This window comes from Desulfogranum marinum, from assembly GCF_963675105.2.
GTDB classification, from domain to species: Bacteria; Desulfobacterota; Desulfobulbia; order Desulfobulbales; family Desulfobulbaceae; genus Desulfogranum; species Desulfogranum marinum.
The window spans coordinates 57,672-115,342 of the sequence record NZ_CAXXRO010000004.1; the positions used below are offsets into that span (position 1 = coordinate 57,672).

Here is a 57,671-nt window from a genome sequence, read left to right on the forward strand (position 1 = left end):
AAGCAATGACGACGAAGGAGGCAACCCTATAGTTGCGATTGTGATGATGATTGTTGCGCCTTTGGCTGCGTCGCTAATCCAAATGGCGATTTCCAGGAGTCGGGAATATATTGCAGATGCCACCGGTGCTGAGATTTGCGGTCATCCGCAATCACTTGCCAGCGCATTGAACAAATTATCAAGTGCCAACGAGCAGATCCCCATGGATGTTAATCCTGCTTCTGCGCAGATGTATATTGTAAATCCACTTAAAGGAGGGTCAATTGCCAACCTTTTTTCCACCCATCCGCCTATGGAGGAGAGGATAAGGCGGTTGATGGCTATGTAGTGGGCAAAAGTAAATCTGATTACGTGCAAAACTCAGCCAATTATCTACCAAAACAGACAGGGGACTGATTTTATTTCTCTTTAAACCCTGGGGACAGCTCGAAGTCTACGCTATCTAATTTTCATAAAAAGTATGTGTCCGTGCAACCTCATTTTTGCTGGATCTGCATATCAATCCGGGAGACAGATTTATTTTCATAAAAAGCCATGAAAAAAAGATCTGTCCCCTACCTCTCTACCTCTTTAGCGAGAAATTCAGGTAAGCGAAGACTCGAAGCCACTAACTCTCAAGTGACTTAATCAATTTCGCAAAATTTGAAGCGTCAAGGCAGCCTCTACCAAGCATGATGCCTTGTACCCCTGGTAGTTCGAGGATCTGGGCTCCATTGCTGTTGTTGACTCCACCTCCGTACAGGACCGGTTGGTGGCCGACCTTTTTTGAGATACTGGACACCGCAGTTTCAATGGATTGATTGCCATGGGCTCGTTCCAGCTGTTCGGCATCTTTTGGGGTGTACGCCCACCGTATTTTTAATAGATCCTCTGTATCAAAAATAGCCGTCTGTGCATTAATATTGTCCTGATCGACACAGACTATGGGCACCAATTCCTCAGCCAATGATTCATATACCTGTTTTGCCACATCCTGGGCAGTTTCATGAAAATAATCGCGCCGTTCACGGTGCCCGAGCAGCGCATACTTAGCAAGACCTCGGAGCCAGGCAGCAGGTGTCGAACCGGAATAGCTTCCTTGCGGATAGGGAGACACGGTTTGCGCTGCAAGCGAAACGCCTTCAAGCTCATTCAATCTACGGCCGACTTCCTGCATGCATAAAAATGGTACTGCAATGACCACTTCCATACCTGCAACAGGTTGATACGCGGCGCTAAACTCTTCACACCACTGTGCAGCTCGTGATGGTGAAAAATTAGCCTTCCAGTTTGCCAGGATAATTTTCTCTTCTTGTTGCTCGCTCATACATTGTCCTTAAGCTTCACTCCTTCCCCCACTAAACCTAGGGAGACAGATCGAAGTCTTCGCTATCTAATTTTCATAAAAAGTATGTGTCCGTGCAACCTCATTTTTGCTGGACCTGCATATCAATCCGGGAGACAGATCGAAGTCTCCGCTATCTAATTTTCATAAAAAACCATGAAAAAAAATCAGTCCCCTACCTCCTACCTACTCCCAACCTTTCCCGGAATAGAAATATTTAAAAAATGAGCTTCTAAATATCGAGGGCAGTTCGAAGTTGCTCTTCTTTAATGCCTGTTATCTTAATTACTTTGTTACGGTTTTGGTGGCCACTCTGTAAGGAGACAGAGGATTTTGAGACATGCAGCAGCTTAGCGAAAAAAGCAAGCAAGGCCTTGTTGGCCTTGCCGTCTACCGGTGGGGTGGTCAAACGAATTTTTATTGCGTCACCGTGTATCCCGGCGACCTCATTTTTACTGGCTCTGGGTTGGACATAGACCTTGACCGCTACCCCATCATGGCCATCTTGTATAATTACATTTTCGGTCAATATCTCGAAGTCTCCGCTTACCTCATTATACTCAAGAAGTTATATGATTACGAAAAATACTCAGCCAGTTATCCCAAACCCGGGAGACAGATCGAAGTCTACGCTATCTTATTTTCATAAAAAGCCATGAAAAAAAAATCAGTCCCCTACCTCCTATTTTTTCTGGCTCTGGCTGGACATATATGGTTAAGGCTGCACCTCAAACGAAACCTTACTGCAGTGCCATGGCTATCTGCTGCAGGGTCGGCACCAGAAAGCTCTGTAGAAAAATAACAGCAAGGATGAGGAGCATTGGACTTAAATCAAGCCCGCCCATGGGGGGCAGCACTCTGCGGATTTTAGAAAGTACCGGTTCTGTGATCTGGATGAGAAAACGGACGATTGGGTTATAAGGATCAGCATTGACCCATGAAATAACCGCACGGCCGATTATAACCCAGATATAGGCACTCAGCACAAAGTTTAATAATTTTGCTACAGCTAATAAGAAATTACTAAGCATAAACATAAGAAAATCCTCTGTATTGTATGATAAGCGTTCATCAGCACCCCATCTATGCACGATCAGGCTACCGTGCATAGGATCGACTATAGCCCGTTAGCCTACTTGCGCATATATGGAGCACTGCTAAACGCTTACAAATCGCGGATACGGATAAAGCGACTTTTTTTGACTCGGGAGACAGATTAAATTTCTCAGTACTGAGGTAGGGGACTGATTTTTTTTCATGGCTTTTTATGAAAATTAATCTGTCTCCCGGGTTTACAAGAGAAATAAAATCAGTCCCCTGTCTGCTTGATAAATGGCTCAGTTTTGTACGTAATCAGAATGTTTTTTGTTAAACGATGCCCCCTGGTGTTCGGTGACCGCCGTATCAGGCGACCCGACTTCCTGGAGCTATCGATTCCGCTACGGTAGACAGCACCAGCTTTTCGGTACCGTCTTCCAACTTCTCTTTTGCAGCCAACACCATGCCCTGGGATAAGACGCCCCGTAGTTTAGCAGGTTTCAGGTTGGCGACAATAATAACTTGTTTGCCGATCAGCTCTTCCGGGCTGTAATGCTCGGCAATACCAGCCACAATAGTACGTTCTTCAGGGGCCAGCACGGTGAGCTTCAACAATCGATCAGCCTTTGGAATTGTATCTGCTGCCGTTATTTCTGCAACTCGCAGCTCAAACTTACCAAACTGGTCAAAGGTGACCAAGCCGTCTTCAGTTATTTGCTGTTCCTTTTTCTTTTTCCCTTTTTTTGACTGCTCGGGCTGCGCTTGTTTTGGCTGTTCTTTTTTCTTTTCCATACGTGGAAACAACTGTTTCGGAGAAGAAATCGCAGTGCCGACTTCGCTCCCGCCCCATTTGCCGGCCTCGGGTAGAGTAGCTTTCTGCAAGGCTTCACCAAGACCAAGCGCTACAGCCATTTTCTCGGCAGCATCAGGCATAATGGGCCGCAATACTAAGGTAATTATTCGTAGGGCCTCGGCAAGGGAATAAAGTACATTGTTCAATCGCTTGGCTTGAGTCTCATCTTTGGCGAGCTCCCAAGGGGCATTGGTCACAATATAGCGGTTGAGCAACCCAATTACTTCCCATACTGCCTGTAAAGCCTTGTGGAAATTAAACTGCTGCATCTGCTGCTCATAGGTAACAAGCATTTTTTCCAGGGCAAGCATCAGCTCACGATCACTTTCGCTTACCTGGTCCTGATCCGGCGCAGGTACCTTGCCGTCAGCATACTTGACGATCATGGTCAGGGAACGCGAAAACAGGTTACCAAGATCATTGGCAAGATCTGAATTCTGCCTGGCAATGATGGCCTCGGTGGAAAACGATGAATCCAAGCCAAAACTCATTTCACGAAGCACAAAGTAGCGAACCGTGTCCACCCCGTATGCATCAATCAGGTCATGAGGTCGAATGACATTGCCAATGGATTTGGACATTTTGGTCTCGTCCACATTCCAGTATCCATGCACATGCAGCCTTTTGTAGGCAGGTAGCCCCATGGCCTTTATCATGGTTGGCCAGTAGATAGCATGGGGCTTGAGAATATCCTTGGCAATCACATGTTCTGCCGCTGCCCAATATTTTTCAAAATCAGGGCCATTCGGATAGCCAATCCCGGTGAGGTAATTGATTAAGGCATCAAACCAGACATAGGTGACGAATTTATCATCAAACGGCAGTGGAATCCCCCACGTCAGACGCGAGGTAGGCCGTGAAATACACAAATCCTCCAACGGTTCGCTCAAAAAAGAAAGCACCTCGTTTCGGTAACGCTCCGGGGTGATGTATTCTGGATTGGCTTTAATATGTTCCACCAGCCAGTCCTGATACTTGGACATCCTGAAGAAATAATTCTGCTCAGAAATCTGCTTCGGAGCAACCTGGTGGTCAGGACATTTGCCGTCAACCAGTTCCTTCTCGGTCAAAAACCGCTCGCAGCCCTGGCAATAGTGCCCGGAGTATTCACTAAAATAGATATCCCCGTTGTCATACACCTGCTGCAGGATATCCTGCACGGTCTTGACATGGTCTTTGTCCGTAGTCCGGATGGTATAATCCTGGGCTACGGAGAGTGTTGGCCAGGTAGCCTGGAACTGGGCGGAAATTTTATCCACGTATTCACGCGGAGAGATGCCGTCTTTTGCAGCTGCTTCTGCTATTTTTTCCCCATGCTCATCAGTACCGGTTTGAAAGCGGACATCATCACCACACAGCCGACGGAAACGACTGTATGTATCTGTAACAATGGTTGTATAGGCATGCCCAAGGTGAGGCATGGCATTCACGTAATAAATAGGTGTGGTAACGTAAGTACTCATGGCACGATATATTTATGGAATAAATTATTAAATTTCTGATGATCAATCTTTTCAATTTCTGATTACGTACAAAACTCAGCCATTTATCTATCGAAGCAGGCAGGGGACTGATTTTATTTCTCTTTTAACCCGGGAGACAGATCGAAGTCTACGCTATCTAATTTTCATAAAAAGCCATGAAAAAAAATCAGTCCCCTACCTCAGTACTGAGAAATTTAGGTAAGCGAAGACTCCGATCTGTCTCCCGAGTCCAAATAAATGGCTGAGTTTGATGGGTAATCAGATTTCAATTAGACAGAGCTGACTTCCCTATTCCTTTTTTTCTGTCTTCGTCGGCGTTCCCTTCTTTGCTTGGGTCTTCCGAGGCGAAGGCTTTTGAATCAATTCTGCCGCCCGCCATTCCTCTTCTTCAAAATGGCGTTCTTCGCCCCTGGAATTCAACGCAAGCAGTGATCCGGACAAAGGGATTTGCCGTATAATTTTATACACTTCTCCATCAAAACGAATAGATCTGCCTGCTCGAGGCATGCCTCGCTTCATGTTGCGGTAGTTATCGTATTCATAAGTGAGACAGCAGAGAAGTCGATTGCAGACGCCGGAAATCTTTGCCGGATTCAAGGGCAGGTCTTGGGTTTTCGCCATCTTTATCGATACAGATTCAAACTTCTTGAGAAAGCTTGAGCAGCACAGTTCACGACCGCACGATCCAAGCCCGCCGATCATCTGAGTCTCGTGGCGAACACCAATTTGGCGCATCTCGACCCTGGTTCGGTATTCCTGGACAAGCACCTTGACCAACTCTCTGAAATCCACCCGATTTTCGGCGGTAAAATAGAAGATAATCTTGGAACCATTAAAAAACCGCTCAACCCGCACTAATTGCATTGGCAGATCAAGGGCTGTTACCTGCTTTTGACAAAAAGCAAAAGCATCCTTTTCCAAATACGCCAGTTGCTCATATTCCTCTGCTTCTTCTGCAGATGCGTGACGAAAAATGCTGTACGTCACAGGACGCCCAAGAGCTTTATTGACCAGACCGGCAGCTTTTCCCACCACTATCGCCGGTTCGTTGCCATGCTCGGTCTTGACAATGACAATATGCCCATGCTCCAGGTCATGCAGCTCGGTATCTGCCGTGAATTCCTGCCCTTGCTGACGAAAACGAATCCGATAATAGGAAGGTTGATCTACGGGTGCGAGATCCTGTTCCGCTGATGGCGGGTCGTGCTGTTCTTGAAAATCAGCCATAATATGGAGTTAGAAACCGATAAAATTGATGGCACCGTATAAACTTCTGCCTACTGCTTAGTGACATTTTTGATGGCATTCGACATACCCGGTGTATGCCATCACACCATAAAAAATTCTGATTACCCATGAAACTCAGCCAATTATTTACCGAAACAGACAGGGGACTGATTTTATTCCTCTTTTAAACCCGGGAGACAGATTAATTTTCATAAAAAAACCATGAAAAAAAATCAGTCCCCTACCTAAGTACCGAGAAATTTAGCACGCTGCTAAACCTTTACGTTAACACCGATGGGCAGTTCAGATACTGAATATTTTCGTTAAACGATGGCCCCTAGTGAACGATTACCTAATATACCTACATTTTAACGTAGCCATTATTAGCAAATGATAAACTTTTCCAAACTCATCGAAATAGTATAAAAAACACTTACAACAAATCCAGCATCAAGACCTCGCACACCAGCCCCCGGTTACAGTTTCTGGTCAATGCTTTTTCCGCAAGGTCAACGGCGGTTATCTTAGCAGAAAGCTGATTCAAATTCCATAGTTCTCTTACCGCAGCCACCTCAGGTGAACAGCTCTGCTCATTTTTTCCTCCAGCCCTGACCATCATCACCTCTTTAAAAAAGAGACGAAACAATCGAAGCAGGACCGGCAAAGCCTCTTTCAAGACGCTAATTTTCCCGGCAAACGCAAGTGCATTTTCCACTCTCACCGCCTCATTAGGGTACGGTTGCCGTAGCCTGTCTACAAAGCGGGTGTATATTTCGAACAATCCTTCTGTTTCCAGACTCAGAGCCTGCCCGGGACAACCATCGGCAAGCGCGGCTAACATAAGCGCGTTCTCTGTTTCTAGTTCCGGACACTGGCTGGTGATAACCTTTGCCGCATCTGCAAGAGGCAAAGAAAAAAAGGGGACAACCTGGCATCGGGAGACAATGGTCGACAACAGTGCTTCCGCAGATGAACCAATCAAAATAAAAATATTATTCGGGGGCGGTTCTTCCAGCAGCTTGAGCAGGCTATTACCGGCCTCTCTGCGCATGGTATGCACATCTTCCAGGACAATAACCCGGTATCCATTCTCAAACGGGGAGAAAACCAACGCCTCTTTTAAGGCCCGAATCTGATCAATTTTAATCGCCGCACCCTGGGGCGTGATGCGAATATAATCAGGATGATTGCCGGAAAGCATTTTTGCACACCCCGGACAAACGCCGCAAGGCCGATCTCCCTGTTGAGACTCGCACAGGAGTATATCGGCCACAGCTGCAGCCATGGTCGCCTTTCCCACCCCGGTGGGACCGGAAAAAAGATACGCATGGCTAAGACGGCTGCCCGCCAAAGCTCTTCCTAACAGTCTTTTGGCTTTACTTTGCCCTCGGATTTGGTCAAATGCCATGATCAAATCACCGTAAGCCGGTTACAGCACCCCGCAGGGCCGCCTTAAAATAAAGACTGCTGCTTCTGCTTAGCTTGCCCATTACTCAGCCGTGTATATTTTCGAGGCGCTCCCTGTTTGCTCTGTCCGGATTGGGGTGCCATGGGCACATTTTGCTCTTCACCACGCCCCTGAAGATACAAAAATCTTTCCAATGGCCGCTGATAGGCAGTCCACTGCCAACCCGGCTCTTCCATCTTGTCACAGAGTTGCTCCATATAGTTCATCTTTGCATCCATATCATCAAGATGGTGGAGCAACATGGCTTCAGGAGTCATCGGCAATACAGGTGACCCGAATTCGAGTTGACCATGGTGACTAAGAATCAAATGGGTGACACGGTCAACCTTATCCCTGTCAAGGCCTTGGATATTTTCAGCAGCCCGCCTAACCATTTCCGCCCCCAATACCAAGTGACCAACCAATCGCCCCTGGTCTGTATAATCAAAAGGCACGGAGCCAAAATCAAACTCACTGATTTTGGCAATATCATGGAGCAGGGCACCGGCTACGAGCATATCACCATCAATCATGGGATAGTGCTCCGCCGTTTTGACAGCCATGCCGATTATGGAAAGGGTATGTTCCAGCAGACCGCCTATGTAGGCGTGGTGCATTTTTTTGGCAGCAGGCGCCCGTACAAACCGCTCAAGGGTCTCGCCTTGAAAAATTGCTTGCAACAGCTGCTGAAGCGGCGCATCTTGAACGCTGCCGATAACAGCTTGCAATTCAGCTTCCATTTCAGCCAAGGGTCGTTTGCTGGTGGGCATAAACTGTTCCAGCTGTACCTGCGCATCGTCAACATGCTGCAGAGAAGAGACTCCGAGCTGGAGCTGATCACGGTATGATTTGGCGGTAGCATTAACAAGGACAAAATCGCCTACATCAGCCTCTGCATCATAACGGACAGCATCATCCCACAACCTGGCCTCAATCTCCCCGGTCTTGTCCATCAAGGCCAGGGCAAGGTAAGGTTTTCCAGCCTTGGTTTCAGCAAGTGTTTTGCGGGAGAGAAGAAAAATATCACTCACCTGCTGTCCCTGCTGCAACTGAGCGATAAATATTTTTTTCAGTGAATTTTGACTCATTTTCTACGCAACCATCAGACATTAAAGAGGAAATGAACACAATCACCATCCTTAAAGACATATTCCTTGCCTTCAGAACGCATCACCCCTCTACTTCTGGCCTCTGCTTCAGTACGGCAAGCAACATAGTCGTCATAAGCGATGACCTCTGCTCGGATAAATCCTCGTTCAAAATCAGTATGGATTTTGCCTGCAGCCTGCGGCGCTTTGGTACCCTTGGTAATTGTCCACGCCCTTGTTTCCTTTTCGCCCACTGTAAAATAGGTGATCAGGTTTAACAAATCATAGCCGGCGTGAATCAATCGGTTCAGTCCAGGTTCTTCCAGGCCCAGATCACTCAAAAACTCCTGCTGCTCTTCCGGGTCCAGGAGACTCAGCTCCTGCTCAATTCCACCGGCAATCGTAACGATAGAGGCATTTTCTTCCTGGGCGGCTTTGGTTAATTCCTCTACATATTGATTGCCGCTGATCAAGTCATCCTCATTGACGTTTGCCACATAGAGAACGGGCTTGGTTGTCAGCAGACAAAGGTCGCGCAAGAGATTTTTCTCCACATCATTTTCCGGAGTAATAACTCTTGCAGGTTTGCCGTCATTGAACAGCCCTTGTAATTTTTCTAAAAATGCGACTTCAGCAATGGCCTGTTTGTCGCCTGACTTGGTCTGATTCCGTGCCTTGACCATGCGCTTTTCAACGGTTTCCATATCAGCCAGAATCAGCTCCATGGAAATGACCTCCATGTCACGCAAAGGATTTATATCGCCATCAACGTGCACAATATTGCCGTCTTCAAAGCAACGAACAACATGGAGGATGGCATCGACCTGACGAATATGCCCCAGGAACTGATTGCCCAGTCCTTCGCCTTGACTGGCCCCCTTCACCAAACCGGCGATGTCTACAAACTCCATCTGGGTCGGCACTTTACTTTTGGTTTTGGCCAGATCAGCCAAAATATCCAGGCGCTCATCAGGGACGGGGACAATCCCGACATTTGGTTCAATAGTACAAAAAGGATAGTTTTCCGCATCAATAGCTGCGGCTGTCAGCGCATTAAAAATAGTCGACTTACCAACATTCGGCAACCCGACAATACCACAACGAAACCCCATAAAACCCTCAATATATAGATAGAATAATGCTATAATTAACTCGACAACTTTTCCAGCACGCGGCATAAGGGATATCACCTTGCCACCTTGCGGTTAACTCGAGTATAGTCTTTTTAAAAACGTAACTACTCACAGGCACCTCATCTTCGGACGGTCACGATCTCCCGCATAGATAGGCTACCGGAGTCTTCGCTTACCTGCGAAATATCGTGCCTGTCCAAATATGAGGCACCTGTAAGCAGTTACAGATTTCAACTATGATAAATCAAAGAGTTATCAACTCCGTGAGTAGTTACATAAAAACAAATGAAAAATCTGCCACCTGTGATACACATCTCTTATGCGTTTTGCAAGCAGTTATGAGACAAAGCGCTACATATAATGAGTCTGTTGATTTACTAGAATTTTCGTTCAAGGTCGAGGCATGTTAAAAAAAATAACCACAGGCATATAATGGATATTCCGAGGATTATTTTTTTTAACATAACGAAGAGATTGGGCGAAAAGGCAGTAAATCAACGGCTCATATAATGCAGCATACGTTAGAGGCGCAGATAACAAAAAAATTACACCCAACGACCTTCTTTATGACCATTGATCTCCTTATTAAAAATTGTCACCTTGTCCCGGATCCGGCAAAAAACGAATCAATCCCCCATGGATTTATCGCCATTAAAGATGAGCGTATCGTGCAGACCGGTCCCATGGATCAATGCCCGGAACCAGACAAGGGGACAGTCATAGACGGACAAGGACATCTGGCCATGTCCGGGTTGGTCAATGGGCATTGTCACGCGCCGATGACGCTTTTTCGAGGCATGGCGGACGACCTCGTTCTTTCGTCCTGGCTTAATGAGCATATTTTCCCGGCCGAAGCCAAACACGTGAGCCCTGAAATGGCTTATTGGTGCAGCAAACTCGCAGCAGCTGAAATGCTTCTCAGCGGGACAACGACCGTGGCAGACGCCTACTTTTTTGAAGAGGAAGTCAGCCAGGCCTTTCTTGAAACAGGAATACGGGCTATGCCTGCCCAGGCTATCATTGATTTTCCAGCCCCTGGAGTACCTGATCCTGCAAAGGCATTGCACGTAGCCGAAGCCTTTATCGACAGCTGGACAGGAAAAACGCCACTGATAACCCCAGCACTTTTTGCCCACTCCCCCTATACATGCTGTACAGAAACCCTTGTCCACGCCAAAAAGCTGGCCCGACAAAAAAAGGTTCCTTTTTTTATGCATCTTGCGGAAACAGCCGACGAGATACAACACATTCATCAGGAGCAGGGCGCGACACCAGTCCAGCACCTTGAGGCCATCGGCGTCCTGGACACCCACACAGTCTGTGTCCACGCTGTATGGGTCAATGCAAAGGATATCGACATCCTGGACACACATGGATGCAGCGTGATCAGCTGTCCACAAAGCAACCTCAAGCTTGCCTCAGGAATTGCGCCTGTACCGCTGATGCTGAAAAAAGGCATGCGGGTAGGGCTTGGTACTGACGGATGCGCCTCCAACAACACCCTTGATATGTTTCGCGAAATGGACATCTGCGCCAAGATTCAAAAACTACCTGCACTTGATCCGGTCGGCACCCCTGCAGAAAACATTCTTCATGCAGCAACCATTGGCGGCGCTCAGGCCCTGGGCATGGCCGACGATATCGGCGCACTGATTCCCGGCAACATTGCTGATATCATCCTGCTCGACATCCAGAATCCCCAGCTTCAGCCATTCTACACCGCCAACACCCTTGTTTACAGTGGCAGTGCCTCCACTGTCCGTTCGGTTATTGTTCATGGACAGCTCGTTGTCCACAACAGGGAACTCCTAACCTTTGACCTCAATGAAACCAAAAAACATGTGCGAACGCTTGCCGAGCAAATTAAATAACCGCAGACGACACCATTTCCATCGCAACCCTACCAGGCGGTATTACCGGCAGAGAGGTTTGTTCAAAGGCATATGCCTCATCACGTTGACCCTCTTGCTGCATGTTTTTTATCCGGCACACGCATTAGCAGAACCCGACCTTAAGCCAACCATCGACATAACTATCCAACCTGCTGCCAAATCGGCACTTTTCCATAAAGTAGCCATTCTCCCTTTCACCGGCAGCTACCCGGCACGTCAAGAATTACGTTCTTTTTTCCATACCCGGCTTGACCAAACAAATAAATATCCACTCATGGCAACCAGCCAGACTGACTTCCTGCTCGACAAAGCAGGAGACAACACCACAAAGAAAAGCGTACAACTTTCTGTGGTCGAAACAGGGAAAAAGCTGCAAAGCAGAGGCATTATCACCGGCTCAATCAGCCCCCCCCGGTCATCTTCAGAAAATAAAGCTGCTGCTGACAACCACTATCGAATCCTCATTACCCTGTGGGACATCCAAACCGCAAAACCTGCGTGGAAGGTTACCATAAAAATCCCCTACACCGCAGATACGCCGCCACCGGATAACGCCGCTTTTACCGATGCGCTCGAACAAGCCACCGAGCTTTTATTGGATCGCCTTGTCCGCATGGGAGCGATCTACACACCCGGAATTCCTGCTCCCATAGTTGCCTCCAAACAAGGGGACATACGAAAAATACAAGTAGTTATCCAGCCGGCACCTCAATCCATCCACACTCGCTACCAGCTGCTTCGCGCAAAAGCTGCTACCGATATATTCTCCCCTGTAGGCCAACCAAGTCCCAATAATACCTCCCCGTTAATCCTGGAAGACGAAAACCTCGAGGATGCCTCCACCTACTGGTACACAGTTATCGGGTACAACAACGACGGGCTTGCAAGCATACCAGGCCAACCTTTTCCAATTACGACCAAAGGCAAGCCCCAGGCTGTTCCAGAGGTTAAGGCTACGGGAAACGGTCTGCGCCAGGTTCCCCTTTCGTGGGAGCGTGCACAGGATCTCGATGTCACTGGCTATGTCATCTATCGAAAGACCAAAGAGGCCGAGACCTTTACTAAAATCGCAGCAATTGATGATCGCGACCGACAAAGTTACCTGGACCGCGGCAGTGCTAACTCATATGAACGCTATGGAAAACTTGCTGACAACACCGAATATTTTTACATGATCCGCAGCAGGAACAAGGTCAAGGTCGAAAGTGAAGATTCCCCTGTTGTTTCAGCGGTAACCAAAGGTGCGCCCGCCCCACCCTCCCAACTGACAGCTATTGATAACCAGCCGCGCAGGGTTTCTCTATCATGGAAAGAGGACAGCGATCCACATACTCGAGGCTACGCTCTGTTCAGAGCCACTAACACAAACGGTCCTTTTTCCCAGATCGATTTTATAGATGGGCGGCAGAGCAAAGAAACAGTTGACCAGGGTTCTTTCGGCAGCCCGCTACAGGACAACACTCGCTATTACTACAAACTGCAGGCTGTTAATGTGGTGGATAACCACTCACAGGATTCAAAAATTGCTGCAGCCACAACCAAGCCCGTCCCCAAGGCCGTAAAAGCCTTGGCCCTCTCTCAAAATCTTGTCAAAAAAGCCGAAATCGGATGGCAGCCGAATCCAGAAAAAGACATTTACCAGTATGAAATTTTTCGTGGCAACCAGGCAGACAATATATCAAAAAAAGTAGCCACGATCCCTGCCGGTCGATACAAATTTACAGATACCGGGCTTGCCGACGGTCGCACCTACTGGTACGCAATCCGCGCCATTGACCGCGACAGTCTCAAAGGTACATTTTCCGCCCCTATTAAAAAGACGACCAAGCCACGACCAGCACCTCCTACCAGTCTCCAAGCCTCTGCCAATGGGCAAAGCATCCTGCTTACCTGGGACAAAAACAGCGAACCGGATATTGTGTACTACAAGGTAATGACTGTCGGATTTCTCGACAAAGAGATCGGACGCACCTTTACCAATCGGTTTCTTTTCAGGCAAGATATCCAGGCAGACAGGGAATACAGGTTTCAAATAGTGGCAGTAGACAAAGACGAGCTGGAGAGTGGGAATTCAACAATCGTCTCCATCCGCACCCCTCCCGTTGGCGGAGAAAAGTAACCAGACATAGGAGAGCTGTGCACTTCAACCGTTAGTTCAAATTCTCATTAACTTTTTGATTTCAAACTCAATGAAAAGTCTGTTTTTTTTCTTTAAATCAAAAAGTTCCCCCTTCGGGTTACTCATCGGCTGGCCTGCGTAATAAGTGAGCGCAGCAGCTGCAGGTTTTCCTTATCCTCTTTCAGGTCTTTGCCTTTGGGCGTTTCCAGAGTCATCGGCAGGTCCTTGAACCTGGCATCATTGACGAGCTGACGAAATCCCTCCAGTCCAATACACCCCTTGCCGATATGCTCATGGCGATCGACCCTGCTGCCGCATTCCTTTTTCGAATCATTGAGATGGAAAAAATAAACATGTTCCAGCCCCACGGCATCCTCCAGCGCTGCAAATGTTTGCTGGTAGCTCGCAGCATCACGCAAATCGTAACCAGCGGCAAAGATGTGGCAGGTATCAACACAAACCCCCAGGTGAGCCCCATACCGACTGCGTTGCAACAGCCAGCCCAGTTCCTCAAATCTGCTTCCCAGCCCTGTTCCCTGCCCTGCAGTGGTTTCAAGCAGCAACCTTGTTTTATGACCGGCAATGTCTGCCTCCACAAACGCAGCATCAAGATTCTTCGCCACATTTTCCAGGCCCTGCTCAACCCCGTCACCACCATGGCTGCCGGGATGAATAACAACATATTCTACGCCCAACTGCCGGCACCGGAGCAGTTCCGCAGCCAGCGCCTTGACCGCTCGTTCAGCTTTTGCAGCATCAGAGCTGGCAAGATTAATCAGATAAGAAGCGTGGGAAGCGACCGGCATCCAACCGGTTTTTTCCCAGGCGCTACGGAACAAGGCGATTTCCTCCTTTTGCATTGGCGGTGCCTGCCACTGCCTTTGATTGCGGGTAAAAATCTGCAACGCCTCCCCCCCGACTTCTACAATCCGGTCAAACGCCAGCTGAATCCCCCCAGCTACCGATTCATGGGCTCCCAATAACGGCATTCGCTCCTCTCCTACATTTTCCAACGTTGCTCAAGGTAATCCAGGCCGCTGTGGTTGGTCACATCCAACTGAATCGGCGTCACTGAAATGTATCCCTGACGGACCGCCTGCTCATCGGTGTTACTTCCTCCTGACCAGTGCACCGTTCCCCCACCGATCCAGTAATGTTTCCTCCCCCCTGGATCAAACGTTTCCTGGATAGCATCCTTATACACTCTTCGCCCCTGACAGGTAAAACGTATCCCATGTATTTTATCCGCCGTAAGAGGCGGAACATTAATATTAAGTAAACTCCCGGGAGGCAGTTTAAAGGCAAGCGCCATAGAGGCAAGCTTCCAGGCAACCCCTGCAGCAACCTCAAAATCAAACGGCTGCCCCCCTCCCAGGGAAAACGCCAGAGAGGGGATATCGTACATGGTGCCTTCAATGGCTGCGGAAACGGTCCCGGAATAACTGATGTCATCCCCAAGATTGGCCCCGGGATTAATACCGGAAACGATCAATGCCGGTCGCCTGTCCAATATCTTGTTCAAGGCTATGGTTACACAGTCTGTCGGAGTCCCATCAAGAGTATAAATGTGCTCGTCCAGCCGCACCACCCGTAGCGGTCTATTCATGGTGATCGAATGACTCACCGCCGAATTGTCGCGTTCCGGTGCAACCACTACCGCCTCACCCAGCGTGGCGACAGCGTCGTGCAATGCCTGCAAACCGGGTGCATGCACTCCGTCATCATTGGTGACTAAAATAAGAGGTTTGGTCATTCTTTCACTCTGCCAATTCGTTTTCCACGATTGTTAACAAATCCTTTACCCGTGCCGCATTCTTGCCAAAATCACTCACACCAACCCTGGAAGCAGACCGAATATCAACCCGACTACCAGCTGCTGTTGCGGTGACCCGTATAACCACGTCATCTATAAATCGAAAAAAGGCAGTTACGCTTACAGCTTCAATCCGCCCTTTACCTGGGTCTTGCTCGACAATTCGCCACCCTTTTTCCTGCACCGCCTTGAGACAAGCAGCATACACTATGTCGGTCCCCTTAGTGCTCATCAAGGGCACAATCTCAGGATATGCAGCAGCCTGTTGCTCAGCAACGACCTGCCCAGCGTACTGAGCACTGTTTTCCCCCTGCCGGCGCTCTTGTGCAAGCACTGTAAAAGCAGGCGGATTACCAGTATCTGTTGTTATATCGTGGATCGGCGGCACCCCCTTGCTTTTCACCCCCAAGACCAGGATAGCCATTACCGGCAACAGAGAAAGGCCAACCGCTAAAAAAGCACTTCTCCCCCCTGCCTGTCGCCCTCTTTTAAACTGCAGATACACAAAAAGCAGACTGAAAAAACCTATGCTTGCCATGATCAGGCTTGCGATGGCGACACTTATAAGCGCTGTGCGCCAGGGAAGGAATGCATATCTTAACCCGGCAAAACAGAAAAATATTCCGACCAGTAACACGCACTGGCACGCCACCAGCCAATGCCCCCGCGACCTGCCGTTATTCTCAACCATTTTATCCACCTTTGAACTCATTATTTATCTGATTATCCATGAAACTCAGCCGTTTTTTTTGGACTCGGGAGACAGATCGGAGTCTTCGCTTACCTAAATTTCTCAGTACTGAGGTAGGGGACTGATCGAAGTCTACGCTATCTTTTTTTCATGGTTTTTTATGAAAATTAGATAGCGTAGACTTCGATCTGTCTCCCGGATTTAAAGAGAAATAATATCAGTCCCCTGTCTGTTTCGGTAGATAATTGGCTGAGTTTTGTACGTAATCAGAATTATTTATGACGGCATCGTAAAAATTCTGATTTCCTGCGCTTGCCATCTATGTCACGGACACAGGAGCTGTATCGAAAAAAATGTTGTTTTCTTGCAACCAGATCTTTCGCTAACTATAATCCATACTAAAAGGGCCTTCGTGTACAAACGTACAGGCAACCAATTCAGAACACTATAATCGCATTGCAACGCGCCAGACCCACCAAAAAATGATCGAAAACAAAGGCTCAATCATTCTTAAATCCGTCAATACGGATACAGCTCAAGGCGAAATTACTGCCTATCTCCGAAAATACGCCAAAAATATCCCGAGTGACGAAATCCCCGAACTACTGCAGGAGCTGCCGGTTGTTTTAGCCAGAAATGTTCCCGAACTCACTGCCAGAAGAGTGATGGCAGAGATGCGCAGACTCAGTGCCGACCTGACCTTTATCCCAGCCAGACAAGAACAACAAAAAGATACACAGGACAAAGAGCAACACGGACAAAAAGCCGACCAACGATCGCTGCCTGCAACACCCAAGCCCTCATTAAGGCAAATAACAACAAGGTTCAACCAACTTCTTTCGGCTGACAGCAAAAAAAAATGCACAGAGTCGCTGATAATCCTCTCCATGCTCGGCATTGCGTGGTTGCTCAACTACACTGTGGCTTCGCAATACTTACTGCTTGGTTTTTACAGCCTTCCCCCTGTGATAGCGGCCTATTTTTTCGGCAGGCGCCATGCCGTGCTGACAGCCTTTGCAAGCATTTTACTGGTCAGCCTGATCTACGTCATAAACCCTTCCAGGTTCACAGGATCCGACGTTGTCGGTCTGGGCGGAGTCGATCAGTGGTACCACCTTGCCTGCTGGGGTTGTTTTCTGCTTATAACAGCCTATACCATGGGAAGTCTTTACGAAAAAATCCAGGAGAAAATAGCTGAACTGCGGCACACCTACCAGGGGATACTTTTTATCCTCAGACACTTCATCTCCCAGGATGAGTACGCTGAAAACCACTGCTTCCGGGTTTCAATCTATGCAGTGAAAATCGCATCAACCATGGGGCTGCCTGAGGAGCAGCTCGAAGATATTCGCTCAGCCGCTCTTCTGCACGATCTTGGCAACCTGCAGATTAAACGGGAGATTTTAGAAAAGGCTTCAACCCTTATTCAAAAAAACGCGGACGACCCAATAAAACAGGTCGACAAAGAAACGGAAAATCTCCCAGACTGCTCCAGGGGACCACTGAAAAAAATCCTGCCCATGCTTATAGGCCAACGCCAAGGCTACCTTGCCAACCATCAAATACAAGAAAACCTGGAACAGGCCAGAGGTGCTTCAATCCTGGCCGTGGCAGACAGGTATGACAACCTGGTCCATGAAGAATTTCATGAAAAACCCAGTCCCGAGCAAAGCGCACGTGATGCAATTATCAGCGGTACAGGAAAAGAGTTTGACCCGGAAGTTGTTAAAGCCTTTGTAGCGGCCTTTGATAAAGGCGAGATGGTAATCCCGGATATTATTGTTTAAGAGTAACTATCCAGCAGCACCCCACGGAGTCTGCGCTTACCTCTGCGCACGATCAGGCAGGAAAACATAGCTGTACTATTGTTATCCAGCCTGCTTGCACGCATCTGGAGCACTGCTGAACAGTTACTGATCGAGGTTATGGAGTTATCTCGTGCCTGTGCTATAGATTCTTTGCCTTTTCCGTTTCTTCGCCCCAGCGGCTATTTTGAAAGCGCCGTATCTGCTCCAGATAATAGCGACGATTGCCAGGGTCCAACCGGATAGCGCGCACCTCGGTTTCTATGGCATTTTCGATCAGTCCGTTGGCCCAGAAAGCAGTAGCCAGTGTATCCAACACAAAGCCTTTTTCATCGAGCAACGCTGCTGTCCTCGCAAGCGTTAACGCCCTGACAGGATCACGCAGTTTTTTATCTTTTGCTGTGAGCAGCAGCCAGGCCAGGTTGTTATTGACCTCAACGCTGGTTGGTCTCAGTTTCACTGCTTGCTCATAGGCCTCCACAGCCTTACCTTCCATCTGCTCACTCTGCATCAAATCACCAAGCAAAACAGGCCACAAACTGTTGCCCGGCTCTTGACGAGACTTTTGGAGTAAAACAGCCTCAGCGTATTTCACTTCATAGCCGGCGGAAATTTTCTGCAAATCAAGCTGCTGCACAGAAAAAGACAACCCTGCTATACAACAAAAGTAGAACAGCAAAGAAGCATAGACCTTGCGATCCTGGCGACCAATGGCCTGCCTGTTCTGTTCACATTGCTCCAGAAAACCGATCCGTTCCCCAAGGCCGAAATGGTGCCAGTTCTTTTGCTCCCTTCTGGTACCGGTGAGTACTGCGATTTTTTCAAACGAAGAGATCAAATGAACCCCTGTACCCTGCGCACGAAAAACCGACGCATCTGCCTGCCGCTCAAAATTTCTGATAAAAAAACCAAAAATAAACCGAAAATAAACAATCAACAGTATCAAGAGCGGTATCGCGCCAAGAATACCCAGCAAGGTATCGGGAGCAAGGTTGACCTTACCGAGTAACCAGTAATAGGTATCACTGGACAGAATAAAATGAGGCATGGGCCTTGCCAATGCACCTGCAAGAACACTGAACCCAAGAAAGAGCAGCACATAAAGCACCAGGTGTTTATTTTTTACATGCCCTATCTCATGGGCCAATACACTCTCCAGCTCTTTTTCACTGAGTGCCTCCAGCAATGCAGGCGTTATCAGTAAATACCGAAACCCTGGGACAATCCCCATAATCCCGGCGGTGATCACCTGCCCTTCAAAAAGAGGCCAGCAAAGAATCTCGGAACTAAAGCCCTGGTCACGACAAAAAGCAACTATCTTGTCTCGCATCCGCCCCTCGGGCATGGGCCTGCAGTCCCATAATCTCCGTATCAGCGGTGGAAAAAAAAGAACCAGAAAAAACACAAAGACCGCAAAGAGAATCAAATCTCCCCACGGTGAAACCAAGATTTTTTTTAATCCTGGAAAGGGAAGCAAAACCAGGATATCAAAGGTAAAGGAAAGCAGCAGCCACGGCAAAACAATAGGCAGATTGATTTTCACGTTGCTCACCAAAAAGCCAAACGAGGTGTATTCGCGATGAAAGAGCTGCTGATAGAGAGGCCTCGCCCGATACCATATTACGCAGAACAAAAGAAAAAAAGCACCCAAGCCTCCCAGATTCTCTAAAACAGGCAATTTGCCGCCCAGAGACAACGGCTGCAAATAATACTTGAGGTCCAGCACATACACCCAGATGATAAAGCAAACAACTGCAACTATGGAAAGTTTTCGTTCGATGGAAAAATACCGAACCGCCTTTTCGGTTAGAGCCGAAGCGTATAACCTCCTTGCGACAAGACTGAAGCCTACCAGGAGTAAGGCAGAGGCTATAAATGCCCCCCACCAGGGGATCAGCGGGACCTCAACCGGTGTATTGGTGGAAAAAGTAAAGATGGCCACCAGGAAGTAAATAAGGTTATTGTAAAGCATCCAGATCCCTTGTCGTCGCTCTTTTTTCCGGTGCTAAAAGAAAAAAAGCTTGACGGAATTGTTTTTCTTGATAATATTGTTTGTTTACTGACTTTTTTTGGGGCCTATAGCTCAGTTGGCTAGAGCCACCGGCTCATAACCGGTCGGTCCCTGGTTCGAGTCCAGGTAGGCCCACCATTTTTCGAAAAGCTACATTTTTTTTTAGCATTTGAATATATTCATCGGCTTGCGAAAAATTTTGCTGACACCTTCAGCAAAGCATTGTACCCCAATAGTCTATAAAGAGGTGCACCCCCACAGGGTGTGCCTCTTTTTCTTTATAGAGTAATACATGGCGCCAACGGTTCAAGAACTAATTAATATCCTACAAAAAATCGCCCCGGAAGCTCTTGCCGAAGACTGGGATAATGTCGGATTACTCGTCGGCAAGCCAAGCCAACCGATACACAAAGTATTACTGGCACTTGATCCCTCCCCCGCGCTTGTTAATGACGCAGTTGCCAACGATTGCGATCTCATCCTGACCCACCACCCAATCATATTTCGTCCGCTTACATCATTACGTACCGATCATCCCACAGGCCGATTTATAGCATCGGCGCTGCAGCATAACATTGCCGTAATTGGTTGCCACACAAATCTTGATGCTGCATTAGGTGGTGTGAGTGATGTTCTTGCCCAGGGATTGGGACTAATAAACACAAGCCCCCTAGTAGCCGGCCGGAGCGACTGCACCACCGAAAAACGTTGCGGCCTCGGCAGAATAGGTACATACAGCACCGCATTGCAACCGGATGATTTTATCAGCAGACTCCTCCAGACCTGTAGCCCCCCATGGCTGCTTGAAGCCGGCAAAAGGCCGCAGCGAGTAAAGACGGTGGCGGTCTGCGGCGGATCATGCGGAGATTTTGCCGAACGTGCCCTTGCCCAAGGGGCTGACGTTTTTGTAACCGCAGAAATTAAACACTCTGTTGCCCGCTGGGCGGAAGATGCAGGTTTCTGGATTATCGATGGCGGTCACTTTGCAACAGAAAACCCGGCAATGGCCGCCCTGCAACAACAACTGCAACAACACCTTGCAGCAACGAATACCCCCATCACCATTACAACCGCGCAGCAGCAGGCACCGCTACGAATAATAAAACAATCAATCGACACTGCTCTTAGGCTGGGCTGAACCCCGCATAAGACAACGAGATATATCCCACCCACAGAACCAAAGCAAGGCCCTTTGACAGGCAATCAAGGAGAACACATTGAAAGAAGAAATAGAAAAACTGATCAACCTCCAGGCAATAGATTCTGAAATTGCCGGATTTGACACAGATATTGCAGAAAAACAACAAATTATAACAGACCGGGAAAAGTCTATCCAGGAGAAAAAAGAGGCCATCGCCGCCTGCCTGGAAAAGACCGAGGCACTCCTGCAGCAGCAGCGTGACACCAATGCCGAAAACGAAGACGCAGGCACAAGAATCAAGGATCGGCAGAATAAAATGATGCAGGTCCAGACAAGTCGCGAACACCAGGCACTGCTAAAAGAAATTGAAGAGAACAAAAAACTGCTCAAAGAGACCGATGAAAAGGTTTTACACATCATGGAGCAGATTGAAGCAGTAAAACTTGAAGCAACAGAACTGGAAAACCTCTGCTCAGGTGAAAAAGAACTTCTTGAAGAGGAAACAGCGGCGGTCGAAAAAGAGATCAAAAAAATCGACACCACCAGAAAAAAAGTCGCGAGCCAACGCGATACCCTTTCTGAAGACCTCCAGGCAAAATCACTCAAACGATACAACATGCTCCTCAAAAAGCGTGATGGCCTGGCGGTTGTACCAGCTATTGAAAGAGTCTGCCAGGGCTGCTTTATGGCTGTCCCCCCTCAGCAGTTCAATGAAATCCGCAAAGGCGACAAACTTAATCTCTGCCCCAACTGTCAGCGCATTCTCTACTATAAGGTAAAAGAAGAGGAAGTAGCTGTTGAAAAATAATTTGCTGACCAAAAAGCAAATCCTAGACACCCTGGCAGAAAAACTTGACGATGCTCTTCTGACCCAACTTTTCCCAGGCTCTTCTCCCCAGGAAGTAAGATCTCTCCTCACCGGCAACCAGCCTGGTAAACAGGAAAAGACTCCGGCCACAAACGGCTTGCCCCAATCCAGTCCAGCAAAGCAGGACGGGCTGTGTCGACTTTTCACTGATGGTGCCTCGAGAGGCAATCCAGGTCAGGCAGGAGCGGGGGCAGTTCTTTTTAGCCTGGACGGTCACGAACTGGCCACATGTTCCGATTATCTTGGTATTTGCACTAATAATGTGGCAGAGTATAAAGCATTGCTGCTTGGTCTGAAAAAAGCTCTTGACCTTGGCTGTGTTTGCCTGGAGATTAACCTGGACTCAGAGTTGATTGTCCGCCAAATCCAGGGTCGCTACAAAGTAAAAAACGAAGCGCTCAAATTGCTCTACACAGATGTGATGGCAGTGCTTAAGCATTTTACAACCTGGAGCGTCAACCATGTGCCCAGGTCGCAAAATGCCAGGGCAGACGCCTTGGCTAACCAAGGTATCGACCAAAAATAAGTAACTATTCAGCAACACCCCATATCCGCACGATCCGGCAGGAAAACATAGCATTACTATGGTTATCCAGCCTGCTTGTACGCATCTGGAGCACTGCGGAATAGTTACAGATAATCATGTCATGCAAAGCTTGACACACCTTTTGGGGGTGAGCGCATGATCGCTCCGTTTCGTTGAATACGGAGAGGAAAGTCCGAACACCATAGGGTACGGTGGTTCGTAACGCGAACTTCAGGTAACTGAAGGAAAGTGCCACAGAAAATACACCGCCGATGGAATGCCCGGCATTCACAGGTAAGGTTGAAATGGTGAGGTAAGAGCTCACCGCTTCCATGGTGACATGGAAGGCACGGTAAACCACACCGGGTGCAAGACCAAATAGGGAAGTGTTTGAGGGCTACCCGTCCGAAACTTCCGGGTAGGTTGCACGAGGCAACGGGCGACTGTTGTCCCAGTCAAATGATCATGGTCCATCATTGATGGATACAGAATTCGGCTTATAGCTCACCCCCAATTTTTATTACGACGCAGTGAAATCGAATATATCTTCCTCATTCCCGCCGACAGCCGTCATCATTCCAGCAGCAGGGACTGGCTCCCGAATGGGAGGTGACCGGCCTAAACAGTTTCTCGACCTCTGCGGCCGGCCCTTGCTTGTCCGCACCTGCAGGCAATTTCTTACCCTGGAAGCAATCACATCCATTGTCATCGTTGCTCATCCAGACCATGAACTGGAAACAAAAGAGATGCTTTTTACTCATCTCCCTCAACATATTCACCATAAGCTCCTTTTCGCCCAAGGAGGTGCACGCAGGCAAGATTCCGTTCATGCCGGTCTCCACCTTCTCCCTGCAGCAATAGAAATAGTTCTGGTTCACGACGCGGCACGTCCTTTTGTTGACGAGGATACAATTGCTCGCACCATGGATGGCGCACGCACACATGGAGCAGTCATTGCCGCAGTGCCGGTCAAAGACACGTTAAAAAAAGTCATTGCAGATACCTGCATCATAACCACTACTGTTGACAGGTCTGATCTCTGGCAGGCGCAGACCCCACAGGCTGCAGGCAAGCAATTACTTCTCTCCGCTTTTGCCAATGCCTCTGCCACAGATTTTCAAGGCACTGACGAAGCCTCTCTGCTCGAACACCTGGGAGTGGAAGTGCAGGTGGTGCTGGGAAACGAGGAAAATGTAAAGATAACCCATCCAGGGGACCTGCAGCTTGCTGAAAAACTGCTCGCCCATGAGAAGATCATGAAAATTGGCCACGGCTACGACGCCCACCGACTTGTTAAGGACCGAAAACTCATCCTCGGAGGAGTGGAGATACCATATCACCTTGGACTGGATGGCCACTCCGATGCCGATGTGGTCTGTCACGCACTCACCGATGCCGTATTGGGAGCAATGGGTGCAGGAGACATTGGACGCCACTTCCCTGACAGTGATGCCCAGTATAAAAACATCTCAAGTATCTTTCTTCTGGAACAGGTCATTGAAAAAGCACAACAGGCTGGACTCCAGCTCGCCAATGCTGATATAACCATCGTCTGCCAGCAACCAAAACTGGCCGGCTATTTAAACGATATGCAACAGAACCTTGCCGGAGGATGCGCCGTGAGTCCGAAAGCGGTCAACATAAAGGCAACAACAACCGAAAAAATGGGATTTACCGGCCGTGGTGAGGGTATATCCGCTCATGCCGTGGTTCTCATGGGGTCAATCTAAAAGGCTATCTTGAAAAATTGCTTTTTCGCCCAATCTCTGCGTTATGCTTAAAAAATTATCCTCGGATGTAAGCGAAGACTCCGATATCAATTATATGCCTGTGGTAATTTTTTGCGCATGCCTTGGTCTTGGACGAAATATCTAATTTTTTAAGATACCCTGAATAGTTATAGTTCGGGGTAGATTGACTATTTTCTTATCTTCGCCAAATGGTTACAAATGAATATTAACAGAGAACGCCTGGCAGAAACCTTCGTCCTTTTATGCGAAACCGACAGTCCATCCCGGCAGGAAGGCAGGATGGCAAAACTGCTCAAGGATAAATTTAGCCAACTGGGCGCAACCGAAGTTACAGAAGATAACTCTGCAGCCCAAACCGGCTCTCAATGCGGCAATCTCATTATTCGCTTTGACGGCAGCCTGGACCTGGAACCGATTTTTTTCAGCTGCCATATGGATACGGTTGAACCTGCCTGTGGGATACAGGTAAAAAGAGACGGCGACATGTTTACCAGTGCCGGGGAAACCGTCCTCGGCAGTGATGACAAATCAGGTATCGCGGCCTGCATCGAACTTATAGAAACTTTGCGGGAAAACCGTATCGCCCATCGCCCGCTGGAATTTGTCATCACCACCTGCGAAGAGATCGGACTGCTCGGCGCAAAAGCATTAGATCCGGCGTATATACAGGCCAAAGAGGGATACGCGCTTGACTCCACCGGGTTTGCCAAGGTTGTTACCCAGGCACCTGCTGCCAACCGTTTGACCATTACAGTTTATGGTGTTGCCGCCCATGCCGGACTCCACCCGGAGTGGGGCGTCAATGCAATAACCGTTGCAGCCACAGCCTTATCAAGGTGCCCCACCGGCAGAATAGATGCAGAGACCACCGCCAACTTTGGTACCATCACCGGGGGAGCGGCCTCAAATATTGTTCCGGAAAAAGTGGTTATCGAAGGAGAGGTGCGCAGCCACCAGCTAGACAAACTGCACCAAGTAACGCAGGAGATAGAGCAGGCCTGTGCAGCTGTGGCTGCGGAGTGGAACGACCCCACCGGACAAGCAAAAGGTAGCCCGACCATTGATGTCACGGTTCACAATGATTTTCCCGCCATGCGTCTGGAACGGGAAAGCAAGACGATCCACCGTGTTGAAGAGGCGGCTAAACGTATTGGTTTGGACCTGACCTACGAGAAGGCCGGCGGCGGCAGTGATGCCAATATATTCAATGGCTATGGATTACCCACAGCCATTATTGCCACCGGCATGACCAATGTTCACTCAACAAACGAATGCTGTGACCTGCAGGATATGGTTGACCTGACCAGACTACTGATCAGTTTAAGCACAGCAACCACAATATGATAAAATTTCAGCCCGGATTGCTCATCAGTCCGGGTCAGGTAAAAAAAATCCGTCCAGGAACATCGCCGGCAATAACCTCACCGATCACCGCACACGGCAAAGGGTAGCCATTACTCTGCAGCAATGATATCAGCCTATGGGCATCATCCGGCTCCATGGACAACAGCAAACCGCCGGATGTCTGGGGATCATATCCCACCATTTCCAACGAGTCCATTTCAGGAAGGGTGGATGAGACCCACTTACTGTAAAAACTGCGATTGGTATACGCACCTTCGGGAATAATGCCCATATCAGCAAATTCAATCGCCTCAGATAATATCGGCAGGCTTCCCGAGTCTATCCTGATGTTCACTCCAGAGGCTTCGGCCACTTCATGCACATGACCGAACAGACCAAAACCTGTAATATCGGTTGCGGCATGCACGCTAACCCTATCCTCTCCGTCTCCACCAACATACTCCATGGGCTGCCGATTCAACATCGCCATGGTATCCACCATTTTCTTTTCAATGGCCGCCGACCCCAGCCCACCTTTGATAGCAGTCGAAAGAATTCCTGTACCAAGAGGTTTGGTCAGCACCAGTAGATCGCCGACCCTGGCGCCGCTGTTGAGTAAGATATTTTGCGGATGGACAGTACCGGTAACCGACAGACCATATTTTAATTCCTGATCTTCAATGGAATGTCCTCCCACCAACAGTGCACCAGCCTCCTTGACCTTAGACAAGCCGCCCTCAACAACCTGTCTGAATATCTCGTCGGCCATGGTCTTGACAGGACAGGCAAGGATATTCATGCACAAAAGCGGTTTACCGCCCATGGCATACACATCCGACAGGGCATTGGCGGCAGCTATCTGGCCAAAGCTGAAAGGATCGTCAACAATGGGGGTGAAAAAATCCAGGGTCAGGATTAAGGCGGTTGTCTCGTTGAGTTGATACACCCCGGCATCTTCGTTGGTTTCGCAACCAACAATTAATTTTTCGTCCTTGGGCAGGTCAAGCCCACATAATATACGGCCCAGGTCCCCTGGGCCCAGCTTAGCAGCTCAACCGGCTGCTTGTACTGTCTGGGTCAGTCTGGTCATTTGTCAGTTTTATAGAAAAAATTACAATGTCGATGAGGTTGTTTATTCAGTAAATTTTGGATGCAACAAAAGAGTTGGATCAATTAGCAATTTTTCAAAATAGCCGTTAGGTACAAAAAGGCATAGCCCAAAAAAAGCTAAATAGCATCGTAAAATTGGAACGAATGGTAAAACAGTCTATCTTTCAACAAAAAACATGGTTCATATCGATAAAATCGAACGTTTTATTACCTGATCAGCATTATTTGAACAAAAATACTCTATATTACCTTGAAAAAAAATCTGTAATCTGTTTGTAAATAGTGCTTTGAGGCAGATGTTCATTCATGCACTGCTATTGAGGCACAAGGAATTGTTCTTTGTGCCTTTCAATTTTGCTCCACCTGCCTCCCTGCACCAGTAGATCCTCACGTCATGAGTAAAATAGAAACACAACTTTCCGAAGGCCAAAATCCAGATAAACCACGTCACGAATGCGGCATCTGCGGTATATACGGCCATGAAGACGCAGCCAAGCTTGCCTATTTCGGCCTTTACGCTCTGCAACACCGCGGCCAGGAAAGCGCCGGCATTGTTGCCTCTAATGGCGAGCAGGTAACAATTCATAAAAACATGGGCCTTGTGCCCGAGGTTTTCAGCGAACAAAACCTGCAAAAACTTTCCGGCCATATGGCTGTCGGCCATGTTCGCTATTCCACGACCGGGGAATCAAACGTCATCAACACTCAACCATTTTTGGTCCACCATAAAGGGCTCCCTTTAAGCGTAGCCCATAACGGCAACCTCACCAACTCCATCTCGCTCCGCAAAACACTGGAACAACAGGGCTCTATTTTCCAGACATCCATGGACAGTGAGATCGTTGTCCACCTGATGGCCAGATATCTTGACCAAGGACTCAACGAGGCTATCAAGCACACCTTTACCGACATCCAGGGAGCTTACTCGCTGCTGCTGATGACCCAAGACACCATGATCGCCGTTCGCGACCCCCGTGGATTCAGACCGCTTTGCCTGGGTAAACTCGGAAACGGCGCATGGGTAGTAGCCTCAGAGACCTGTGCTCTTGACCTTATAGAAGCTGAATATATCCGCGAGATAGAGCCTGGCGAGGTCCTTATCATCAACAAAGAAGGTATAGACTCTCTCTTTCCTTGGGAACAGTGTCAGCCTAGCTTCTGCATCTTTGAACATGTTTATTTTGCGCGGCCGGACAGTGATGTCTTTGGATTCAATGTTTACCGAGCCCGTAAACGGATGGGCGAAATCCTGGCTCGAGAAACAAATATCGATGCAGACTTTGTTATGCCGTTTCCCGACTCAGGCAACTACGCTGCCATCGGCTACTCAAACGCCTCTGGAATTCCCATGGAGATGGGAATGATCAGAAACCACTATGTCGGCAGAACATTTATCCAGCCGACTCAATCCATGCGCGACTTTTCAGTGCGGGTCAAACTCAACCCTGTCCGCTGCCTTCTCAGAGGTAGAAGGGTCATCATTGTCGAGGACTCTATCATCAGAGGGACTACCGGTCGCAGCCGCGTCCAAAGTCTGAGACAGGCCGGGGCAAAAGAGGTCCACATGGTCGTCAGCTGTCCACCAACCCGCCATGGTTGTTACTATGGGATAGACTTTCCCTCCAACCACCAACTCGTTGCTGCCGACAACACTATAGAAGGCATTCGGGATTATCTTGGCCTGGACTCTCTCTCCTACCTCAGTGTGGATGGACTGGTTGAAGCCACCGGCTTGAGCAAAGACCACTTCTGCCTGGCTTGCTTCACTGGTAACTACCCGATCCTGCCTGACAAAAACTTCACCAAAGATGCATTATCAGGTCACCAGTAAAACAGTTGATTGTCCGAGACAACATAACGTATTATACTGAGCACATGCTGTTCATCTGTTCGCCATACGGAAGGAAACAACCTGGGAAGTGGTGACGCTATGCATGAAATCATTATCGACACTTATCTATGCAATGCTTGCAAAACCTGCATTGAAATGTGCCCTGATGTATTCGAACTCAATGAATTAACAGGCAAAGCAGCGTTAATTCATTCGGACCAGAAAGTAACTGATGCCATACGTGAGGCAGCTGCCTACTGTCCGGAAAAATGTATTGAAATACAGGAGTCGATTCCATAGCTACTGTTCTTCTGTAAATGGTATTTAGGCCCGACAACGGCGTTAAAGCAAATCGGAAAATGAGAGGCTCTGCTACTCATCCTTGCTGTAGCATTCCAGCCTCTTCTTATCCTATGTATGTCTGGATTCACAAAAGGAGGCCCCATGGATCCCACGACCCTTATTCCCACCCCGGATGCCATACCTGTACACTGGGGCTGGTTCCATATCCTGCTCCTCGTCACCTTTACTCTGCATATCCTGCTCATGAATATCATGCTGGGTACGGTCTTTATTGCAGCAGCAAACCACTTCACCCGTGATGGAGCCGGCTCCCCGCCAACCAAGGCGGTTGCCGAAAAACTTCCCTTTACCATAGCCTTTGCCGTTAATTTCGGCGTTGCCCCCCTGCTGTTTGTCCAGGTTCTGTATGGGCACCTTATCTATACCAGCTCCATCCTGATGGGAACCTTCTGGCTCTCCATAATCGGCATACTCATAGCTGCTTACTATCTTGCTTATATCTATAAGTACAAATACCTCCAGTTGGAAAAGGGCAGAGCCCTGCTCACCGGAGCGATCTGCATCATGCTGCTTTTCATCGCTTTTTTGTTTAGCAACAATTTGACGCTCATGCTTCATCCCGAATCTTGGCCGCGTTATTTTGACAGCCCCGGCGGGTTACTCCTTAATCTGGCCGATCCAACCATATGGCCAAGGTACCTGCATTTTATACTCTCGGCGATTGCAGTTGGCGGTATGAGTATCGCGCTCTTTTTTACCTATAAAAAACACACCGGCGATCCGGAGGCGGCACCATGGATTAAATATGGGTGTAAATGGTTTGCCTATGCGACTTTTATAAACTTTGGAATCGGTGCATGGTTCCTCGGCTCACTGCCCCGGGGACTTGTTTCGATGCACACCGCCGCAGGCGTCTTTTTTGTGATCTTTCTCATCTGCGGTATCATCGCCGCTGTGTTTGCAGCACTGCTTGCACTCAAAGAAAGGGTTATGCCGGCTCTCTATAGCTTGCTCACAGCCATCGTCTTGATGATACTGGCTCGGGACATGCTCCGAACCCTTTATCTCCAACCGTGGTTTTCCCGGTCCGAGCTAACAGTGCAGGCATCCTACTCTCCTCTGCTGGTTTTTCTCCTCTTTTTTATCGGCGGAATGGCTCTTATCGGCTGGATGCTGAAAATTACCTTTCAAAATACCGACAACCAGGAGGTGCAGTCGTGAACTACCCTGTCTGGCAACTTGATTTTTTCGGTGGCGGGTTCCTGATAGCAGCCATAGCTGTCTTCCATGTATATATCTCCCACTTTGCCGTGGGAGGCGGTCTGTTCCTTGTCCTTACAGAGATGAAGGCGTACAGGGATGAAGACAACGCCATCCTTGAATACGTCCGCAAACATGCTCAATTTTTCCTGCTGGTAACGATGGTTGCCGGCGGTATTACCGGAGTCGGTATCTGGTTTACCATTGCCCTGCTCAATCCGGCCGCGACATCAGTGCTGATCCATACCTTTGTTTTTGGCTGGGCAGCAGAATGGGTCTTCTTTGTCATCGAAATAGTTGCCCTGTTTATTTACTATTACAGCTTCGGCAAAATGCAGCGGAAGTATCACCTTATCATTGGCTGGATTTATTTTGGTGCAGCATGGATGTCGCTTTTTATCATTAACGGCATCATTGACTTTATGCTCACTCCGGGCAGCTGGATCGAAAATCAGAATTTCTGGTCAGGTTTTTTCAACCCCACATTCTGGCCGGCACTGGCATTCAGGACCTTTTTTGCGCTGCTCATCGCCGGGCTGTTCGGCTTTGTCACTGCAACCTGGATAAAAAAGGAAACGCTCCGTGTTTCCATGACCCGTTTTGCAGCCTTATGGCTGCTTATTCCTTTTGTCTTGTTCATCTTTTCCGCCTATTGGTACAAGGCAGCCTTGCCTGCAGATATCCAGGAAATGCTGTTTGAACGAATGCCCGCCATGACCCCCTATATCAGCGGGTTTATCTGGATATCTCCTCTCCTGGTACTGGGTGGCCTCCTGCTTGCCATCCGTATGCCGAGGGCAGTGACCAGGCCTATCGCGTTGACGATGCTCATCATTGGTCTGCTGTATATGGGATGTTTTGAATTCATGCGTGAAGGCGGTCGCAAGCCCTATATTATTTACGACCATATGTACTCCAATTCGATTTTCACCAATGACATGGAGCAAATCAACCAGCAGGGCCTCCTTGCCAATGCCAAATGGATTAAGAACAAATCCATTACCGATGATAATCGACTGGAAACAGGACGAGAGCTCTACAACGTTCTCTGTCTCTCCTGCCATGCCGTAGGCGGCCCAATGCATGGTATTGAAAAATTGACTGCCGGATTTACTCCTTCCGGCCTAGACGCGATGATCAGCGGTATGGACATTTTTCATCCATACATGCCACCCTATGCAGGCACAGATGAAGAACGATACGCTCTGGCTTATTATATAGCTTATGGACTGAACGGGAGACTGGACCCGGAAACGACCGTTCCGGTCAGCAAAAAAAGAATAGCTGTGCCGACGTTTAACAGTGACGAATCTACCCATGTGCTGCTTGCATGGAATACATTGGGCATGCATACCATCAGTGACACCTATGAACACTGGTCCCTGCAGGCACCCGGCAACAATGTTTATGCCCAACTGATCCTGCGTGGCGAGACCCCGGAAGTCGTTACCGATGAGGTGGTGCTCAACTATCGCGTGGAGTCAGCCTTTTCAACGCCTGCAGATCATGTACATTTCTGGGACAGCTCCGCCATCCTTTTCGGCAACAAGCTTGAACCCAACACAGGCCTGAGCGGTTCCAAAATGCAGGGTACCATGACCCAGGAAGACGGTTTCTTCCTGGCCGACCAGATTCCGGTTGTTCCCTATACCAAAGATGGCTACGATCCTTACCCCATTGTTACCATAGAAGCGAAATCTGCCGACGGCACCCTGCTGGCCACCACCAAGGTCGCTGCACCGGTGTCAACCGAGATGGGATGTTATCAATGCCACGGAGGCCAATGGCGGGTTGAGAATAAAGCCGGCTTTACCCAGACGACTGCCCGCAATATTCTTGCCGTACACGATAGGATGAGCGGCACCCAGTTGCTGGCGCAGGCCGAAGCGGGTAAACCACAACGGTGCCAAAGCTGTCACAGTGGCCAGGCAACCGAAACAGATGGAAGCTCCGCACCCCTTAACCTTTCTGCTTCCATGCACGGCTTTCACTCAGCTTTTCTCAAGGGTCAGGGTGCAGAGTCCTGCAGCCTTTGCCACCCTTCATCTCCTACCGGAGCGACCCAGTCTCTGCGGGGCATACATAATGAAATAGGCCTTGATTGTACCAGTTGTCACGGATCTATTGAAGAACATGCCATGAGCCTCCTCAAAGGCGAAGCAGACAAGGGCCAACCCAAGGCCTCTGCGCTTGCGCAGTACTTGCAGCCCTACGTGGTAACACCGCCCGACGAGATTACAGCTCGCCAACCGTGGGTAAACCAACCGGACTGCCTCAACTGCCACCTGGAATTTGAAGCACCGGAAAGTGATTCAACCTTTAATCAGTGGACAGCATCAGCAGAAGAGCTATACAGCAACAGGACCGATGAAAGCGGCTCACTGTTTTGTGCGGCCTGTCACTCCAGCCCCCATGGAATATACCCTGCAGCCAACGGATATGGTGAGCAGGTGCATACTATCCAACCATTACAGTACCAAGGCAATACCTTGCCCATTGGTTCAAATTTCAACTGTGCAGTCTGTCACACGGTGGAGATGGAAGACGAGATGCACCATCCCAATATGTTACGCGAATTTCGTAACCAATAAACGGTTCTCCGGTGGTGCAGAACATTGCACCACCGGAACAACCTCTACACACGCGTACCAGGGACGGCAAGGGCATGCTTATCACAATTCTCCTCTGGGCCTTCTGGTGCCTGCTGCATAGCCTGCTCATCCATCAAACGGTGCAAAACAAGCTGTATACATGAGCCCGTTGATTTACTGTCTTTTCGCCCAATCTCTTTGTTATGCTGAAAAAATAATCCTCGGAATATCAACTATATGCCTGTGGTTATTTTTTCAGCATGCCTTGACCTTGAACGAAAACCCTAGTAAATCAACAGACTCATACATGGAGTAGCAAACTTTCGCCAGGAACCTACCGGCTGTGCTACATCCTGTTTTCCCTCATAACCCTGGCACCGGTCGTTGGTTACACCCTTGCCCAAGAACAAACCGTACTCTTTGCCTTTTCCGGAGCCTGGAGAATCTTGCAAATACTCCTGCTCTGCTATGCAGCACTGATGTTTTATTTGGGAAGTCAGGCCTATGACATGCCTTTTTTCCTTGGGTTACGACAATGGAAAGATTTTCGTGACGGGAGAGCGCAGAGGGCAATTGAATTTCACCACAGCGGCATTTTACGATATGTTCGCCACCCCTGGTACAGTGGCGGGATTGCATTAGTATGGGTAACAAGTACGCTGACAACGGTATCCCTGCCGGTAAGGATGCTCCTTACCGGCTATTTCATAATTGGGACCATACTGGAAGAAAGGCGATTAAAAAAGGAATTGGGACAGCCCTATATTGCATATTGCAAGCAAGTACCCATGCTGCTGCCCTGGAAGCTGTTCAGAATTTTCTAACTTGAGCTCCCCGCGAATCTTGTGTTACTGCGTAGGAAAAAATTCGATTAATTACCCCTGTACGACCTGCAACGTTTCTCTGGCAATGGCCAATTCCTCATTGGTAGGAATCACAAAAACAGGAATAGTACTCTCTTTGCTGCTGATACAGGTCGGCTGCTTAACACGCTGGGCATTGGCTTCCAGATCCAACTGAATCCCGAAGACCTCCATTCCCTGCAGTGACAATTCACGTACCTTAGGATCATTTTCACCGATACCGGCGGTAAAAACAATGGCATCTACCCTGCCAAGCACTGCCATATACGCACCTATATATTTTTTGTTCCGATAGGTCTGCACATCCAGGGCTATTTTTGCCTGCTTATTGCCCTCTGCAATGGCATCATGGATGTCACGCATGTCATTCATACCGCACAGCCCTTTGAGGCCTGACTCTTTGTTGAGTACAGCATCAATTTCCTCTATATCCATCCCTTTGTTCCGGTGAAGAAAGGTATGAATGGCAGGATCGACATCACCTGACCTGGTTCCCATGACCAACCCTTCCAGAGGAGTCATTCCAAGAGAAGTATCTACACTCTGTCCATTTTCAATGGCTGTCATCGAACAACCGTTGCCAAGGTGGACTGTTATCAGATTACATTCAGCCAACGGTTTACGCAGTAACTTGGCTGTCTCTGCGGCAATAAATTTATGGGACGTACCATGGAATCCGTAGCGGCGAATGCGGTCTTCTGCATAGTATGCATAGGGTAGAGCATACATATAGGCACGCTCCGGCATGGTTTGATGAAAAGCTGTATCAAAAACAGCGACCTGCTTAACATCAGCAAAAATATCCATGGCAACCGTAATACCATCCAGATTGGCCGGATTATGAAGTGGTGCAAGTGGGATATTGGCTGTAATTGCCTCCAGCACTTCGGGAGTAATAACCGTGGGCTCATGAAAATCTTCCCCCCCATGTACCACGCGGTGCCCAACAGCGCCGATTTCAGAGGCATCTTCAATAACGCCGACCTCACTATCGGTTAACAGGGAAATTGCGGCAAGCATACCTTGCTTATGGTCTGCAATACGCTGCTCGCGGGTCACCTTATTTTCCTGGTCTGTATCCGGATGAAACTTGGTCACCAGATTGCCCACCGGCTCCCCAATCCGCTCAACAAGCCCGGAAGCCAGCACGCTTTCTGATTCCATATCAAGTACCTGGTACTTGATCGAAGAACTTCCTGAATTAATTACAAGTATTTTCATTTCTACTCCAACAAATAAATATCGTGATAACCAACGAACATGCAAAAAGCCCGTCCGGTTTCAGAACATTAAGATTTTGCTGCCTCCTGAGCCTGAATAGCAGTAAGAGCAACAGTATCAACAATATCATGGGCCGAACAACCACGCGACAGATCATTAACTGGTTTGTTCAACCCTTGGAGAACAGGCCCCATGGCAACCGCATTGGCTGCACGCTGCACAGCTTTATAGGTATTGTTTCCGGTATTAAGATCTGGAAAAATAAAAACCGTGGCCCTTCCGGCAACAACAGAATCCGGCGATTTTAGCTTGGCGACTCCAAGGTCAAAAGCAGCATCATACTGCAACGGCCCTTCTAACGGATAATCGAGTCCACGCTCTTTCATGAGTTGCTTGGCAATGGCAGTAGCCTCGACAACCTTCTCAACATCCTGCCCGCTTCCAGAGCCACCGGTTGAATAACTCAAAAGCGCCACCCGTGGTTCAATATTAAAAATCTTGGCGGTTTCCGCAGAGGAAATGGCAATTTCCGCCAGTTCACGCGCATTGGGATTCGGTACGACGGCACAGTCTCCAAATGCTAGGACCTTGCTTTGAAAACACATAATAAAAATCGAGGAAACCACTGAAACGCCGGGCTTGGTCTTAACAAACTCAAAGGCAGGCCTGATGGTTTGCGCCGTTGTTGTGATCGACCCCGACACCATGCCGTCGGCCAGCCCCTTATGTACCATCATGGTTCCGAAATAGGTGGGATCAGACATACGGTCGCGCGCCACATCAAGGACGATTCCCTTGTGTTTGCGGGCGTCAAAATAGGTTTCAACAAATTCATCGAAATATTCTGATCCAACCGGGTCAATAATTCTTGCCCCCTCAATATTGATTCCCAGGCTGGCGGCCTTAATGCTCAATTCATTTTCACGCCCCAGCAGGGTCAAATCTGCAATACCTCGCCGAAGTATAATATCAGCAGCTTGAAGTACACGCTCGCCATGCCCTTCAGGCAGTACAATATGCTGCCGCGGATTCGACGCCTTCTCTACAAGCGAATACTCAAACATACGTGGCGTAATACGAGTAGAAGTCCGGGAAACAACCCGCTCGCCCAATTCCCGAATATCTACATGCTTGTTAAACCAGCCCATGGCTGTTGCGATTCGCTTATCATCGCTTGCCTCTATCCGCCCATACAACTCATTTACACTTTGCACCGTATCGTAGGTATGCGCTTCAACAAACAAGACCGGAACGGGAATCCCCGTCCATCCTTCTATTAATTTCTGTACACTGGGCCGCAGATCAATACCACCGGTGATGACAATGCCGGCAATGTTCGGATAAGCGCTGGATATTCGGGAAGCTAAACTGGCGATGATGATATCGGAACGATCGCCGGGCGTAATGACCAAGCTCCCCGGCTTCAGGTAATCAAGGAAATTACCGATCTGCATTGCCGCCACCAGGTAATTGTCGACCAAAGTCAGCAAACTGGATTCACCGTAGAGTACCTCGGCCCCCAACCACCGTTTCACATCCTCAACAGACGGGTTGCCAAGCGATTTGTGTTCAGGAATAACATAGAGGGGAATAGAGCGGTTAAACTGAGCCATACACTTGATATTACCGGCAGTTTCTTCAAGAAACCCTTCTGGAGCACGATTAATGATGCACCCTGCCAGTTCAACACCTTTCTCTTCAAGCGTGTCGATTGTAATGGCTGTATAGGCACATATATCGTCGGTACTTTTATTTCTCCCAGAGGCAACGGCAAGTACGGAGGCACCTAGATTGACGGCAATATCTGCATTCAGGTCAAACTCAAAGTTGGCGTCCTTACCTCGAAAATCAGTCCCTTCGCAGAGGACAAAATCGTATTTTTTCTCCAGTTCTTTATATTTCATGAGAATCTTCTCAAACAGAATATCCTCCTGACCTGACGTAATCAACTGTCTGGCCTGGGTTATAGTGAAGGCATAGCTGTCTTCATAGGGAATATCCAGCTTGAAATATTTCAGAACCAAGTCCAGGTCATGGTCATTGCGTCCAAACCCAAGATCATTGATAATAGGTCTGAAGAAAGCAACACGACCGACCTGTTTAAGAATGATCTGCATGACGCCAAGTACGATGGCTGATTTGCCGCTTCTCTCTTCAGCAGCTGTGATGTATAGATTATTCGACATTTGTAGCCTCTTGGTAACGTGTCTTACGTAAGCCCGAATTTCTCATGAGCATTTTGCTCATTTTCGGAAAGATCGATAATTTTAATTTGATACTATTAAAATTAATCAGGTATAAAATTAACAAAATGCTCACCAAAGGTCAGTCCATCCGGTACCATCTTCTTCAGTATTTTGGCAGTAAAAGGTAAGCGTAGACTCCGATAGTCAACTATGATTCACTTCCAAAAACTTTGAACCTGGTACCGCCTGAACTGATGAGAAATCCGGGTACCTTCGATTTCTAAGCGATGCTCCCGGTTCCCTTATCAACACGGTGATAATGTATCCGATTGCACACAATTCCTTTTTCTTTTCTGATTACGTACAAAACTCAGCCAATTTTTTTTGGGCCCGGGAGACAGATCGGAGTCTTCGCTTACCTAAATTTCTCAGTACTGAGGTAGGGGACTGATCGAAGTCTACGCTATCTTTTTTTCATGGTTTTTTATGAAAATTAATCTGTCTCCCGGGTTAAAAAGAGAAATAAAATCAGTCCCCTGTCTGTTTCGGTAGATAATTGGCTGAGTTTCATGGGTAATCAGATTTTCTTTTACAAAGGTCAGTCCAACGACCATCATTTTCACCACTCTTTCGGCAATGAATATAGACAGCGACGGTTTTCCACGCTTACCCGGAGTCTTCGCTTACCCGGAGTCTTCGCTTACCCGGAGTCTTCGCTTACCCGGAGTCTTCGCTTACCTATTCATAACCAAAAATTTGAACCTCGCGCCGTCTGAACGGATGAACAATACAAGCAAGGGCCAAATATTCCCTTTCATTGTATGCATTAACTGGTGCGGGTCCAAATAAAATCAAACAAAAGCCAATGTTATTGGTAGTACCAATAACCGAAAAACATGTCCAGTACAACCACAAAACAACAATATAAGCAACCTATAGTTGCACATCGTCAAAAAAATTCTCTTCCAGAGAGCAATGCAGACTCCACCCAGGAATTACTCCAAAGCGATCTTAGCGGACTCTATTTCACAAAAAAGGGCACTATACCGGCACCCAACTCTTCACCACCTGCGCCTGTCCAACATACTTATGTATCGAAGTCGGGGCTTGTCTGTTATCTGTTAATCGGCATGCGTGTGAACATTTGGAGCACTGCTGAACAGCTACGGTACGGGGGAGATTGACAATTTTCAGGTATTAGCAGAGTGGTTACAAAAAGACTTACCGGAAGTTTACTGTCCTCCGCCGACATTTTGTTTTACATTGCAAGTAAGACAGAAGAAGGATTACAACCCAAATTTCTCATGACCTTTTTGACTTTAAACTCAATTAATTAATGTTATTGCTTAAAGGTAACCTTTCATACACAGAGCAGATGATATGAAAAATATAGAAATACGAAGATCGGATAACGGAACAGTCGAGATACGAGCAGCCCAAGAAATCGATCACGATCAGGCTGATGCTCTTTTCCGTACCGGAAAAGCAGAACTGGCGGACCCTTCCTGCCAGTGTCTTGTTATTGATTTACGATCAACTCGACTGCTTGAGAACTATTCACTGTATAAAATTTACAAGCTTATCCATATCCTTCAGGAAAATGTTGACCAACACGAAATAAAACCACTCACAACCGTCCTCTATACCGGCGAAACAAAAAAACGGCAATTTCTGGAAGAAACAGTCAACCTGGAAGGTATCAGGCTGAGGTTTTCAGAAGGACCGACCAACAAACAACTCCGGCAGAAACAGCCGTGCTCATCATTTCACGTCCAATAGGCAAAGATGCGATCAGGTCGAATGGTCCTTCATGGAGCTATTCCCCTCGTTGCAAGTCGCAACAGAGTGCTCCTCACTTATAGGGCCTGAAGCTGGCGGGACACTCGCGCCTTCATGTCTGCCCTGAGTTGTTGTGGTCCCATTATCCAGCACCACGCTATATTCGTTTAAATACATATCAGAAAGAGTCAGAAAAGCGGTCACAATCAGCGGCCCATAAATAATTCCAAGTACACCAAACAAACTCATCCCGCCGATGATCGCCAAAAAGACAAGCAAGGTATGCATTTTCACCTGACTGCCGACAAATTTCGGTTTTACCACATATTCTACAGAAAAAGACAGCACCACATAAAACAAGAGAGTAATCAGGGCTTTGGCCGTTAACCCATTGAGCAGTAAAATGACGGCTGTCGGCACCAACACAAGCCCGATGCCGAAAATAGGCAAAAAGGCAACCACTGCCATCACCGCCCCCCACAGGACAGGTGATTTTAACCCAAGCAGAGAAAAGAAAATTCCTCCCAGAGTACCCTGAAACAGTCCGCTTAATCCATTCCCCACCAGAATGACTCCTGCTATCTCCATAAATTTGTGCATCAACAATCTGTTCTGATCATCAGGCAGCGGTGAGAGTTTGGTCAGGAAAGCAATCAGCTTATCCATTTCAATCAACAGGAAAAAGACAACCAAAATCAAAATGCAAAACTGCCAGGCAAAACTCATCACATTGGCAGCCCATGCAGACGCCTTATTGTAAATAAACATGCCCACGGTTTTACTGACATTAGAGACAAGCTCCGTAATGTCAGGCGGTTCGAAGTTGACACCATAGCCGACAAGGATCTCTTGAACCTGCTGCACCCATGTATTATTTTGGATGACTTGCGGCAGTTTGAGCAGTACATTACTGTCCTTGCCGAGGTGATACAGGTTCAACGCTTCCGAGGAAAGTGCACCAACGCAGAATGTGAGCGGAATAAAAACGATCAGCGTTATAAGCCCACATGTCATGCAGGAGGCCATCCATGATGACACCCACCTGCTGAGCCAAGTATAGATTGGCCGAAAGATACCGGCCAACAAAAATGCAAGGATTAAAAACTGACCAAACGGCCAGAGAACCCAGCCGAGCATAAGAGTAGACAGCAGAAAAATTACAGTAAAAAATTTGGCTTGAACAGGAGTTAGCACTCTGTGCTCCTGCCCGATATCGGGGGCACCAGGCTTTTCTACAACAACATTTTTTTTATTCGATTTCTTACGTACCATAAGGAAAGACCATAAAGCATGGCTCAAATTAATGCTAGGTTATCTCATCGTACACTCTACGAAACCGGATACGAATGGTAATTTAGAAGAGGACACAATGATAAACAATGATATTGAAATAGCGGTACAAAAAGTACCCGAAGATCAATTAAAAACCAAACCGGATCAAAACAACCTGGGGTTTGGCAATTTCTTTACCGACCATATGTTTTCCATGCATTGGAACAGACAACAGGGTTGGCACGAAGCAAAGATACACCCTTTCCAGCAACTCCAACTGGATCCGGCGGCCATGGTTCTGCATTATGGGCAGGCCATCTTTGAAGGACTCAAGGCATACCGTACCAAAGATAACCGAATCTTACTCTTTCGGCCCCAGGATAATTTCGCACGAATGAACAAGTCCGCCATAAGGATGTGCATGCCACGCTTCCCCGCCGAAAGAGTACTCCAAGCGCTCCGTGCTCTTATCTATCTTGACAAAGAATGGGTCCCTCACGCAAAGGGAGCAACCCTCTATATTCGCCCCACCATGATTGCAACCGAGCCAATGCTTGGCCTGCGCGCGGCTGAAGAATACCAATTTTTCATCATTAACTGCCCAGTTGGTGCTTATTATTCAGAAGGCTTTAATCCCACCAAAATCTACATCGAAGACGAATATATCCGGGCAGTACCGGGAGGTGTGGGTGATGCCAAAACAGCCGGAAACTATGCGGCCAGCCTCAAAGCGCAAATAGGAGCACAAAAGAAAGGGTACACTCAGGTTCTGTGGCTTGATGCCAAACAACGAAAATACATTGAAGAAGTCGGCACTTCCAATATTTTTTTCGTGATTGACAATGTGCTCATCACTCCACCACTCAAAGGTTCGATTCTTCCTGGAATAACGCGCGATTCAGTGCTTCAGCTGGCTGAAGACTGGGGAATGCAAGTGGAGGAAAGACGGATTTCCATCGACGAAATCGTCAAAGCCTGTGAAGATGGATCGCTTCAGGAAAGTTTCGGTACCGGGACAGCAGCCGTCATTGCTCCAGTGGGAGAATTTTGTTATCGGGAAAAAGAGTTTACAATTAACGGTGGCAACACCGGTCCTGTGGCACAAAAGCTGTACAACGAGTTGCAAGCCATCCAGTTTGGTGAGCAGGAAGACAACCACGGATGGGTAGTCCCGGTAAGCTAAAAAAAAACAAGACCAACCACACGCCACCTGCCTTTACCCATAATTTCAACATGTTGGGCGGATATTTTTTTCCGCCCTTATCCCCTTGATTTTTCAAAAACCATCACTAATGTATGGCGCAGTTTGAAATCAGGAGCTCCGTTTTAGTCCTATACACATAACAGCGCAAGATGTGTCGTTAGGTATGACGCATTTTTAAGCTTACATTTTACAATACAAAATAACTTAGTAACAGGAGGAGTATTAATGAAGATTCGTCCATTGAATGACCGCATTCTGGTCAAAAGACTGGAAGAAGAGGAAAAAACCGCAGGTGGTATCATCATTCCAGACTCTGCTAAAGAAAAGCCTGCTGAAGGCGAAATCGTAGCTATCGGTCCTGGCAAACTTAATGATGCTGGTGAGCGTGTTGCCATGGATGTTGCGGTTGGCAATCGTGTGCTTTTTTCAAAATACGGTGGCACCGATGTCAAGCTTGATGGAGAAGACTTCCTTATCATGCGCGAAGATGACATTCTTGGCGTAATAGAAGCCTAAACAACTCACAGTTATTATTGTAACCCTAGGAGATATATAAGATGTCCGCAAAAGAAATAAAGTACGGTGCTAAAGCTCGCGAAAAGATGCTTGCCGGCGTTAACACCCTTGCAGATGCAGTAAAAGTTACCCTTGGTCCTAAAGGCAGAAATGTACTGATCGAGAAATCATTTGGCGCTCCAGTTATCACCAAAGACGGTGTTACCGTTGCCAAAGAAATCGAAGTAGCTGACAAGTTTGAGAACATGGGCGCCCAGATGGTTAAGGAAGTTGCTTCCAAGACCTCTGATGTAGCAGGTGATGGTACCACCACTGCCACCGTTCTTGCTCAGGCCATCTACAAAGAAGGTGCTAAGCTGGTAGCTGCCGGATCCAATCCGATGGAAATCAAGCGTGGTATTGATGCCAGCGTTGAAGCAGTGGTTGCAGAACTCCGCTCCATCGCCAACCCAACCAAAGAGCAAAAAGAAATCGCTCAGGTTGGAACCATTTCCGCTAACAACGACAACACCATCGGTAACATCATTGCAGAAGCAATGGACAAGGTTGGTAAAGAAGGCGTTATCACTGTTGAAGAAGCAAAGTCCATGGAAACCTCTTTGGACGTTGTTGAAGGTATGCAGTTTGATCGCGGTTACCTTTCTCCTTACTTTGTAACCGATCCTGATCGAATGGAAGTCAACATGGAAGATCCTCTGATTCTCATCAACGAGAAAAAGATCTCTAACATGAAAGACCTTCTGCCTATCCTGGAATCTGTAGCGAAAATGGGCAAGCCACTGTTTATTATCGCTGAAGATGTAGATGGTGAAGCACTTGCTACTCTGGTTGTCAACAAACTGCGCGGCACCCTGAACATCGCTGCTGTGAAAGCTCCTGGTTTTGGTGATCGCCGCAAAGCAATGCTTGAAGATATTGCCATCCTCACCGGCGGTCAGGTTATCACCGAAGACCTTGGCATCAAGCTGGAAAACATCACTGTAAACGATCTTGGTACTGCCAAGCGCATTGTTGTCGACAAAGACAACACCACCATCGTTGACGGTGCCGGCGACAAAGAGCAGCTTGCTGCACGTGTAAAGCAGATTCGCACCCAGGCAGAAGACTCAACTTCTGACTACGACCGTGAAAAGCTGCAGGAACGCCTTGCAAAACTTATCGGCGGTGTTGCAGTAATCAACGTTGGTGCTGCTACAGAAGTTGAAATGAAAGAGAAAAAAGCCCGCGTTGAAGATGCACTCAACGCTACCCGCGCTGCCGTAGAGGAAGGAGTTGTTCCTGGTGGTGGCGTAGCTTACCTCCGCTGCCTCAAAGTGCTTGATAAGCTTGAACTGCCGGGTGAGCAAAGCCTGGGTAAAAACATCATTCGCCGTGCCCTGGAAGAGCCTGTACGCCAGATCGCTGCCAATGCCGGCCGCGAAGAGTCTGTGATTGTTGAGCACGTGAAAAACCTCGAAGGTGCTAACGGATTCAACGCTGCCAGCGAAGAGTACGAAGACCTGATTGCAGCAGGTGTAATTGACCCTGCCAAGGTAACCCGTTCTGCACTGCAGAACGCTGCTTCTGTGTCCGGTCTGCTTCTCACCACCGAATGCATGATTGCTGAAGAACCTTCCGACGATGCCGGCGCCATGGGCGGAATGCCTCCTGGTGGCATGGGCGGCATGGGTGGCATGGGCGGCATGATGTAAGCCCTTCCCCACAAGGTTTGTAGAAGTACCAAAGCGTTTTATTCTTCAGTCTTACACTGGAGAATAAAACGCTTTTATTTGTAGCAAAGACTGAAAAGAATAAAAAATGATCTTTTCCTGTTCTTTCTTATTGACAAATGAAGAGAAATTTTGAATATTGTCCCGGTCCAAAGCGACCGTTCACATAGAACACTTTGGCGATGTAGCTCAGCTGGTTAGAGCGCACGGCTCATATCCGTGGTGTCCGGGGTTCAAGTCCCTGCATCGCCACCATTTACATATAAGGCTGCAATCTTCTTCGGATTGCAGCCTTTTTTTATTTTCCATTATTTATTGTGATCACTCACAATGAAATGCTTCATGGGCTCTGGGAGATGCTACAGAGAGGTATTCGCTATGATCATGTCCACCTTGACGCGTTGGGTATTAGCCCGAATTTCTCATGAACTTTTTGATTTTAAACTCAACTAACTGATATTATTGCTTAATGAATAACTGCACGATTAACAGTCAGTTTTTCGTTTTCAATCAAAAAATTCCCCCTTCGGGCTAGTAACCAAAAACAGTAATTTCAGATTAAAAATTTGCACTGCTTTCAGCAAGGCTTGCATATATCGACAATGTTGTAGTCTCCGGCACCCCTGTACCGGAACCAAGAACTCTGCTCCTTTTCGGTGCTGGCGTTGCGGCTGTAAGCAGAAAACGAGACTAAACGCTTTGTGAGGCTATCTTGAATAATTTCCTCTTGCATACAAACCTTTTCCCAAAGAAACAGCTTGTATGTTTGCAAGTGGCCCGTCAGCTTTGATCTCATTTTCTGTATACGTGCGATGGAAGGCCGTCACTACATAGTGGCTCCCACATTTTCGCCGATTTCCATTTTCTCGATATTTCCTCCAAATCGCCGAACTAACCTCTCTGCAGCATAATACTGACAATAGCCCTGGGACAGACCGAGATAGCCTTGCAGGGCCTCTTTATATGCTTTTACGAGCTCAGGATTGTCCATGGCAAGATTTCCAACCTGCACCTTACCAAACCCATCAAGATTAAGAGTGACAATGGCGCACCCTGGGCTAAGTTGCCTGTTAACGACATATTTCATGGCTCAATGTACCTCCCCGGCTAACCGGCAAGCGGTAAACATCCAAAAAAACTATATATTTCAGCGAGATAAAACCAAGCAAGACAAAGTGCAAACAAAAAGAACAGGGCATGACATGCAGTTTATGTACTATACGCCACAGCGTGACACACAGCTTTGAAGATTACGTCTCTCAGCATTACACCTGCTCCTCGGTACAAAGCGCACAAAGCAAAAAATAAGCCGCTTGCATACCTTCCGCCACCTCTTTCCAAATCGATCTTGAAAATATAATGCACAGCGCCTACCGGCATAACTATTTTTACGATTTCCGCTTGCCTTCATTAAAAAATCGGGTATAAATCATTTTCGCTACAATGCCCGCTGATACATCAGCTTTTATACTCACCTCGGGTTCCCTCACCCCGACAACCAAAAAGGAAGAACATGCTCACCCTCACCCAATCGCAGATACAACGTGCCGTCTTTATCCTGGCCACCTTTCATATCCTCATCATTGCGGCAAGTAACTATCTGGTTCAGCTGCCGATCCAGGTTTTCGGCTTCCATACCACCTGGGGCACATTCAGCTTCCCTTTTGTCTACTTGGCCACTGATCTTACGGTCCGTATTTTTGGAGCTGCCGAGGCGCGAAAGATTATTTTCCGTGCCATGCTCCCGGCACTCATCCTTTCCTACCTCATTTCCGTGCTTTTTTTTGAGGCGGTCTTTCAGGGCGTTGCAAATCTGTACACGCTCAACACCTTTGTCCTCCGCATAGCCTTTGCCAGTTTTGCCGCCTACACCCTTGGCCAATTGGCGGACGTCAAAATTTTCTCTCGCCTCAGGCAACATGTGCAATGGTGGCTCGCACCCGGTGCCTCAACCATTTTCGGTAACCTGCTCGATACACTCATTTTTTACTCATTTGCTTTTTGGGCAAGTTCCGACCCGTTCATGGCAACCCACTGGATAGAGATTGGAACCGGTGATTACTGCTTCAAACTCATTGTCAGCATGGTATTGCTCCTGCCGCTGTACGGCATATTTCTCAAATATCTTACCGAACGTATCCTGACGACTCAACCGGAGCGCCAACTCACCACCCCATAGTTCTACACTATATTGAGCAGTACAACCGGGCCCCCGGCTGTATTGCTCAACAGTTACCTTTTACTTAACCTTGAGCCTGGCCAGGAGTAGTTGTTGCCAATCCAGATATTCGCTGATTGAATTTTCAGCCTCCTTGACTGCGTCATATGCATAAAAGTAGATATCTTCATATTTCACCGCTTTTCAGAGGCGCTCAATACCCACGATATACGTCAAGCACCTACTACCTCCCATACTGAGCCTGCCACTATAGCCCGAATTTCTTCTGAACATTGTGTCAATTTATTCAATTGTATATAATTTCATTATGTTAAACGAAGCTAAATGGAGGTACAAATTTCCACAATGTTCGCCTACGGACAGACCATCCGGGATCGTTTTCTTCACTTTTTTCCATTGCCGCCTTCAGCAACCTTGTTGAACAATCCTGTTTAAACCTCTCTGCTTTACCATTTACTTTTGATAAGGATACTTCGTTAAAAAACAATGTATTGATTTTTTCAGTCTCTAATGATACTCTAGTGTCTCACTTGAGCTAATACTGTCTGTTTTCTAACGACTGCTTAAGTAAAACATTGAGATGAGATGAGATGAGATGAGATATGGAACTGTTCGATCAGGCAAGTGTCAACAAGAGCAATAGTCGGCAAACACGGACAAGAGAGAAGGTCCTGAATCTAGCAATGCATGTTCTTGCCAAAAATCCTAAAGCCTCCTTGAGCGAGATTGCAGAGGTGGCGGAAGTCGGCAGGGCTACTATTTTTCGCTATTTCAAGTCGAGAAAACAGCTTGTCAGCGAGCTTATAGTGGAGGCTGACACTAAACTTGAAACTGCAATAAAGCCGATTATCGAGAAAAACCTCAATGCCGGAGATACTCTTGAAGAATTCATAAAAGTTCTCGTTCCCCTTGGCGCCAGTTTTCATTTTTTAAATTCCAACCAGATATACGCGGAAGATTCAGGTATTGATGATTTATATAAAAATCAATTAATGCGATTACGGGAACTTTCTAAAAGATTACGGGCTGAAAACGTTGTCTCTTCCGAAATCCCTCTCGCTTGGGTCGCTGCGGTTTTAGATAACCTGATATACACAGCGTGGGAAACCGTTCTGAAGGGTGACATTGCGCCAAACGATGCTCCAGGACTTGTACTTACTTCGTTCCTGAACGGCTTTTCCCCGCGTTAGCTTTTCCGGCAAAACAGTTCTGGCGATTTCCTGTATTTTCTGCAGGGAACCCATTTCACAATTCTGTGGTGAGACCCAAGTGTCCACCATACTGCCTCCTGCTTTGACTTTTTCAGCAGTATCTGAACACACCCGCAAGACCACTCATTCAGAATAGGCGCAAAAAAGACAAATAAGCGCCGGATGTATTTCGAGTACGCTTTATCAAGTCAAATTTTTCAGGTGACCAATGAATACTGATATTAACCCCGTAACCGGAAAAATATTTCCTGTTTTTTTCTTTTATACTGTCCCTTCTGTCATTGGCTTGCTAGCGATGTCCTGCGCGGTTGTTGTGGATGGATTTTTTTTGGGAAACTATGCAGGTATGACCTCCCTCACTTCCGTAAATCTTACCATACCGGCGAGTGGTCTCTTGTTTGGCCTGGCGCTCATGTTCTCTGTAGGTGGGGCCATCCGCTGCGGAAAATTTATTGGGTCAGGGAACCTCAAGGCAGCCAACAGCAGTTTTTCACAGTCTATTGTTTTTATTTCTCTTCTCTCACTGGTCCTGACCATACTTGGGAAGGTTTTTATGGATCAGCTTGTTTTCCTCCTCACCACGGATAGTGCACTGGCACCTGTAGTGGCGGAGTATCTGGAAATACTTCTCTGTTTCACCGTTTTTCAGCTGGGAGCTCTCTGTCTGTCGTATTTTCTCCGTGTTGCCGGCCAGCCGCTCTGGGCTTCTGCAACAATGATCATTGGATGTTTTATTAATGTTTTTCTAGACTGGCTGTTTATTGCTCAGTTTCAAATGGGACATCAGGGCGCGGCTTTAGGTACCGGTCTCTCTGCAGCTGTTACATTTTTTCTTTTATGCGCTCCTTTTTTCACAAACCGAACCAGGCTTAAGTTTTGCTGGCGTACAAAAGATATTTCGGAGGTAATAAAAGGTGCCATGGCTGGGCTGCCGGAGTTTGTTGATGAGTTTTCTTTTGGAATATTTGTGTTCGTTTTTAACTGGATCATTATGAGAAAATTAGGAGCAAGTGGTGTCGCTGCTTTTTCAATCATAAATTATATGGTCATTACAGTACTGGTCATCAGTTATGGCATTAGTGATTCAATGCACCCGATTATTAGTCAGAATCGTGGAGCTTTGAAGCATAAACGCATCAAGAGCTTTATTATCATTTCGATGCTATCAGTTTTTGCTCTCGGTGTTGCTATAAGTAGCCTGCTGGTTACCAGCCCCCAGGCGGTTTCCGGACTATTCATCCCGTCTGGAGAAAGAGAAACGGTACAGTTGACGAATCATTTTATCTCAAAAATTTGGCCTGTTTTTATTGTTAATGGAATAAATATCGTGCTCGCGGCTTATTTAACTGCAATGAACAGATGCGTTGATTCCACCTTGATAATTTTGTCGAGGAATATTTTCCTTCCTGTTTTTTTTCTATTTATTATTCACATATTAATAGGTGGGGATGGTATTCTCATCGTTCTGCCTCTGTCCGAACTGTGCACCTTTTTTCTTTCTATTTTTCTGCTGTACAAAAACAGACCTGAAAAATTAATCAGTAATGCTTTGATGCCGATCGTTGCTCCGGCGAGGATGTATTCGGTGAAGTAGCTGGTAATCGGCCGGAAAAGTATGTTTGTTAAACTTTTTTGAACAAACGCTTTAAAGTCGTCACTCTTCAGCAGCATGATGGGGCATCGGTTGTACGGCTGAAGAGTTACTTAAAATCTTCCTTGCGTATACCAAGATGTTTCATCTTGCCATACAGGCCCCTTGAGTGGATGCCTGCAATTTTGGCGGCTTCTCCTACCCTTCCGCAAGTCTTGGTAAGTACCATCCTCAGGTAAGCTCCTTCCACCTGTTCCATGACAATTTTCTGAACTTCCGGGAGCGTTTTCCCTTCCCAAAAAGCGACATTCTCAATAACTGGAGCCATGAAAGGACTGATCTGCCTACTCGTTGTATTAAAAACGCTTGGCAGGTCATCCAGTGTTATTTGATCTGTTTTACAGAGCAGGATAGCTCGTTCAATAACATTCATCAGCTCTCTCACATTACCCGGCCACTCATAGTTGCTGAGCGCGGTCATGGCAGGTTTTGAGATGTGGTTGATGTTCTTGGCAATTTTAAATTTGTATAAGGAAAGAAAACGTCGAGACAGGGATGGAACATCCTCTCTTCGTTCACGCAGTGGTGGTATCATTAAGGACATCACATTGAGCCGAAAGTAGAGATCCTTGCGAAAATTCCCCAATTCGACCTCTTTCTGCAGATCCCGATTTGTGGCGGCAATCACTCGGACATCAACCCATATCTGTTTTTCTCCCCCTAATGGTCTCACTTCGAAATCCTGCAAAACTCGCAATAGTTTGGTTTGTAAATGCAGGGGCATTTCACCTATTTCATCTAAAAAAATCGTACCACCGTGGGCGAGCTCAAAAGCCCCTCGGCGTGCCCGTGTGGCGCCGGTAAAAGCTCCACTGGTATGACCAAAAAGTTCGCTTTCAAGCAGCTGTTCCGGTAATGCGGCAGTGTTCAGCGCAATAAAAGGCCCAGAAGACCTGGGACTTTCAGCGTGTATGGCTTTTGCGAGATGTTCCTTGCCCACCCCTGTCTCTCCAAGCAGTAAAATTATAGAATCACTGGGTGCCACCAGCTGGACTTCATTGATAAAGAGTTGCATCGTCTCGCTACTTGAGATGAAGTCGTTCAGTTTTGGCTGGGGACCTTTTTTTCGAGCAAGATGGTTGAATTCCACAAGTTGAAGGCGAGATTCAAGGGTAGCCTGGACAGTGTCAATAAGGTTGTTCAAAGAAACTCTTGAATACAAAACGACATCAGCACCGGCGGCCATCAGCCTAGCGTGTTCCTCCGACGAGTCAACATCATGAACAACCACGGTTGTCGGCGCTTCCGGAAGGTTGTTGAGTTGGTTGATGCTTGAATCAACAGGACGCGGAATAAAGGATTCGCTGATAACAATGATATCGCCACAACTCTGCACAGCATTATGCCATGGATTCTTCTGTTGTCCATGGCACTCCACTTGAATGTCGGACGGCGCAAAATTTTGTTCAATACTCGCTTCCAGCTCCTTGTTTTCCAACGCCAAAATAAGCCGTGTCAGCATGTCGTTCTTTCGCTCAAATATTTTTTTGAATAAAAAGGTAAAAAATTACTGAATTAACGACAGATTCTACCTGGAAACACACAAATCAGCAATGAATTACTTGTTTACTTGAACACCTAGGTTCTACGGGAAAAAATAAGGCCCGAGCTTATGTCTAAATGAAAGATTCGCAAATAAATACCTGTAAAAAAGAGACATATTTTTCGAATAACGAATTTCCATCAAAAAGAGCTGCACCAGGCGAAAAAAAAATCAGTAACATTTTACTCTTTTATTGTTTTCGTAATTTTCAGGCAGGCGGCTTCTTTTTTGTTTAAGATATTGTTTTTGTGATAAAAAAAAGCCTGCTCATGCTTCTCTTCGCTGTTTGGCATCTATTTTGCTGTTAGTGCGGTGTCGTAACTCGTTTGGATTGAACATTTATAGTGAATTTAGCAGATCATGCCTACTCGGCAACAGGGTGTCTAAATGAAAAAAAGAGAATGTAAGAGATCGGAAAATGATTGGCGGGATACCTATAAATCTCTCGCCATGGAAGACACGTTCTACTCCCAGGCAGAAAAAGATAGACTTTACTTGAAAAAGTCTAAGCGCCACCGACCGGTTCATAAAAAGTGGGAAGACTAGGAGTCTTGTCGGATAGAACACTTTTTTTATCAAATCAAGGCATTGTTGGAAAATGAAGCACAGCCATACACTTCACATTGGAATCTGCGCTCACCTGTAAGCGTTATTTTTTTATAACAATAACAATGATTTGAAAAAAGTTTAGTCCCATAGACTCCAAGAAAAACCTTCCCAGGTTTAAACAATGAAAAAAATTATAACTCAACAGGAGACAACAATGCAGACTGTAACGCTTCACACCCCGGAACCGCTGCCGGTCAGAACAGGTTATGAAGGAATTCATGCTATGAACGAGGCCATCGAACGTAACGCCTGGGGGATAGCTTCATCTGTAGATATATATAACTGTGATTCTTCCACAATTCGCGACGCCGATGCTATACGCCGTTTTGTCGTTGAATTGTGTGATCTGATTGAAATGAAACGGTTTGGAGAGACCCAGGTGGTACATTTTGGAGAAGACGAACGAGTGGCTGGTTACTCGATGGTTCAGCTTATTGAGACATCATTGATTTCCGGACATTTCGCCAACCAGACCAACGCCGTCTATCTTGACGTGTTCAGTTGTAAGCCGTATTTGCCCGAAACGGTACAGCAATTTGCCCAGGAATATTTTGAGGGAAGTCACAGTAATCTTAATGTCAGTTTGAGGTACTGATATGTTGAAGATCAGCTCGTGTGAAGATTTCGACGAATGCGCACGAATTTGGACCAAGACCTGGCCGAAACTCTGCATTTTTGATCTGTGGGAAGTCCGGGCAAGCTTTGCTGCATGTTTTAATAACAAACCTTACTTTGTTGTTGCTGAAGAATTCGGTGAAGTGAAAGGGATGCTGGCTCTTAGTTGGATTGAAGAAAGCGGAAGTTACGGACATTTCCCCGGTGAGATCTGGCAGGGAAAGACCTGGCTGGAACAAAATAAAATGCCGGCTGCATCCAGGCAGGTGCTTGATGCCATGCTCGAAAGTATACCAGGTCCACTTCATTTGCGTTATCTCACACCTGACTGCATGCCGGAGGGAAGCTTTCCCTTGGCGGTGGATGAGGTTGGTTATCTCTTTTTTCCGGGCGGTTATGACTATTCTTTTGATAAGTATATGCTCGAATTTTCAGGTAAATCGAGAAAAAATCTAGGCAGGGAGATCGCTCGTCTGCAAAGTGGTGGTGTCGCATATCGTTATGATCATTGTGCCGACATTGATTGGATGTTTCAACGGAACCTGGAATCTTTTGGTGAGTTGTCCTATTTCAATGACCCTCGATTCCTTGCCTCCTATGAAAAACTTGTCGCATGGCTCTTTGATAATAATCTTTTACGGACTACCACGGTCTTACTTGGCGGGGAGATTGCGGCGGTAGATATCGGCACGATCTGGAATAGAGGATATACAATTTTGGCAGGTGGCACCAATGCAGAGTTCCAGGGGGTGGCTAAAATGATCAATATGCACCATCTGGAATGGGCATGCCGGAAGCGGATGCAGGTTGTTGATTTTCTTTGTGGAGATTTTGGCTGGAAGAGGCGCTTTCACCTTTCGAGCCGCCCCCTTTATGAAATTTATCGGAAGTCTGGGTCTATACTCTCTTCAGAAGCTGAATGCAGGATGGCCCAAGTGACTCATGAGCATTAATCCCACTCCATGTACACTGGATTTTCCTTCATCCACCAAAAATCTTTTTTTACAGAGGGAGCGTCGGCGACTTCAGTATGAGACTGGTGGATCTAAGGTATTGGTGGTCGGTACAACCTCTGATTATGTTGATTTGCTCCGAAAGTCGAATCCAGGTCGTGTTCTTTACCTGACCGCTCAATCGGAAAGAGACAAGGCCGGTGAATCCAGGCCATTGGAGTATGAGGAGATAGTCTGCGACCTTGAGGAGGATGTAGCGCTTATTTTGCAGAAAATACGTGTACATCTACATCGTTGGGACATTTCGGTGGAGGGTGTTGTCAGTTTTGATTGCGAGTCTATGGAGCTCGCCGCTCTACTGGCAAGGGAGTTATCCTTATCCTATCCTCCTCCTGACAGTATCCGTCTCTGCCGGGACAAGTTCGTCACAAAATCTATCTGGCAGGCGAAAGGGATCCCTTGTCCTCACCATAAACTTGCCCTGTCAGCCGAAGACGTTATGGACTTTTGGCAGGAAGTCGGTGGTCCTGTTGTGGTAAAACCGTTAAGCGGGAGCGGGAGTGAACTGGTTTTCCTTTGTTCGAGCCGCAAAGAGTGTGAAAGGGCAACGCATATGATACTGGATGGCCTCGCGGAGAGAAAAGAAATGCCGCTTTACAGTCAGGCAACTACCAGTTTTGTAGCTGAAGAGTTTGTTGCCGGTAATGAGTTTAGCTGTGATTTTACCATCAAGAGGGGGCGAATAGAAATTTTGCGGCTCACCAGGAAATTGAAGTACACTGAAAAACCTTTTGGAACAATCAACGGCTACATGATAACAGACTGGCAGCGAGCCGGCATTAATCAGGAACAGCTGTCCCTCATTTTCAAACTGGGTGCCGAAGCACTGGGACTTTCCGATGTCATCTGTATGGTGGATTTCATTGTTGACCACGATAAAATTTTATTGCTGGAAATGACACCTCGACCTGGTGGAGACTGCATCCCCTTTCTTCTTCATAAAGCAGCTGGGTTTGATATATTAAGTTATTTCGTTGAGTTTGCCGGGAATCGGACGGCAGCATCTCCTGTTACCTGTGTATCAGGTAAAGAGCTAGTTGCATTACGGCTTCATGCAGAAAGGAGCGGAGACGTTGCGAAAATAAAGACTGATCGCCTCTCTCTGGATCCTCGCACACGTGAAATAAACCTGGTCGGACAGGCTGGTCATCGGATTACCATGCCACCTTCTGATTATGATTCCTGGTACCTCGGCTACATCCTCTTTCAACCCGCTCCGGGGATACCTGTTGAGCAGCAGTGCCGGGAACTGAGGTGCCTACTTGAAGTGGAGATGTACAATGCCGACAATTGATTCGCAACAAGGATATAGCCCGGAAAGAGTAGAGGCTCTTTTGCATGAACAGACCCCACTTCTGTCAGATTCGGTTCTCCGAGGTTTTGTTGAACCTTTTTTTTTGCGTCGGGATGAATTTCTTGCACCTCTTGAAAAGCAGGAGACGCCACTCTATCTTTTTGAGCCAGAGGTACTGCGCCGGCGTTCAGAGCGATTTAAGGTAGCATTTCAGAAACATTTTAAAAATACCGTTTTTTATTATGCGGTCAAAAGTAACAACTATCCTGAGGTTGCCCGAGTGCTTACCACAACAGGATTTGGGCTTGATGTGTCGAGCGGTCTTGAACTGAAAATGGCACTTGGGCTGGATACGCAAAGTATCATTTTCAGTGGGCCCGGAAAAACCAGAGCAGAACTGGAAATGGCTGTTACCGCCTCTGAACGAGTCACGGTGCTCATTGACAGCTTCCATGAGTTGCAAATCCTTGGAGAGATAGCCTGTTCCCGGCAGCAAAATATACGGGTCGGAGTGAGACTTACCACCAGGGTTGATGGGCTATGGCGTAAATTCGGCATTCCTCCGGAAACATTGGCTCGCTTTATGAAAGAGGTCAAGTGCTTTCCATATATACATTTCCAAGGACTTCAGTTCCATACAAGTTGGAACCTTAATGCCCAGGCGCAGCTCGATTTTATCCTCCTTCTGAAAAAAGTTTTAGCGCAATTCACAGATGAAGATCTTCGCCGAATAAAATTTATTGACGTCGGCGGCGGATATTGGCCTGAACAGGGGGAATGGCTTCAGCCTGCAGCAACAAAGGCAGGATTGCTCAGAAAGGCGATGGAATTAAGCCCGGAAAATGACAATAACCACTACTTTCAAAGCGCCTGTTCAATAGAGGATTTTGCAGGGCACTTGGGTTGGGCCATAAAAAACCATATCTTTCCACTTATACCTGACTGCCGCATCTGTTTTGAACCAGGTCGCTGGCTTTGTAACGATGCCATGCATCTCCTGATGACTGTGATTGATAAAAAAAGTGACAATGTAGTGATTACCGATGCGGGAACCAATGCGGTTGGCTGGGAGCGTTTTGAGACGGACTACTTCCCGGTTCTCAATCTCAGCAGACCTGCGTTGTCGGAAAAACCCTGCAATGTTTTAGGTTCTCTCTGCACGCCCCATGATGCCTGGGGATACTCATACTGGGGTGAAGGAATCGAGATCGGAGATATCCTGTTGATACCGACCCAGGGGGCTTATACTTATAGCCTCATGCAAAATTTCATCAAACCATTACCGGAGGTTGTTGTTGTTTAGCCGGCAGCTATTTCGAACGTCCGCCGTTTCTTTATCAACTATTACCATTGAATGGGCTGGAGCTCTTTAATCTGTTCTGAATGACTTTTGTGATCAAAGAATCGAGTAGCGGTTTAACTTGGTGACCTGCTGCTTGACCTTGTCAAATAAACCTCCTCACGCCTCAGCAAAATTATTTTTTGGTGGGGCTTCCCCATACTTTTTTGCTTAAAATACGTATAACTTTTACGGACTCCGCAAAGAGGTTTACGATGGGTTAAAAGAACGCTCCATCGACTCGCCACCTCCAGCAACAATACTCCTTTTTTCCTTCCTCTTTACCTCCCCTTGACGGTGTGTTAATTGTAAGTGGTCACGTTTGCTTGTTTTAGCCTGATACCTAAATCTTGCATGTCCGATTTTACCGAATCTGCCTTGTTTGCGCACACTTGAAGTACTACAGTACGTCTACGTGTACGCAGCCTCGCACCTTCGGCAAACTTGGCAATTGCAGGATTTAGGTGATATATTATCACTTTTACGAGACCCTTTTTTCATGTGCCGTGGAGAGAAAAGTGCAACGCAGTACAACTCAACTCATTACAAACATCGCCGACACCGCAGCTTCAAAAAAGGGAAATTTTCTCTATCGAACAGGAGCATCCACGTTCGACGAAAAAAAACAACACAACCTTCTGTTTTAACGATACTATCCGTGAACGACCAAATGAGCACGACAAGTACATTTCGCCGTAATTCCACTTGATATATCCAAAGACAAATATCCCATAGAGACACCCATAAATTCAAGACACCGAAACAGAAATATTTTTTCAGAGATTACGAATCAAATGATGAGGATTGACAGATGAACAACGCAGAAATCCTGGCCAAGAGTCTGCTTGACCTGGGAGTTGATAGAATTTTTGGTTTTTCCGGAGCAACTATTTTACCCGTATTCCACGCCATCGGCTCCACACCCATAAAAATTACCGTCAGCTCAAACGAACAATCGTCCGCTTTTGCAGCTGGAGGCTACTCCAGAGCCGGTGACAAAGTCGGTATTGCGGTGGTTACTTCAGGACCGGCAATTACCAACACTCTCACAGCTGTTGCTGATGCCCACGCTGACTCCATCCCCATGCTGGTTTTTGCCGGACAGGTTGCCCAGACAAAAATGGATACCGATGAGTTTCAACATATTAATGTAAAAAGTGTTTTCGAAGATGCCGCTAAAAAGGTCATACTGGTTAATGAGATGCACAAAATAGAAGAAGTCGTCAAAGACGCCTACTTTTATGCGAAATCCGGTAAGCCTGGACCGGTAGTGATCGATTTTCCTTATGACATTCAAAAAACAGAGGGCGAGTACCAGGGCATTGCCAGTGAAAAGTTCGCCCACAAATACGACGAAGAGCACCACTTAGGTAAAAACCAGTGCCGACAATTTTTTGAACTGCTTAAAAGTGCGAAAAAGCCCTTGCTGTATGTTGGCGGCGGCCTCAACTCACAGGCAGCCAGTGATCAAATTCGTGCATTCAACCGCCGCTTTGCCGTCCCTTCCATCAACAGCCTTATGGGAAAGGGTATCCTTGATGAAACCCAATTCTGGTCGGTCGGCATGCTTGGCATGTTCGGAGTTCCTGCTGCAAATAAAGCAATCCAGGAAACCGATCTCTTTGTTGCTTTTGGTATTCGCTGGGACGACAGGGTAAACCAGAAGGTAGGGGAATCCGGACTGGATGCTGATATAGCTTACTTCGATATTAACCCTGAAAAAGTACAGGAAGTCCGCTTTACCCGGGAACCAAAATTCTCTTTTATCGGCGATGCAGAAAGAGTCATTGAAGACCTTCTCGATTATGCCGTCAAACACGACATCCAACTGGACATTGCTCCATGGCAGGAACATATAAAAGGACTCAAGCAGCAATACCCGCTCAACTATAACCGCCGGGCCAAAGCCATTCAGCAGGCGGAAGTCATGGACCGTCTTGCACATTTTATCACCGACGAGACGAAAGTCACGACCGGAGTCGGCAACCATCAGATGCTTGCCGCCCAGTACCTGACCATGTTTAAGCCAAAATCTTTTTTAACTGCCGGCGGTTTCGGCCCCATGGGTTTTTCCCTGCCTTCAGCAATCGGTGCATATTATGCTGCCCCGCAGTCTACAGTTATTGGGATTGATGGGGACGGCAGCCTCCTCATGAACCTCGGAGAATTATTTACCATCGGCAGAAACCAAATCCCCATAAAAGTATTATTGCTCAATAACCACGGCGACGGTATGGTAAGAAATATTCAGGACTTTCTTTATGCTGGGGATTACGTGGGAACACTGAAACATTCTACAGTCAATTATGCCAATGTAGCCAAAGAACTCGGTTTTTCCTTCCAGCAACGCATTACAGAGCGAGATGAGCTCAAAGCAGGCCTGGCAGAGTTTATGGCCGCCACAGGGCCGGCATTTCTTGAGGTTGTCTGTGACGAGGATGAAATTTTATACCCGCGCATTCATGCTGGATCAGGTTACCAGGACATGATCCTGGGGCCGTATATGGAAGATGTGTAGCGCCTCTTATTCAGCAATGATGGCGTCATAATAACTTCTACCTGCGGCGCCGTGGTATTTTTGATGGTACTCGACATATCAAACATATGCCTTTACACCATAAAAAATTTCACTCCTGCTATATTTGTATTTTTATTTCGTCATTTTGAAGAGTGCGATGGGATTTTATTACGTCCATCAAGCAAGAGCATTTAATAAAGCGCAACAACCACAAACGAGGCATGTATGGAAGAACAATCCTATATATTAACGATGCTGGTAGCCAACAAGCCGTCTGTAACTGCCCGAATAACAGGATT

Annotated in this window: 44 protein-coding genes, 2 tRNA genes, 1 other RNA gene and 2 pseudogenes (2 of these 49 cut by a window edge); 31 read left to right on the forward strand and 18 right to left on the reverse strand. The window is 47.3% G+C overall.

Going from position 1 to position 57,671, the window contains the following annotated elements:
* On the forward strand, window positions 1–328 hold the end of the coding sequence (gene htpX, locus ACHZCY_RS09065; RefSeq protein WP_205224298.1) for a zinc metalloprotease HtpX. 506 nt of this gene lie to the left of the window's left edge; 328 of the gene's 834 nt are visible here — the last part of the coding sequence; its start codon lies off the left edge, out of view; the stop codon is at window positions 326–328.
* Window positions 329–607: 279 nt separating this feature from the next.
* On the opposite strand, the gene ACHZCY_RS09070 is transcribed toward htpX, so the two are convergent.
* The 8 genes from ACHZCY_RS09070 to ychF form a co-directional block, all read right to left on the reverse strand.
* Complete coding sequence (locus tag ACHZCY_RS09070; RefSeq protein WP_319548670.1) at window positions 608–1,306, reverse strand: triose-phosphate isomerase; 699 nt, start codon at window positions 1,304–1,306, stop codon at window positions 608–610.
* Window positions 1,307–1,556: 250 nt separating this feature from the next.
* Window positions 1,557–1,853 (reverse strand): DUF167 domain-containing protein, encoded by a 297-nt coding sequence (locus ACHZCY_RS09075; protein WP_319548671.1) that lies wholly within the window; start codon window positions 1,851–1,853, stop codon window positions 1,557–1,559.
* Between the two features lie 211 nt (window positions 1,854–2,064).
* Complete coding sequence (locus ACHZCY_RS09080) at window positions 2,065–2,361, reverse strand: YggT family protein (RefSeq protein WP_205224295.1); 297 nt, start codon at window positions 2,359–2,361, stop codon at window positions 2,065–2,067.
* 367 nt (window positions 2,362–2,728) lie between these two features.
* Window positions 2,729–4,678 carry a methionine--tRNA ligase gene (gene metG, locus ACHZCY_RS09085; protein ID WP_319548672.1) on the reverse strand — a complete coding sequence of 650 codons (1,950 nt, stop codon included), beginning with the start codon at window positions 4,676–4,678 and terminating at the stop codon, window positions 2,729–2,731.
* 309 nt (window positions 4,679–4,987) lie between these two features.
* Entirely contained in the window at window positions 4,988–5,926 is a 939-nt protein-coding gene (locus ACHZCY_RS09090) for a PSP1 domain-containing protein (protein WP_319548673.1), read from the reverse strand.
* 433 nt (window positions 5,927–6,359) lie between these two features.
* On the reverse strand, window positions 6,360–7,334 hold the full coding sequence (gene holB, locus ACHZCY_RS09095; RefSeq protein WP_319548674.1) for a DNA polymerase III subunit delta': 975 nt from the start codon (window positions 7,332–7,334) through the stop codon (window positions 6,360–6,362).
* 44 nt (window positions 7,335–7,378) lie between these two features.
* Window positions 7,379–8,461, reverse strand: a complete 1,083-nt coding sequence (locus tag ACHZCY_RS09100; RefSeq protein WP_319548675.1) for a 3'-5' exoribonuclease YhaM family protein — start codon at window positions 8,459–8,461, stop codon at window positions 7,379–7,381.
* A gap of 14 nt (window positions 8,462–8,475) precedes the next feature.
* The gene (ychF, locus tag ACHZCY_RS09105; RefSeq protein WP_205224318.1) at window positions 8,476–9,573 is read right to left on the reverse strand and encodes a redox-regulated ATPase YchF; all 1,098 of its coding nucleotides are present in this window, start codon (window positions 9,571–9,573) and stop codon (window positions 8,476–8,478) included.
* Between the two features lie 530 nt (window positions 9,574–10,103).
* Between ychF and ACHZCY_RS09110 the strand changes: the two genes are divergently transcribed.
* Window positions 10,104–11,465: an amidohydrolase gene (locus ACHZCY_RS09110; protein ID WP_319548676.1), complete on the forward strand. Its 1,362-nt coding sequence runs from the start codon at window positions 10,104–10,106 to the stop codon at window positions 11,463–11,465.
* A gap of 58 nt (window positions 11,466–11,523) precedes the next feature.
* The gene (locus ACHZCY_RS09115) at window positions 11,524–13,605 is read left to right on the forward strand and encodes a fibronectin type III domain-containing protein (protein WP_319548677.1); all 2,082 of its coding nucleotides are present in this window, start codon (window positions 11,524–11,526) and stop codon (window positions 13,603–13,605) included.
* Window positions 13,606–13,727: 122 nt separating this feature from the next.
* Here ACHZCY_RS09115 and ACHZCY_RS09120 read toward each other — a convergent pair whose 3' ends face one another.
* Genes ACHZCY_RS09120 through ACHZCY_RS09130 form a run of 3 tightly spaced genes read right to left on the reverse strand, consistent with a single transcriptional unit; the run spans window position 13,728 to window position 16,109 of the window.
* Window positions 13,728–14,594, reverse strand: a complete 867-nt coding sequence (locus ACHZCY_RS09120) for a deoxyribonuclease IV (RefSeq protein WP_319548678.1) — start codon at window positions 14,592–14,594, stop codon at window positions 13,728–13,730.
* An 11-nt stretch (window positions 14,595–14,605) separates the two neighbouring features.
* A complete protein-coding gene (surE, locus tag ACHZCY_RS09125) occupies window positions 14,606–15,358 on the reverse strand; it encodes a 5'/3'-nucleotidase SurE (protein WP_319548679.1) in 753 nt (250 codons plus the stop codon).
* Between the two features lie 4 nt (window positions 15,359–15,362).
* Window positions 15,363–16,109: a DUF1499 domain-containing protein gene (locus ACHZCY_RS09130; protein ID WP_319548680.1), complete on the reverse strand. Its 747-nt coding sequence runs from the start codon at window positions 16,107–16,109 to the stop codon at window positions 15,363–15,365.
* A gap of 482 nt (window positions 16,110–16,591) precedes the next feature.
* Between ACHZCY_RS09130 and ACHZCY_RS09135 the strand changes: the two genes are divergently transcribed.
* Complete coding sequence (locus ACHZCY_RS09135) at window positions 16,592–17,896, forward strand: HD-GYP domain-containing protein (protein WP_319548681.1); 1,305 nt, start codon at window positions 16,592–16,594, stop codon at window positions 17,894–17,896.
* Between the two features lie 160 nt (window positions 17,897–18,056).
* Here the strand turns inward: ACHZCY_RS09135 and ACHZCY_RS09140 are convergent, their stop codons facing one another.
* Window positions 18,057–19,886, reverse strand: coding sequence for a M48 family metallopeptidase (locus ACHZCY_RS09140; RefSeq protein WP_319548682.1), 1,830 nt, complete (start codon window positions 19,884–19,886; stop codon window positions 18,057–18,059).
* Window positions 19,887–19,986: 100 nt separating this feature from the next.
* Here ACHZCY_RS09140 and ACHZCY_RS09145 point away from each other — a divergent pair.
* From ACHZCY_RS09145 to ACHZCY_RS09175, 7 genes are all read left to right on the forward strand, one after another.
* Window positions 19,987–20,063 (forward strand) — tRNA-Ile (locus ACHZCY_RS09145).
* Window positions 20,064–20,217: 154 nt separating this feature from the next.
* The gene (locus ACHZCY_RS09150) at window positions 20,218–21,063 is read left to right on the forward strand and encodes a Nif3-like dinuclear metal center hexameric protein (protein ID WP_205223981.1); all 846 of its coding nucleotides are present in this window, start codon (window positions 20,218–20,220) and stop codon (window positions 21,061–21,063) included.
* 79 nt (window positions 21,064–21,142) lie between these two features.
* Complete coding sequence (locus ACHZCY_RS09155) at window positions 21,143–21,874, forward strand: zinc ribbon domain-containing protein (RefSeq protein ID WP_319548683.1); 732 nt, start codon at window positions 21,143–21,145, stop codon at window positions 21,872–21,874.
* Window positions 21,864–22,460, forward strand: a complete 597-nt coding sequence (locus ACHZCY_RS09160) for a ribonuclease HI family protein (RefSeq protein ID WP_205223979.1) — start codon at window positions 21,864–21,866, stop codon at window positions 22,458–22,460. Before ACHZCY_RS09155 ends, ACHZCY_RS09160 begins: the two co-directional genes overlap by 11 nt.
* Window positions 22,461–22,604: 144 nt before the next feature.
* An RNA gene (gene rnpB / locus ACHZCY_RS09165) (RNase P RNA component class A) lies at window positions 22,605–22,976 on the forward strand.
* 14 nt (window positions 22,977–22,990) lie between these two features.
* Window positions 22,991–24,190 (forward strand): 2-C-methyl-D-erythritol 4-phosphate cytidylyltransferase, encoded by a 1,200-nt coding sequence (ispD, locus tag ACHZCY_RS09170; RefSeq protein WP_319548684.1) that lies wholly within the window; start codon window positions 22,991–22,993, stop codon window positions 24,188–24,190.
* 219 nt (window positions 24,191–24,409) lie between these two features.
* Window positions 24,410–25,555, forward strand: coding sequence for a M20/M25/M40 family metallo-hydrolase (locus ACHZCY_RS09175; protein ID WP_205223978.1), 1,146 nt, complete (start codon window positions 24,410–24,412; stop codon window positions 25,553–25,555).
* 34 nt (window positions 25,556–25,589) lie between these two features.
* Here ACHZCY_RS09175 and selD read toward each other — a convergent pair whose 3' ends face one another.
* On the reverse strand, window positions 25,590–26,645 hold the full coding sequence (gene selD, locus ACHZCY_RS09180; RefSeq protein ID WP_319548685.1) for a selenide, water dikinase SelD: 1,056 nt from the start codon (window positions 26,643–26,645) through the stop codon (window positions 25,590–25,592).
* Window positions 26,646–27,059: 414 nt separating this feature from the next.
* Between selD and purF the strand changes: the two genes are divergently transcribed.
* The 5 genes and pseudogenes from purF to ACHZCY_RS09205 all read left to right on the forward strand — a co-directional run.
* The gene (purF, locus tag ACHZCY_RS09185; RefSeq protein WP_205223976.1) at window positions 27,060–28,496 is read left to right on the forward strand and encodes an amidophosphoribosyltransferase; all 1,437 of its coding nucleotides are present in this window, start codon (window positions 27,060–27,062) and stop codon (window positions 28,494–28,496) included.
* A 99-nt stretch (window positions 28,497–28,595) separates the two neighbouring features.
* Entirely contained in the window at window positions 28,596–28,796 is a 201-nt protein-coding gene (locus ACHZCY_RS09190) for a ferredoxin (protein ID WP_205223975.1), read from the forward strand.
* A 144-nt stretch (window positions 28,797–28,940) separates the two neighbouring features.
* Window positions 28,941–30,020, forward strand: a complete 1,080-nt coding sequence (locus ACHZCY_RS09195) for a hypothetical protein (protein WP_319548686.1) — start codon at window positions 28,941–28,943, stop codon at window positions 30,018–30,020.
* Window positions 30,017–32,650: a cytochrome ubiquinol oxidase subunit I gene (locus ACHZCY_RS09200; RefSeq protein WP_319548687.1), complete on the forward strand. Its 2,634-nt coding sequence runs from the start codon at window positions 30,017–30,019 to the stop codon at window positions 32,648–32,650. Before ACHZCY_RS09195 ends, ACHZCY_RS09200 begins: the two co-directional genes overlap by 4 nt.
* Before the next feature lie 317 nt (window positions 32,651–32,967).
* Window positions 32,968–33,474 (forward strand): annotated as a pseudogene (locus ACHZCY_RS09205) (methyltransferase family protein); the annotation flags it as partial.
* Between the two features lie 51 nt (window positions 33,475–33,525).
* Here ACHZCY_RS09205 and ACHZCY_RS09210 read toward each other — a convergent pair.
* Complete coding sequence (locus ACHZCY_RS09210) at window positions 33,526–34,734, reverse strand: acetate kinase (protein WP_205223972.1); 1,209 nt, start codon at window positions 34,732–34,734, stop codon at window positions 33,526–33,528.
* A 68-nt stretch (window positions 34,735–34,802) separates the two neighbouring features.
* Window positions 34,803–36,920: a phosphate acetyltransferase gene (gene pta / locus ACHZCY_RS09215; protein ID WP_319548688.1), complete on the reverse strand. Its 2,118-nt coding sequence runs from the start codon at window positions 36,918–36,920 to the stop codon at window positions 34,803–34,805.
* 1,380 nt (window positions 36,921–38,300) lie between these two features.
* On the opposite strand from pta, the gene ACHZCY_RS09220 reads away from it, so the two are divergent.
* The gene (locus tag ACHZCY_RS09220) at window positions 38,301–38,699 is read left to right on the forward strand and encodes a hypothetical protein (RefSeq protein ID WP_319548689.1); all 399 of its coding nucleotides are present in this window, start codon (window positions 38,301–38,303) and stop codon (window positions 38,697–38,699) included.
* A 12-nt stretch (window positions 38,700–38,711) separates the two neighbouring features.
* Here ACHZCY_RS09220 and ACHZCY_RS09225 read toward each other — a convergent pair whose 3' ends face one another.
* Window positions 38,712–39,971 (reverse strand): AI-2E family transporter, encoded by a 1,260-nt coding sequence (locus ACHZCY_RS09225; RefSeq protein ID WP_319548690.1) that lies wholly within the window; start codon window positions 39,969–39,971, stop codon window positions 38,712–38,714.
* A gap of 97 nt (window positions 39,972–40,068) precedes the next feature.
* Here ACHZCY_RS09225 and ACHZCY_RS09230 point away from each other — a divergent pair, with 97 nt between their 5' ends.
* The 5 genes from ACHZCY_RS09230 to ACHZCY_RS09250 all read left to right on the forward strand — a co-directional run bounded on the left by ACHZCY_RS09230 (window position 40,069) and on the right by ACHZCY_RS09250 (window position 44,094).
* On the forward strand, window positions 40,069–41,154 hold the full coding sequence (locus tag ACHZCY_RS09230; protein ID WP_205223968.1) for a branched-chain amino acid aminotransferase: 1,086 nt from the start codon (window positions 40,069–40,071) through the stop codon (window positions 41,152–41,154).
* Between the two features lie 246 nt (window positions 41,155–41,400).
* Entirely contained in the window at window positions 41,401–41,691 is a 291-nt protein-coding gene (gene groES / locus ACHZCY_RS09235) for a co-chaperone GroES (RefSeq protein WP_319548691.1), read from the forward strand.
* A 41-nt stretch (window positions 41,692–41,732) separates the two neighbouring features.
* Entirely contained in the window at window positions 41,733–43,382 is a 1,650-nt protein-coding gene (gene groL, locus ACHZCY_RS09240) for a chaperonin GroEL (protein ID WP_319548692.1), read from the forward strand.
* A gap of 196 nt (window positions 43,383–43,578) precedes the next feature.
* Window positions 43,579–43,655 (forward strand) — tRNA-Met (locus ACHZCY_RS09245).
* A gap of 340 nt (window positions 43,656–43,995) precedes the next feature.
* Entirely contained in the window at window positions 43,996–44,094 is a 99-nt protein-coding gene (locus ACHZCY_RS09250; protein ID WP_394713425.1) for a PEP-CTERM sorting domain-containing protein, read from the forward strand.
* Window positions 44,095–44,226: 132 nt separating this feature from the next.
* On the opposite strand, the gene ACHZCY_RS09255 is transcribed toward ACHZCY_RS09250, so the two are convergent.
* Complete coding sequence (locus tag ACHZCY_RS09255) at window positions 44,227–44,487, reverse strand: hypothetical protein (protein ID WP_205223965.1); 261 nt, start codon at window positions 44,485–44,487, stop codon at window positions 44,227–44,229.
* Window positions 44,488–44,913: 426 nt separating this feature from the next.
* On the opposite strand from ACHZCY_RS09255, the gene ACHZCY_RS09260 reads away from it, so the two are divergent.
* The 3 genes from ACHZCY_RS09260 (at window position 44,914) to ACHZCY_RS09270 (ending at window position 48,384) form a co-directional block, all read left to right on the forward strand.
* Entirely contained in the window at window positions 44,914–45,579 is a 666-nt protein-coding gene (locus ACHZCY_RS09260; protein ID WP_205223964.1) for a 7-cyano-7-deazaguanine/7-aminomethyl-7-deazaguanine transporter, read from the forward strand.
* A gap of 602 nt (window positions 45,580–46,181) precedes the next feature.
* Window positions 46,182–46,769 carry a TetR/AcrR family transcriptional regulator gene (locus tag ACHZCY_RS09265; protein ID WP_319548693.1) on the forward strand — a complete coding sequence of 196 codons (588 nt, stop codon included), beginning with the start codon at window positions 46,182–46,184 and terminating at the stop codon, window positions 46,767–46,769.
* A 229-nt stretch (window positions 46,770–46,998) separates the two neighbouring features.
* Window positions 46,999–48,384 carry an MATE family efflux transporter gene (locus ACHZCY_RS09270; protein ID WP_319548694.1) on the forward strand — a complete coding sequence of 462 codons (1,386 nt, stop codon included), beginning with the start codon at window positions 46,999–47,001 and terminating at the stop codon, window positions 48,382–48,384.
* Window positions 48,385–48,490: 106 nt separating this feature from the next.
* Here the strand turns inward: ACHZCY_RS09270 and ACHZCY_RS09275 are convergent, their stop codons facing one another.
* Complete coding sequence (locus ACHZCY_RS09275; RefSeq protein ID WP_319548695.1) at window positions 48,491–49,903, reverse strand: sigma-54 interaction domain-containing protein; 1,413 nt, start codon at window positions 49,901–49,903, stop codon at window positions 48,491–48,493.
* Between the two features lie 913 nt (window positions 49,904–50,816).
* On the opposite strand from ACHZCY_RS09275, the pseudogene speD reads away from it, so the two are divergent.
* The 6 genes and pseudogenes from speD to ilvN form a co-directional block, all read left to right on the forward strand.
* Window positions 50,817–51,188, forward strand: a pseudogene (gene speD, locus ACHZCY_RS09280) (S-adenosylmethionine decarboxylase); the annotation flags it as partial.
* 1 nt (window position 51,189) lies between these two features.
* Window positions 51,190–52,161: a GNAT family N-acetyltransferase gene (locus tag ACHZCY_RS09285; RefSeq protein ID WP_319548697.1), complete on the forward strand. Its 972-nt coding sequence runs from the start codon at window positions 51,190–51,192 to the stop codon at window positions 52,159–52,161.
* Entirely contained in the window at window positions 52,151–53,515 is a 1,365-nt protein-coding gene (locus tag ACHZCY_RS09290) for an ATP-grasp domain-containing protein (protein ID WP_319548698.1), read from the forward strand. Before ACHZCY_RS09285 ends, ACHZCY_RS09290 begins: the two co-directional genes overlap by 11 nt.
* Window positions 53,502–54,818, forward strand: a complete 1,317-nt coding sequence (locus ACHZCY_RS09295; protein ID WP_319548699.1) for a diaminopimelate decarboxylase family protein — start codon at window positions 53,502–53,504, stop codon at window positions 54,816–54,818. Before ACHZCY_RS09290 ends, ACHZCY_RS09295 begins: the two co-directional genes overlap by 14 nt.
* An 847-nt stretch (window positions 54,819–55,665) precedes the next feature.
* The gene (locus tag ACHZCY_RS09300; RefSeq protein WP_319548700.1) at window positions 55,666–57,372 is read left to right on the forward strand and encodes a thiamine pyrophosphate-binding protein; all 1,707 of its coding nucleotides are present in this window, start codon (window positions 55,666–55,668) and stop codon (window positions 57,370–57,372) included.
* A 225-nt stretch (window positions 57,373–57,597) separates the two neighbouring features.
* Window positions 57,598–57,671, forward strand: partial view of an acetolactate synthase small subunit gene (ilvN, locus tag ACHZCY_RS09305; RefSeq protein WP_205223955.1) — the 5' end (the start) only. 433 nt of this gene lie beyond the right edge of the window; only the first 74 of its 507 coding nucleotides appear in the window; it begins with the start codon at window positions 57,598–57,600; its stop codon lies beyond the right edge, outside the window.

Bases quoted from the DNA above. Each gene is read 5' to 3' on its own strand.
- ACHZCY_RS09090 (WP_319548673.1), bottom strand. From the start codon at position 5,926: ATGGCTGATTTTCAAGAACAGCACGACCCGCCATCAGCGGAACAGGAT.
- ACHZCY_RS09190 (WP_205223975.1), top strand. From the start codon at position 28,596: ATGCATGAAATCATTATCGACACTTATCTATGCAATGCTTGCAAAACC.
- ACHZCY_RS09265 (WP_319548693.1), top strand. From the start codon at position 46,182: ATGGAACTGTTCGATCAGGCAAGTGTCAACAAGAGCAATAGTCGGCAA.
- ACHZCY_RS09255 (WP_205223965.1), bottom strand. From the start codon at position 44,487: ATGAAATATGTCGTTAACAGGCAACTTAGCCCAGGGTGCGCCATTGTC.
- ychF (WP_205224318.1), bottom strand. From the start codon at position 9,573: ATGGGGTTTCGTTGTGGTATTGTCGGGTTGCCGAATGTTGGTAAGTCG.
- groES (WP_319548691.1), top strand. From the start codon at position 41,401: ATGAAGATTCGTCCATTGAATGACCGCATTCTGGTCAAAAGACTGGAA.
- pta (WP_319548688.1), bottom strand. From the start codon at position 36,920: ATGTCGAATAATCTATACATCACAGCTGCTGAAGAGAGAAGCGGCAAA.
- ACHZCY_RS09150 (WP_205223981.1), top strand. From the start codon at position 20,218: ATGGCGCCAACGGTTCAAGAACTAATTAATATCCTACAAAAAATCGCC.
- ACHZCY_RS09130 (WP_319548680.1), bottom strand. From the start codon at position 16,109: ATGGTTGAGAATAACGGCAGGTCGCGGGGGCATTGGCTGGTGGCGTGC.
- ACHZCY_RS09270 (WP_319548694.1), top strand. From the start codon at position 46,999: ATGAATACTGATATTAACCCCGTAACCGGAAAAATATTTCCTGTTTTT.
- ACHZCY_RS09230 (WP_205223968.1), top strand. From the start codon at position 40,069: ATGATAAACAATGATATTGAAATAGCGGTACAAAAAGTACCCGAAGAT.
- ACHZCY_RS09300 (WP_319548700.1), top strand. From the start codon at position 55,666: ATGAACAACGCAGAAATCCTGGCCAAGAGTCTGCTTGACCTGGGAGTT.
- purF (WP_205223976.1), top strand. From the start codon at position 27,060: ATGAGTAAAATAGAAACACAACTTTCCGAAGGCCAAAATCCAGATAAA.
- ACHZCY_RS09080 (WP_205224295.1), bottom strand. From the start codon at position 2,361: ATGTTTATGCTTAGTAATTTCTTATTAGCTGTAGCAAAATTATTAAAC.
- surE (WP_319548679.1), bottom strand. From the start codon at position 15,358: ATGACCAAACCTCTTATTTTAGTCACCAATGATGACGGAGTGCATGCA.
- ACHZCY_RS09120 (WP_319548678.1), bottom strand. From the start codon at position 14,594: ATGCCGTTATTGGGAGCCCATGAATCGGTAGCTGGGGGGATTCAGCTG.
- ACHZCY_RS09140 (WP_319548682.1), bottom strand. From the start codon at position 19,886: ATGCTTTACAATAACCTTATTTACTTCCTGGTGGCCATCTTTACTTTT.
- holB (WP_319548674.1), bottom strand. From the start codon at position 7,334: ATGGCATTTGACCAAATCCGAGGGCAAAGTAAAGCCAAAAGACTGTTA.
- ACHZCY_RS09225 (WP_319548690.1), bottom strand. From the start codon at position 39,971: ATGGTACGTAAGAAATCGAATAAAAAAAATGTTGTTGTAGAAAAGCCT.
- ACHZCY_RS09100 (WP_319548675.1), bottom strand. From the start codon at position 8,461: ATGAGTCAAAATTCACTGAAAAAAATATTTATCGCTCAGTTGCAGCAG.
- ACHZCY_RS09175 (WP_205223978.1), top strand. From the start codon at position 24,410: ATGAATATTAACAGAGAACGCCTGGCAGAAACCTTCGTCCTTTTATGC.
- ACHZCY_RS09070 (WP_319548670.1), bottom strand. From the start codon at position 1,306: ATGAGCGAGCAACAAGAAGAGAAAATTATCCTGGCAAACTGGAAGGCT.
- ACHZCY_RS09135 (WP_319548681.1), top strand. From the start codon at position 16,592: ATGATCGAAAACAAAGGCTCAATCATTCTTAAATCCGTCAATACGGAT.
- ACHZCY_RS09290 (WP_319548698.1), top strand. From the start codon at position 52,151: ATGAGCATTAATCCCACTCCATGTACACTGGATTTTCCTTCATCCACC.
- ACHZCY_RS09275 (WP_319548695.1), bottom strand. From the start codon at position 49,903: ATGCTGACACGGCTTATTTTGGCGTTGGAAAACAAGGAGCTGGAAGCG.
- ACHZCY_RS09110 (WP_319548676.1), top strand. From the start codon at position 10,104: ATGCAGCATACGTTAGAGGCGCAGATAACAAAAAAATTACACCCAACG.
- metG (WP_319548672.1), bottom strand. From the start codon at position 4,678: ATGAGTACTTACGTTACCACACCTATTTATTACGTGAATGCCATGCCT.
- ACHZCY_RS09210 (WP_205223972.1), bottom strand. From the start codon at position 34,734: ATGAAAATACTTGTAATTAATTCAGGAAGTTCTTCGATCAAGTACCAG.
- ACHZCY_RS09220 (WP_319548689.1), top strand. From the start codon at position 38,301: ATGAAAAATATAGAAATACGAAGATCGGATAACGGAACAGTCGAGATA.
- groL (WP_319548692.1), top strand. From the start codon at position 41,733: ATGTCCGCAAAAGAAATAAAGTACGGTGCTAAAGCTCGCGAAAAGATG.
- ACHZCY_RS09285 (WP_319548697.1), top strand. From the start codon at position 51,190: ATGTTGAAGATCAGCTCGTGTGAAGATTTCGACGAATGCGCACGAATT.
- ACHZCY_RS09195 (WP_319548686.1), top strand. From the start codon at position 28,941: ATGGATCCCACGACCCTTATTCCCACCCCGGATGCCATACCTGTACAC.
- ACHZCY_RS09260 (WP_205223964.1), top strand. From the start codon at position 44,914: ATGCTCACCCTCACCCAATCGCAGATACAACGTGCCGTCTTTATCCTG.
- ACHZCY_RS09295 (WP_319548699.1), top strand. From the start codon at position 53,502: ATGCCGACAATTGATTCGCAACAAGGATATAGCCCGGAAAGAGTAGAG.